At 39.8% G+C, this 57,671-nt stretch carries 53 protein-coding genes, 2 tRNA genes and 1 riboswitch (1 of these 56 running past the window's edge); of the genes, 23 read left to right on the top strand and 32 right to left on the bottom strand.

The window, feature by feature from the left end:
* From FZC41_RS11085 to FZC41_RS11045, 9 genes are all read right to left on the bottom strand, one after another.
* On the bottom strand, positions 1 to 878 hold the 5' portion of the coding sequence (locus FZC41_RS11085) for a molybdopterin molybdotransferase MoeA (protein ID WP_170253962.1). Its footprint begins 346 nt before the window's first position; 878 of the gene's 1,224 nt are visible here — the first part of the coding sequence; it begins with the start codon at positions 876 to 878; its stop codon lies beyond the left edge, outside the window.
* A gap of 19 nt (positions 879 to 897) precedes the next feature.
* Positions 898 to 1,980 carry an ABC transporter substrate-binding protein gene (locus FZC41_RS11080; RefSeq protein ID WP_148567476.1) on the bottom strand — a complete coding sequence of 361 codons (1,083 nt, stop codon included), beginning with the start codon at positions 1,978 to 1,980 and terminating at the stop codon, positions 898 to 900.
* A gap of 36 nt (positions 1,981 to 2,016) precedes the next feature.
* Positions 2,017 to 2,826 carry an ABC transporter ATP-binding protein gene (locus FZC41_RS11075; RefSeq protein ID WP_148567475.1) on the bottom strand — a complete coding sequence of 270 codons (810 nt, stop codon included), beginning with the start codon at positions 2,824 to 2,826 and terminating at the stop codon, positions 2,017 to 2,019.
* Positions 2,826 to 3,839, bottom strand: a complete 1,014-nt coding sequence (locus tag FZC41_RS11070) for a FecCD family ABC transporter permease (protein WP_148567474.1) — start codon at positions 3,837 to 3,839, stop codon at positions 2,826 to 2,828. Before FZC41_RS11070 ends, FZC41_RS11075 begins: the two co-directional genes overlap by 1 nt.
* Positions 3,840 to 4,499: an Ig-like domain-containing domain gene (locus tag FZC41_RS11065; RefSeq protein ID WP_170253961.1), complete on the bottom strand. Its 660-nt coding sequence runs from the start codon at positions 4,497 to 4,499 to the stop codon at positions 3,840 to 3,842. It lies immediately after the preceding gene.
* Between the two features lie 51 nt (positions 4,500 to 4,550).
* Complete coding sequence (locus FZC41_RS11060; protein ID WP_148567472.1) at positions 4,551 to 4,742, bottom strand: hypothetical protein; 192 nt, start codon at positions 4,740 to 4,742, stop codon at positions 4,551 to 4,553.
* Positions 4,735 to 5,487 (bottom strand): hypothetical protein, encoded by a 753-nt coding sequence (locus FZC41_RS11055; RefSeq protein ID WP_148567471.1) that lies wholly within the window; start codon positions 5,485 to 5,487, stop codon positions 4,735 to 4,737. Before FZC41_RS11055 ends, FZC41_RS11060 begins: the two co-directional genes overlap by 8 nt.
* A 102-nt stretch (positions 5,488 to 5,589) precedes the next feature.
* Positions 5,590 to 6,024 (bottom strand): MOSC domain-containing protein, encoded by a 435-nt coding sequence (locus FZC41_RS11050; RefSeq protein ID WP_148567470.1) that lies wholly within the window; start codon positions 6,022 to 6,024, stop codon positions 5,590 to 5,592.
* A gap of 120 nt (positions 6,025 to 6,144) precedes the next feature.
* Positions 6,145 to 7,161 carry a radical SAM protein gene (locus tag FZC41_RS11045; protein ID WP_148567469.1) on the bottom strand — a complete coding sequence of 339 codons (1,017 nt, stop codon included), beginning with the start codon at positions 7,159 to 7,161 and terminating at the stop codon, positions 6,145 to 6,147.
* A gap of 172 nt (positions 7,162 to 7,333) precedes the next feature.
* On the opposite strand from FZC41_RS11045, the gene FZC41_RS11040 reads away from it, so the two are divergent.
* A complete protein-coding gene (locus FZC41_RS11040; RefSeq protein WP_148567468.1) occupies positions 7,334 to 8,008 on the top strand; it encodes a HesA/MoeB/ThiF family protein in 675 nt (224 codons plus the stop codon).
* A gap of 204 nt (positions 8,009 to 8,212) precedes the next feature.
* Here FZC41_RS11040 and FZC41_RS11035 read toward each other — a convergent pair whose 3' ends face one another.
* Both FZC41_RS11035 and FZC41_RS11030 read right to left on the bottom strand, forming a co-directional pair.
* Complete coding sequence (locus tag FZC41_RS11035; protein WP_148567467.1) at positions 8,213 to 9,421, bottom strand: molybdopterin molybdotransferase MoeA; 1,209 nt, start codon at positions 9,419 to 9,421, stop codon at positions 8,213 to 8,215.
* Positions 9,422 to 9,534: 113 nt separating this feature from the next.
* Positions 9,535 to 9,662, bottom strand: a riboswitch (molybdenum cofactor riboswitch).
* Between the two features lie 65 nt (positions 9,663 to 9,727).
* Positions 9,728 to 10,555: a deoxyribonuclease IV gene (locus FZC41_RS11030; RefSeq protein ID WP_148567466.1), complete on the bottom strand. Its 828-nt coding sequence runs from the start codon at positions 10,553 to 10,555 to the stop codon at positions 9,728 to 9,730.
* A gap of 144 nt (positions 10,556 to 10,699) precedes the next feature.
* On the opposite strand from FZC41_RS11030, the gene FZC41_RS11025 reads away from it, so the two are divergent.
* Together FZC41_RS11025 and FZC41_RS11020 are read left to right on the top strand one after the other, a co-directional pair.
* Positions 10,700 to 11,233 carry an HdeD family acid-resistance protein gene (locus FZC41_RS11025; RefSeq protein ID WP_148567465.1) on the top strand — a complete coding sequence of 178 codons (534 nt, stop codon included), beginning with the start codon at positions 10,700 to 10,702 and terminating at the stop codon, positions 11,231 to 11,233.
* Positions 11,234 to 11,443: 210 nt separating this feature from the next.
* Positions 11,444 to 12,595: a class I SAM-dependent methyltransferase gene (locus tag FZC41_RS11020; RefSeq protein WP_148567464.1), complete on the top strand. Its 1,152-nt coding sequence runs from the start codon at positions 11,444 to 11,446 to the stop codon at positions 12,593 to 12,595.
* 125 nt (positions 12,596 to 12,720) lie between these two features.
* Here the strand turns inward: FZC41_RS11020 and FZC41_RS11015 are convergent.
* The 13 genes from FZC41_RS11015 to FZC41_RS10955 form a co-directional block, all read right to left on the bottom strand.
* Positions 12,721 to 12,796 (bottom strand) — tRNA-Val (locus tag FZC41_RS11015).
* 339 nt (positions 12,797 to 13,135) lie between these two features.
* Complete coding sequence (locus FZC41_RS11010; protein WP_148567463.1) at positions 13,136 to 14,137, bottom strand: uroporphyrinogen decarboxylase family protein; 1,002 nt, start codon at positions 14,135 to 14,137, stop codon at positions 13,136 to 13,138.
* Positions 14,138 to 14,969: 832 nt separating this feature from the next.
* Positions 14,970 to 17,153, bottom strand: a complete 2,184-nt coding sequence (locus tag FZC41_RS17320) for a methyl-accepting chemotaxis protein (RefSeq protein WP_170253960.1) — start codon at positions 17,151 to 17,153, stop codon at positions 14,970 to 14,972.
* A 235-nt stretch (positions 17,154 to 17,388) separates the two neighbouring features.
* Positions 17,389 to 18,270, bottom strand: coding sequence for a methylenetetrahydrofolate reductase (locus tag FZC41_RS11000; RefSeq protein WP_243136706.1), 882 nt, complete (start codon positions 18,268 to 18,270; stop codon positions 17,389 to 17,391).
* Positions 18,271 to 18,382: 112 nt separating this feature from the next.
* Positions 18,383 to 19,768, bottom strand: coding sequence for an NADPH-dependent glutamate synthase (gene gltA / locus FZC41_RS10995; RefSeq protein ID WP_148567462.1), 1,386 nt, complete (start codon positions 19,766 to 19,768; stop codon positions 18,383 to 18,385).
* On the bottom strand, positions 19,759 to 20,658 hold the full coding sequence (locus FZC41_RS10990) for a sulfide/dihydroorotate dehydrogenase-like FAD/NAD-binding protein (RefSeq protein ID WP_148567461.1): 900 nt from the start codon (positions 20,656 to 20,658) through the stop codon (positions 19,759 to 19,761). The genes gltA and FZC41_RS10990 overlap by 10 nt, the downstream gene beginning before the upstream one ends.
* A gap of 304 nt (positions 20,659 to 20,962) precedes the next feature.
* Positions 20,963 to 22,111: a helix-turn-helix domain-containing protein gene (locus FZC41_RS10985; RefSeq protein ID WP_148567460.1), complete on the bottom strand. Its 1,149-nt coding sequence runs from the start codon at positions 22,109 to 22,111 to the stop codon at positions 20,963 to 20,965.
* 212 nt (positions 22,112 to 22,323) lie between these two features.
* Entirely contained in the window at positions 22,324 to 22,878 is a 555-nt protein-coding gene (locus FZC41_RS10980) for a hypothetical protein (protein ID WP_148567459.1), read from the bottom strand.
* A 213-nt stretch (positions 22,879 to 23,091) separates the two neighbouring features.
* Positions 23,092 to 24,066: an SDR family NAD(P)-dependent oxidoreductase gene (locus FZC41_RS10975; protein ID WP_148567458.1), complete on the bottom strand. Its 975-nt coding sequence runs from the start codon at positions 24,064 to 24,066 to the stop codon at positions 23,092 to 23,094.
* Positions 24,067 to 24,202: 136 nt separating this feature from the next.
* Positions 24,203 to 26,503: an aminomethyl transferase family protein gene (locus FZC41_RS17655; RefSeq protein ID WP_243136705.1), complete on the bottom strand. Its 2,301-nt coding sequence runs from the start codon at positions 26,501 to 26,503 to the stop codon at positions 24,203 to 24,205.
* A gap of 161 nt (positions 26,504 to 26,664) precedes the next feature.
* Positions 26,665 to 27,102 (bottom strand): VOC family protein, encoded by a 438-nt coding sequence (locus tag FZC41_RS10965; RefSeq protein ID WP_148567457.1) that lies wholly within the window; start codon positions 27,100 to 27,102, stop codon positions 26,665 to 26,667.
* A gap of 171 nt (positions 27,103 to 27,273) precedes the next feature.
* A complete protein-coding gene (locus tag FZC41_RS10960; protein WP_148567456.1) occupies positions 27,274 to 28,455 on the bottom strand; it encodes a hypothetical protein in 1,182 nt (393 codons plus the stop codon).
* A gap of 218 nt (positions 28,456 to 28,673) precedes the next feature.
* Positions 28,674 to 29,459, bottom strand: a complete 786-nt coding sequence (locus tag FZC41_RS10955; protein ID WP_148567455.1) for an SDR family NAD(P)-dependent oxidoreductase — start codon at positions 29,457 to 29,459, stop codon at positions 28,674 to 28,676.
* 1,422 nt (positions 29,460 to 30,881) lie between these two features.
* On the opposite strand from FZC41_RS10955, the gene FZC41_RS10950 reads away from it, so the two are divergent.
* Both FZC41_RS10950 and FZC41_RS10945 read left to right on the top strand, forming a co-directional pair.
* Complete coding sequence (locus FZC41_RS10950) at positions 30,882 to 31,493, top strand: DUF47 domain-containing protein (RefSeq protein WP_148567454.1); 612 nt, start codon at positions 30,882 to 30,884, stop codon at positions 31,491 to 31,493.
* Positions 31,494 to 31,503: 10 nt separating this feature from the next.
* Positions 31,504 to 32,499, top strand: a complete 996-nt coding sequence (locus FZC41_RS10945; RefSeq protein ID WP_148567453.1) for an inorganic phosphate transporter — start codon at positions 31,504 to 31,506, stop codon at positions 32,497 to 32,499.
* Positions 32,500 to 32,699: 200 nt separating this feature from the next.
* Here the strand turns inward: FZC41_RS10945 and FZC41_RS10940 are convergent.
* The 3 genes from FZC41_RS10940 to FZC41_RS10930 all read right to left on the bottom strand — a co-directional run bounded on the left by FZC41_RS10940 (position 32,700) and on the right by FZC41_RS10930 (position 34,177).
* Positions 32,700 to 32,775, bottom strand: a tRNA-Val gene (locus FZC41_RS10940).
* 53 nt (positions 32,776 to 32,828) lie between these two features.
* Positions 32,829 to 33,533 carry a GntR family transcriptional regulator gene (locus FZC41_RS10935; RefSeq protein ID WP_148567452.1) on the bottom strand — a complete coding sequence of 235 codons (705 nt, stop codon included), beginning with the start codon at positions 33,531 to 33,533 and terminating at the stop codon, positions 32,829 to 32,831.
* Complete coding sequence (locus FZC41_RS10930) at positions 33,533 to 34,177, bottom strand: cobalamin B12-binding domain-containing protein (protein WP_148567451.1); 645 nt, start codon at positions 34,175 to 34,177, stop codon at positions 33,533 to 33,535. The genes FZC41_RS10935 and FZC41_RS10930 overlap by 1 nt, the downstream gene beginning before the upstream one ends.
* A 218-nt stretch (positions 34,178 to 34,395) precedes the next feature.
* On the opposite strand from FZC41_RS10930, the gene FZC41_RS10925 reads away from it, so the two are divergent.
* On the top strand, positions 34,396 to 36,384 hold the full coding sequence (locus FZC41_RS10925; protein ID WP_148567450.1) for a fructose-1,6-bisphosphatase: 1,989 nt from the start codon (positions 34,396 to 34,398) through the stop codon (positions 36,382 to 36,384).
* Between the two features lie 54 nt (positions 36,385 to 36,438).
* On the opposite strand, the gene FZC41_RS10920 is transcribed toward FZC41_RS10925, so the two are convergent.
* Genes FZC41_RS10920 through FZC41_RS10910 form a run of 3 tightly spaced genes read right to left on the bottom strand, consistent with a single transcriptional unit; the run spans position 36,439 to position 39,353 of the window.
* Positions 36,439 to 37,167, bottom strand: coding sequence for an acyl-[acyl-carrier-protein] thioesterase (locus FZC41_RS10920; protein WP_148567449.1), 729 nt, complete (start codon positions 37,165 to 37,167; stop codon positions 36,439 to 36,441).
* A gap of 11 nt (positions 37,168 to 37,178) precedes the next feature.
* The gene (locus FZC41_RS10915; RefSeq protein WP_148567448.1) at positions 37,179 to 38,126 is read right to left on the bottom strand and encodes a 3'-5' exoribonuclease YhaM family protein; all 948 of its coding nucleotides are present in this window, start codon (positions 38,124 to 38,126) and stop codon (positions 37,179 to 37,181) included.
* 18 nt (positions 38,127 to 38,144) lie between these two features.
* Entirely contained in the window at positions 38,145 to 39,353 is a 1,209-nt protein-coding gene (locus tag FZC41_RS10910) for a pyridoxal phosphate-dependent aminotransferase (RefSeq protein ID WP_148567447.1), read from the bottom strand.
* A 390-nt stretch (positions 39,354 to 39,743) separates the two neighbouring features.
* Between FZC41_RS10910 and FZC41_RS10905 the strand changes: the two genes are divergently transcribed.
* From FZC41_RS10905 to FZC41_RS10825, 17 genes are all read left to right on the top strand, one after another.
* Entirely contained in the window at positions 39,744 to 40,244 is a 501-nt protein-coding gene (locus tag FZC41_RS10905; protein ID WP_148567446.1) for a GNAT family N-acetyltransferase, read from the top strand.
* A 46-nt stretch (positions 40,245 to 40,290) separates the two neighbouring features.
* Complete coding sequence (locus FZC41_RS10900; protein WP_148567445.1) at positions 40,291 to 40,935, top strand: pentapeptide repeat-containing protein; 645 nt, start codon at positions 40,291 to 40,293, stop codon at positions 40,933 to 40,935.
* A gap of 26 nt (positions 40,936 to 40,961) precedes the next feature.
* Entirely contained in the window at positions 40,962 to 41,861 is a 900-nt protein-coding gene (locus FZC41_RS10895; RefSeq protein ID WP_148567444.1) for an SPL family radical SAM protein, read from the top strand.
* Between the two features lie 119 nt (positions 41,862 to 41,980).
* Positions 41,981 to 42,193, top strand: a complete 213-nt coding sequence (locus FZC41_RS10890) for a helix-turn-helix transcriptional regulator (RefSeq protein WP_148567443.1) — start codon at positions 41,981 to 41,983, stop codon at positions 42,191 to 42,193.
* Positions 42,180 to 42,662 (top strand): DUF6773 family protein, encoded by a 483-nt coding sequence (locus FZC41_RS10885; protein ID WP_148567442.1) that lies wholly within the window; start codon positions 42,180 to 42,182, stop codon positions 42,660 to 42,662. Before FZC41_RS10890 ends, FZC41_RS10885 begins: the two co-directional genes overlap by 14 nt.
* Positions 42,663 to 42,917: 255 nt before the next feature.
* Positions 42,918 to 43,559 carry a Fe-only nitrogenase accessory AnfO family protein gene (locus FZC41_RS10880; RefSeq protein WP_148567441.1) on the top strand — a complete coding sequence of 214 codons (642 nt, stop codon included), beginning with the start codon at positions 42,918 to 42,920 and terminating at the stop codon, positions 43,557 to 43,559.
* A 9-nt stretch (positions 43,560 to 43,568) separates the two neighbouring features.
* Positions 43,569 to 44,519 carry a hypothetical protein gene (locus FZC41_RS10875; protein WP_148567440.1) on the top strand — a complete coding sequence of 317 codons (951 nt, stop codon included), beginning with the start codon at positions 43,569 to 43,571 and terminating at the stop codon, positions 44,517 to 44,519.
* Positions 44,520 to 45,069: 550 nt separating this feature from the next.
* Complete coding sequence (gene nifH / locus FZC41_RS10870) at positions 45,070 to 45,891, top strand: nitrogenase iron protein (protein WP_148567439.1); 822 nt, start codon at positions 45,070 to 45,072, stop codon at positions 45,889 to 45,891.
* Positions 45,892 to 45,922: 31 nt separating this feature from the next.
* Positions 45,923 to 46,249 (top strand): P-II family nitrogen regulator, encoded by a 327-nt coding sequence (locus FZC41_RS10865; protein WP_148567438.1) that lies wholly within the window; start codon positions 45,923 to 45,925, stop codon positions 46,247 to 46,249.
* A gap of 15 nt (positions 46,250 to 46,264) precedes the next feature.
* Positions 46,265 to 46,648, top strand: a complete 384-nt coding sequence (locus FZC41_RS10860) for a P-II family nitrogen regulator (protein ID WP_148567437.1) — start codon at positions 46,265 to 46,267, stop codon at positions 46,646 to 46,648.
* A 15-nt stretch (positions 46,649 to 46,663) separates the two neighbouring features.
* Complete coding sequence (gene nifD, locus FZC41_RS10855; RefSeq protein ID WP_148567436.1) at positions 46,664 to 48,253, top strand: nitrogenase molybdenum-iron protein alpha chain; 1,590 nt, start codon at positions 46,664 to 46,666, stop codon at positions 48,251 to 48,253.
* Complete coding sequence (gene nifK, locus FZC41_RS10850; RefSeq protein WP_148567435.1) at positions 48,253 to 49,617, top strand: nitrogenase molybdenum-iron protein subunit beta; 1,365 nt, start codon at positions 48,253 to 48,255, stop codon at positions 49,615 to 49,617. The genes nifD and nifK overlap by 1 nt, the downstream gene beginning before the upstream one ends.
* Before the next feature lie 140 nt (positions 49,618 to 49,757).
* On the top strand, positions 49,758 to 51,119 hold the full coding sequence (gene nifE, locus FZC41_RS10845; protein WP_148567434.1) for a nitrogenase iron-molybdenum cofactor biosynthesis protein NifE: 1,362 nt from the start codon (positions 49,758 to 49,760) through the stop codon (positions 51,117 to 51,119).
* Positions 51,112 to 53,832: a nitrogenase cofactor biosynthesis protein NifB gene (nifB, locus tag FZC41_RS10840; protein ID WP_148567433.1), complete on the top strand. Its 2,721-nt coding sequence runs from the start codon at positions 51,112 to 51,114 to the stop codon at positions 53,830 to 53,832. Before nifE ends, nifB begins: the two co-directional genes overlap by 8 nt.
* Position 53,833: 1 nt before the next feature.
* Positions 53,834 to 54,142, top strand: a complete 309-nt coding sequence (locus tag FZC41_RS10835; RefSeq protein ID WP_148567432.1) for a 2Fe-2S ferredoxin — start codon at positions 53,834 to 53,836, stop codon at positions 54,140 to 54,142.
* A gap of 185 nt (positions 54,143 to 54,327) precedes the next feature.
* A complete protein-coding gene (locus tag FZC41_RS10830; RefSeq protein ID WP_148567431.1) occupies positions 54,328 to 55,281 on the top strand; it encodes a homocitrate synthase/isopropylmalate synthase family protein in 954 nt (317 codons plus the stop codon).
* Positions 55,259 to 56,083, top strand: a complete 825-nt coding sequence (locus FZC41_RS10825) for a beta/alpha barrel domain-containing protein (protein ID WP_148567430.1) — start codon at positions 55,259 to 55,261, stop codon at positions 56,081 to 56,083. Before FZC41_RS10830 ends, FZC41_RS10825 begins: the two co-directional genes overlap by 23 nt.
* 106 nt (positions 56,084 to 56,189) lie before the next feature.
* Here FZC41_RS10825 and FZC41_RS10820 read toward each other — a convergent pair whose 3' ends face one another.
* A complete protein-coding gene (locus FZC41_RS10820; protein WP_148567429.1) occupies positions 56,190 to 56,858 on the bottom strand; it encodes an L-fuculose-phosphate aldolase in 669 nt (222 codons plus the stop codon).
* 93 nt (positions 56,859 to 56,951) lie between these two features.
* Positions 56,952 to 57,227 (bottom strand): HPr family phosphocarrier protein, encoded by a 276-nt coding sequence (locus FZC41_RS10815; RefSeq protein ID WP_148567428.1) that lies wholly within the window; start codon positions 57,225 to 57,227, stop codon positions 56,952 to 56,954.
* Positions 57,228 to 57,671 lie beyond the last annotated feature (444 nt).

Genomic DNA, 57,671 nt, shown 5'->3' with positions numbered 1-57,671 from the left:
CCTAAAATCGTTGGTTTTCCCGGTTTGACGGCTAATCCATGAAGAAGAACTACGCCAAGTTTATCAATAACCTTCACGGTATAATCCTTTTCCCCCATGGAGCTTCCTCCCGACAATATCACCATATCGCTGGTTTTCAGACTTTCCTGAACTTCTTTCAAAATAATATCGAAATCATCTTTAGCATAGGATATCGAAATGACATTTGCTCCTAAACGTTTCGCTACCGCCGCTAATGCCGGGGTATTAATATCAATCACTTCACCGGGTTTAGGCATTTCCCCAGGACGAATAATTTCATCGCCAGTGGATATGATACTCAAACAGGGTCGTTTATACACCTCAACCTGAAGAAACCCCAGCGCGGATAAAACCCCAATGTCCTGAGGCCTTAAGAAATGACCTTTATTAAAGGCCGTTTCGCCATCTCTAATGTCGTCACCAATGAGCATCATGTTTTCATTGATGCCGACATTCTGATAGACTGCAAGATCCTGATCCCCGAATTTTTCTGTATATTCGACCATAACCATGGCGTCTGTTCCTTTAGGAACCATACCCCCGGTTGGAACATACACTGTTTCTCCCTGATTAAGCACTATTCGGGTCTCTGTTCCCATTTGAACTTCACCGATTATTCTTAAAAAACCGGGAATTGCCGTTGACGCCCCCTGCACATCGGTTAGCTTTACTGCGTAGCCATCAACCACAGATCGATTGAAATGGGGAACATTCATGGTCGCGATGATGTCATTGGCCAATACCCTTCCCAAGCCATCGTTTATCGCAATTTTTTCTATTTTCAAGGTCAGGTGACTGAATTTTTCATTAATGATCTTTTTCATTTCATCGATGGTTTTTACTTTAAGTAATTCCATTTTTTCTCCTGTTATCTGTTTATTTTGACAAACGCATGCCTGCTCCGGATAGAACCGCTGAAACATCTTCATCGGAGAGATCCAGATCGAACCATTTTTTATAATATTCCTTCGTGGTTTGAACAAGATCTATATCCATAAATTGTTCCGGATAAAAAAGCTTGGCAATAAAAAGAGCCGCCATTTGGGGTTCCATGGATCCTGGATGACACCACCTCGTTACGCCAACGGGAAGTGTCGTTACCCGTTGATTAACGACTGCCCCAAGACCGGACCATTTTGAGTCACTTAGCATATATTTTGTTGCATTGATATCGTTGGCGATAATCGCATCCGGATTCCATGCGTAAATCTGTTCAAGGGTTGTCATCGTTTTTTCAGCATCAGTAATCAAGCTGCCACCCTGAGTTGAAACATTGATAACTCCAGCCACATCTGTTATTTGAGTGCACAGATCTCCGTTAAGATCGGTTCTGGCCGCTTCATTAACGGCGTGGTAAATGCGAATCCGGGATGTTTCCGGAATCTGACTCAGCCGTTCAGTTACCAAATCCAATATTTCCTGAACATACGCGTTATAACCGGCTGCTTTTTCCTTTTGGTCAAAGATATCGCCGGTAACCGTAATGGCTTTTTTTAATCCTGCCAAACTGGAGTAATCCACCACTACCCAGGGAATACCCGCCTTATCAAGTTTTTCAATTTCTCCTTCATTTTCAGCGGTACTTTGTCTGATCAGAACCAGGTCGGTTTTTGATGTCAGCAGTTCTTCTATATTAATGGTGCCGTCTTGAAAAGGCACCGACAATGAAGCAATATCCGGAAGTTTGTAGGACATTAATACATCGCGTTTAACGCCATTAGGTATTCCGATAATTTTGTCCGCTTCTCCCAGCATTGCCACCATATGGGCCGTGGAAGCATAAAGACATGCCACGCGTTGAGGATCTTCAGGAATAACCACTTCCCGATCCATGCAATCTACAATGGTTTTTGTGGGGACTGTTGAGATGGGAGCTTGTGCTTGACAACCAGATAAAAAGATCGTCATCATAAAAAAAATCATCACCAGACCAAATCTTGTTTTTTTATTTTTTTTCATATAAAACCACCTATCGTAACCGTCCCTAAAAATAAACTATCGAATATTTTTTAATGGAACAATAAATTTCTGGTTGATCCCTTCTTCATCAGTCATTCCAATGGAAGAAAAAATTTTAAAAACATCTTTTAAGTTATTCTTTGTTAATACTTCTGTCGGTGTTCCTATCGCTTTAAATGTTCCTTGGTTCATCAGGGCAACGCGAATTTCAACTCCTGCGTTTTCCAGATAAAAGGCCTGATTTAAAAAATGGGTGGCCATGATGATGGTAAGTCCTTTTTCTTTCACCAGCCACGTGATGATTTCCATCACCATGAGCTCATGTCGGAAATCCAAATGGGCCGTGGGTTCATCCATAATCATAATGTGCGATTCCTGAGCTAACGCTCTGGCGATGAGCACCAATTGAAGCTCGCCTCCGCTCAACTCTGTGTATAAACGATTTTCAAAACCTTTTAGCCCGACTTGTTCAAGGCTCTCGATGGCCCGATGTCGCTCAGCGGTATTGGGCGCTGAGAACATTTTTGTGGCATAAGTTCGACCCATGACCACAATATCAAGGACCGTGTAGGGAAACGTCTTTGTATGACTTTGGGGTACATAGGCGATATTTTTTGCAAACTCTTTAGGTTTCATCTTATGCAAATCGTTATCTGCAACCATAATGCGTCCGCTTTGTGGTTGATTGATTCCCAGAATACTGTCAATGAGTGTGGTTTTACCGCAACCATTGGGACCGATAATACAGAATACTTCCCCGGGTTTTACATCAAAGCTGATATTTTCAAAAATCGGTTGATTATCCTGATAACCAAAGGATACGTTTTGTAGGCTTAATAATGACATTACCAGTTCCTTCCTTTTGTTTTTTTAAGAAGATAAATAAAAAACGGCCCACCAATCAGAGCGGTTATAATACCCAGTGGGATTTCCCCGCCAGTCAATGTGCGGCAAATGGTATCGCAAAGAATGACAAAACAAGCCCCCACAGACATACTGGCAGGCACCACCCATTTATTGTCATTGCCAACTAACATCCGTGCCACATGGGGAATGATCAGTCCAATCCAGCCAACCACGCCGCTGACACATACAGCCCCTGCTGTGGCAAGGGTTGCGGAAATGATGATAAACGCTTTGTTTGCATTGACATGAATACCTAATGTTTTTGCTTCTCTATCACCCATGGACAAAACATTGAGACGATAACGCATCAGCAATAATCCCATCATTCCAATTACCATGGGAACAAAAGCTAGCAATACATCTGAAGTTTTGGTTGAGGCTAAACTTCCCATCAGCCAAAAAGTAATTGCCGGAAGTTCAGTGGCGGAATCAGCCACATATTTCAAAAGCGATATTAAAGCCGCAAAAATGGATTGAATAATGGTGCCGCCCAATACAAGGGTTATCGTTGGTGATGTATTGTCAATGCGACCGGCAAAATAGCTGAGAATGACCGCAATTACTCCAAATACAAAGGCAAAAACGGGAGTTAAAAAAATATTGTTAAATAGCACAATCGCTAGCGCCGCCCCAAAACCGGCGCCGGATGAAACACCCAAAATACCGCTTGAAACCAGTGGATTACGGAAAAGTCCCTGAAATGCTGCGCCGCTTGCAGCAAGGGCCGCTCCTACCATCGCACCTAAAAATGCCCTTGGTAATCGTATCTGCAGAACCACAGCAATGGTTTCCGTACTGAGACCGCTGCTGTATCCTGTAACTCCCTGCCATAAACAAAGACAAACATCTTTTAAGGAAACATAATAACGCCCGATACAAATGGTTCCAAAGAAAAATATAATGGGCAGAATAATCAGAATAATTGTGACAATCGTCTTTTTTTTCGGTGACATTTATACTTTTTTTCGTTTCATCAAAACAGCGGCGATAATCATAATAACAACAACCAGCGCTCCCAAACTAATCCAGAGCGTCAAATTGCTGTTTGGTGTTGCTGGAGCAGTTGTTGTGAAATTTAGTTTTAAAGGTTCAGCTAGCACATTTCCACTTTTTGCGGCTAAAGTATCATCAACTTTAACGGTGTACAGTGTACCTTCTTTTAATGCTTCAGTTGGGGTGATAGTGATAAAATTTCGCAGATCCGGCTCCAATTGGTCATCAGCCATGGTAATATCAGCAGGAACCTGTGTATCCCCCTTCCATAAAGTAACCGCTTTAAGATTGCCATCTCGCACCGTGGCATAAGCGACATTTTTGCTGAATTCAAGAGTTATTGCTGAATCCACCGCTACATTCGTTGAATCCACGGCGGGTGTCGCACTCACAAGGGTTAAAGGTTCATCGCTTCCACCGCCAGTACCGCCACCACTTCCGGGAGTGGTGGTTTCTGTTGTAATATCTGAAGTAGCTGCCTGACCTGTGCCATTGCCATTTCCACTGCCTCCACCCGATCCGTCACCGCCTGCCGCCAAAGCACTGCCGCCGAAGCCAAGCAGGAACAAAAGTATCCACAGAAACGATAGAATTAAACTAGAACCGAGCTTTCTTTTCATTTTCTTCTTCTCCTTATAAATTAAATTCATTTTTTTTGTAAAAAACGATGGTCATTCAGGGAATAAATATTTCATGCACTGGATACCTGAATCTGCAAAACGGCGATAGCGACAATTATAACAAGAAATTACTTCTTCTGCGACCCATTCTTCTTCAACATCCTGCTTAAATGCCTTGCATGCCAGAGCAATTTCATGGCCCTGTTCCCAAGCATCAACCGATAGACGGTTTTTATTATTCATAGAAGGATTCACCCATTTTTCTTATTTCAGACTTGGGTATTGTTTGATATCTGCCATTTTCTGCTTTGACGACAAACAGAACATATTGATTCTTATATAATACTGTTTTAGTACGGTTGCAGATATTAATTTCAGTGGAATCATCGAGCGGTTCTCTCGTGACCAGATCAATCACCTGGGTAAGCTCAGGAAACTTTTTAAGCTGAGAAACGCTGAAGTGTTGATTCGTTTCAATATTTTTTAAAGCCGCCTTTACTTCTCCGTCACTGCCAAAGATACGCAAGCCCACACCTGCTAAAGCGCCGATAATTCCTTGTCCGGTGCCGCCATGCTCAGAAAGATGAAGATGATTGATTTTTGCACATTGCATCGCATCATTTTTGGTTAAAACGCTGATCTTGGCAGCTTTGCCAAAATCTATAACCTCTTTATAATCTTTTGTGTCATCAAATTGCAAAACACAAAGACCAGGATCAGAACCTTCTGCCGCGACTGCATCCAAATGGTGGGAAGCAATCTTGATGATGTTCAAAAGGTATTGCGCCGGCGCCTCTCCACAAAAACACATGGAACTATTATGAGAGGTATAGGGAATATCCTCATGGATAAAAAGCTGATGCCGGGTAACCAAAGAACAGGGTCCATAACCATATTCAATAAGCTTTTCCCGGATCTGTTCGGCAATGGTTCCGGTACCAATAGAATCCAGGTTATCTGTATCATCAATACAAAGATAAAATTTCATGGATAATCGCTCCTTGTTGTATTTTTTTTAAGTGATTTTATTATATGTGACTGATTAATGTTTGTAAACAAAAGTTAGCTGATGTTCTTTATTTGATTTTTTTCATGACTCCAACACTTCAACCAGATCTCCGACCTTTATCATTCCGCCTTTAATAACTGAAGTAAATACAACCTCATTAACAAGCGTGCATTCTCCTTTTTCAGCGGCGATCTCACAGCCATGACATTTTTTTCCAATCTGACTGATTTCCTGAATCGTTTCCCCGATTTTCAAGCGCGTTCCGACTGGCAATTCAAATAAACGTATATCCTCAGTCATGATGTTTTCATTGAATCTAGCTGTACACAAGCCTTTCGCACCCATTTTTTCCATCTGTCTAATACTGGCTTGTCCAAATAAACTTACCTGTCTATTATTTCTTCCTCCATGACTATCCCCTTCTAGTCCAAACCCTTCGATGAACTTTCCTGGTTCATTCAGTCTTACTGTATGCCCTTTGCTCACGCTTTTATTAATTGCCGCTACAAAGCCCATTTTTTCAATCTCCTTTTTATATATTAATACCCTTTTCAATAAAAAAAAACAAAAAGAGCGCTCACGTTCTAACTTAATAGCATTTTGCAAACGCACTTTTTAATTAATAGAGTCAAATCACTATGGACAGCGAATGAAATTTCTGACCCATAAACAATCTGCACATGAAGGGGTATTGAAATAACAATCGTATTTTGTATCCTCAACCAGACTGCACCCTCCTCTTAGATCACAATCGACACAAGATGGATACTGGTTATTATAAACGACATTCCAAAAATTTTGATATTCTTTTCCTTCAATAATTTCTTTAAGGGATTTTTCCTTCACATTCCCAAAGGAGTGTTTTAATACACGCTTTTTAGATCCGAAAACGTATTCGTCGTAACTGTTAGCCAAACGATAACAGGACATGACTTCACCACCGGCATTAATATAGATGTAGCCTTTATCAATAAAAGCACAACGACGTTCAGTCTTCAATTCCATGTCGGGAATGTTGATTTTTATATCACGATACGTAAAAATCTTTTCTAAAAATGCTTTCCCTTCAGGATTTTCATAACGCGTGTAAAATATGTCATCCTTATCTTTTTCAGCCAAAGGCATAAGATGCGAAAGAGACAAACGATGAAAGCCATAATGCCGCATCATGTTTAGGATATCAAACAAAGCTGCTGAATTACTTCTTGTAAGAACATAAGCCACACCTACTTTAGGGGTGGAGGATCGGGTTCTTTTATGATAATCAGAAAAACGCTCAAACGTTTGAAGCAATTGATTTTTGACTCCCTGGGTATCTTCATGATATTTGTCCGCTGAGAAATAAACTTCACTAAATTTTTCACATAATATCTTTGCGTTGTCTTCGCTCATAATACCATTGCTGGTGATTAAAAGCTCATATTCCGCAAACAATTCCACCACTTCTTTAAACTGAGGATGTACCGTTGGCTCGCCAATTCCGCCAAAGAATACTTGTTCTAGTGCTGGCAACTCTTTTAACTGTTCACGAATAGATTTGAGTAAATTCAGATTTATATCGCCTTCAACCGTATCCCAGGTATGCCTAAAACACATCTCACAATCAAGATTGCAGCGATTGGTCAGTTCTATATAGATACGTTTGATCTCCATGTCTTTCCTCACTTTCACATTACTATATATTCATAATATAGACTGCTAATTATCGGTTGTCAATATTTTATTAGTCTCAGCCTTCTTTTCGAAAGTTACAATATCAATCTCAATTCACACCTTTAATTATTCATTAAAAATTGTTATACTGAAATTCAAGGAGGTGATTAATATGTCACGATATGAACGTAATTTTCCAACTTTTTCTCATGGCGATTTTGAACTCATCCAGAAGGCAACCGTTGGTGTTGTTGGCTGCGGAGGTTTAGGCGGATACATTATTGAAATGCTTGCTCGCATTGGCATTGGTTCTCTTATTCTTATAGATGGGGATTCTTTCGAGAATTCTAATCAAAATCGTCAGATATTATCTACCGAGCAAAACTTGGGAACACCAAAAGCCTGGGCAGCAGATGCTCGAGTAAATCTAATCAATAAAAACGTCAAAACTATCTATCATCATGATTTTTTAACTGCTGAAAATGGGGATCGCCTTATTGATGATTCCACTCTTGTCATGGATGCTTTAGATAATATTCCGTCTCGTTTGCTACTGCAGATGTTATGCAAAGAAAAGAATATTCCTTTGATTCATGGAGCCATCGGCGGGTGGTCAGCCCAAGTGACCACCATATTTCCAGAAGATGATACGCTTTCCAGACTATATTCAGAAGAAAAAGAATACGACTCAAGAATATTGGGAAACCCTTCTTTTACACCAGCTTTAGCAGCTTCCATTCAGGTATCAGAGGCGTTAAAAGTAATCACTGGTAAAAAAGAGCTATTACGCAACAAACTCTTGTTTATTGATTTATTTTCCAACGAATTCTTTATGTTAGATGTTTAAAGTGAAAAATGCACCCCAGGTATAATGACCTTAACCTAGTAAAAACTTTCCAGATCAACCAAAATGATTTCACATTCAGATTCGTCCCCAAATAATTTGTATTAATCTTAAAAAAGCTGCCGTAATCCGATTAAACCATGAATCAGTTTAACCAGATTTCAGCAGCTCTTTTGTCTTGTCAAAGAATCTAAGTTATGAACTACATTACAATAGCACAACTTTTACACTATCCCCTTTTTTTAAGCCATTGTTTCCCGCTTCAATTTCGACCAGACAATTACATTTCTTCATTGACGCTATCATTCCTGAAGCATGTCCACCTTCGGGAAACTTCACTCTACCTGCTTCATAAATAGCCCGAACAAAACGTTTTTGTTTGCTTTTTTTAGAATAATCAATCGCCATAACACCAATGGTTTCTTTTGTGAGCATCGCAGGATCGCGCGACATTTTTCCCAGTAAGGGTCTTGCCAGCAATTCAAAGTTAACCAGTGCCGCAAATGGATTCCCAGATAAACTCAGTATTGGTTTATTCTCATAAATTGAAAACATTACTGGCGTTCCCGGCTTGATATTAACTCTCCAGAATTTTTGATCAGCCCCAAGATTCGGCAACACTTCATGAAAAATATCCTTTTCACCGACGGAAACCCCTCCCGTTGTTATGACTATATCAGAAGCAGCCAATGCCTGCTTTAATTTCTGTGCAACGGTACTGACATCGTCGCCAGTTTGTTGTAAATAAACGGGTGTGATCGAAAGCTCTTTAAGTCGGGCTGCCAGTAAAAACAAGTTGCTGTCATAAATTTTTCCTTGTTCCAACGCTGTCCCGAGAGTCATCAGTTCATCTCCCGTAGCAAGCACCGCCACCTTGGTTTGGCGATATACCTCAATTGTTGGAAAACCCATGCTTGCCAACAAACCCAAGTGAATAAAATTAAGTTTTTCCCCTGCTGAAATTAATTTTACGCCTTTTTTAAAATCCTCACCGGCGTAACAATAATTTTGATAGGCTTTTAATGGCTCGTAAATTTCAACCGTCTCCGAACCATAATTTGTCGCTTCCTGCCGGATGACACAATTTGCTCCTTTGGGAATCATGGCTCCGGTCATAATCCGAACGGTCTGGTTTGCTTTTAATTCAAAAAGACTAGCATCCCCAGCGTAAAGCTTCCCGACAACCCTTAACTCTACAGGATTTTCCCGACTTGCCCCTTTGGTGTCTTCTGCAATCAAAGCGTACCCATCTAAGGGCGAGCGGTCAAATGGCGGGTTATCAATGGGTGCAAATACATCCTGCGCTGACACTCTAAATAAGGAATCTAAAATCCCAACGGTTTCTTTTTCTTTTATTTGTGTAACGTTTTCAACGATTATTTCCACAGCTTCTGATAATTCAATTCTTTGTAACATAAACATATCCCTCATTCCTTGATCTTTCGTTATCAAAAAAAACATCCACCTGTATTTCATAAAAAGAAAGCAAGGCGCAACAAAGAAACATGCTGTTATAACACAAGTCACACGCTCGTGAAATTTATGCTCCTTTTCAAACAGAAGGCTATACCGTTTCCAGTCTAACCCGAAAGCATTACGCTTTGGCGCAGTATCATAAAATTTTCTTAGACACTTTTGCTCGGAGTTTATTTTTAATTGTTATAATTATAACAATATGTTCATTAGGTGTCAACGGAATTGTCCGCTGCTGATATTATCCTTTTAAAAAGACCGCAGAAGATCAATTTCTTTTTTATAATCGAGGGTGTTTTCTTGGGGCGTTTCCAGAAAAAAGGGCAGGTCTTTCAACAAAGGCTGGGTGACAATTCGTTTGAAGGCATCCAGCCCTAAAGTTCCGAAGCCGATTTTTTCATGCCGATCTTTATGGCTTCCAAAGAGCATCTTGCTGTCGTTAAGGTGGACACACTTAAGATAGTTCAGACCAATAATTCGGTCAAATTCTTCTAAAATCGACTCAAGATTTCCAACAATATCATAACCGCCGGAATATACATGGCAGGTATCTAGACAAACGCCGATTTTTTCTTTTAATTCAACCCCCTCAATAATGGCTTTCAATTCCTCAAAATTTCGTCCAATCTCGGTTCCCTTTCCCGACATGGTTTCCAATACAGCCGTTGTTTTCTGATCCGGCCACATTTCATCATTCAACAGATCAACAATCCCTTTGATTCCTGTATTAACGCCCTGACCGGTGTGGCTCCCCGGGTGAAAATTATACAGCTGACAGGGGAGCTCCTCCAGCCTCAGCAAATCTTCTTTAAATGCCATTCTGGCAAACTCCCGGGTTTCGGGTTTGGCCGAACACATATTAAGTGTGTAAGGTGCATGTGCAAGAAGTTCGCCAAAATCATTCGCTTTCATTATCTCTACAAGGCTTTCTACATCTTTTGGATCAAGGGCTTTGGCTTTTCCCCCTCTTGGGTTGCGGGTAAAAAATTGAAAGGTGTTAGCACCAATACTGATGGCTTCCTTTCCCGCTTTTTTATATCCACCTGCGATGGAAAGGTGGGGTCCGATTATTAACATTTGTTTTCTCCTGACACTTCTATTTTTTATCAATTTTCTTTGACTGTCATTGTAACTATGATTCTTTTCACTGCATTATTTCTTGCCTATTTCAACACTTTGTTATAAAATGAACGTATTCTAATTTATGAAAAGGAGAAAAAAATGAATACTGATTTTGGTAGTGTTGGAAAAGCCAACAAAACACTCGGCCTTATTGTTGCCGCTTTGATGCTTATCCTTGGTGTACTGGTCTTTTTATCCCCGGTAATTTTTGCGAAAATAATTGTCTGGTTATTTATTGCCGGTCTTATTATTTACGGCGTATTTCAAATTATCGTTTATACAAAAAGTGAGGTTAAAAATGGTTGGAGCCTTACCTCTGGCATCATGTCTATTCTTTTAGCTGTTCTGCTCATTTTTTCCGACCCTTTATCTCGAGCAAGTACATTCGCCTTTATGCTGGCTTTTCTATCCATCACCACTGGTATGAATCAAATTACTGCCGCTTCTTTTATGAAAAAGCAGGGTTCAACCGGTACCGGCTGGCTGACTGCATCCGGAATCATAAATATTATTTTATCCGTATTCCTTATCTTCAACCCATTTATCATGCTGTTGGGTTTTGGTATGATCGCCGGTATCTATCTGATTGTTGGCGGAATCGCTCTTTTTGCTGAAACTATGTCCAACCAATAAAGTTAAGTTTATCGTAGAAATGTCCTGGAGACAACCGTAAATCGTTGTTTTCAGGACTTTCTTTTTTGGAAAGTGATGTTATAATAATTCTATTCAAAGCGGTTGCCAAGGATCGTTTTTAAATTGCTTCGGATGAATCTCTTAACAAAGAAAAAGCCGAAAAATTTATACACTACACTTATTTACTTTAAATTTTGGAGGATAACAGTAATGCCAGAGAATTTACCAACTTATTTTGAAATGATTTTTAAAGATGAAATTGAAAAGATTATTTTTAGCAATCCTCGAAAATCCGAGGATCAATACAAGAAAATCACCCTAATCAAGAAAGAAAATCTTTACCATATTGAGAAAAGAACGGAGAAACAAGCATTCCACGAAAACGTTGAATTTGACTGCATTCCAGAATATTGTGTGCAAATCTTAGCCGGATTCAAACAAATGAATGCATGGAGTACTACTTATGAGTACAGTATTCGATTTTCAAAAAAAGAGAAAATATTGTTTAATAAAAAAGCCCTGACACAACCGCTGAAAATATCAACTGAACATAATCGAAAAAAAAGATATTTGTTAGAAGAGGGTATCATTATTCAACCACTTGTTGACATGGGGATATTCTCAAAAGAAGGAAAAGTGATTCATTCCATGTATGACAAATACAAACAAATCAATAAATTTATCGAAATTATTGATACCGTCATCGAAAAGTCAGAATTAGAAAGCATTAACATTATTGATTTTGGATGTGGCAAATCTTATTTAACCTTTGTTGTTTATTATTATCTTACCGTACTTAAAAACATAAAAGCTAATATTATCGGATTAGATTTAAAAGAAGATGTCATCGTGAAATGTAATAATGCGGCAAAGAAGTATGGCTATGATGATTTGAAATTTGTTATTGGGAATATTAATGGCTATAAGCCAACAATTCCAGTTGATATGGTCATTTCTTTACATGCCTGTGATGTGGCTACTGATTATGCCCTTTATAATGCAATTTGCTGGAATGCAAAGATGATTATTTCGGTACCTTGCTGCCAGCATGAACTTAATCAACAGCTTACCAGTGAAGAATTAGCTATCTTTCAAAGATATGGCATCGTCAAAGAAAGAGTTTCGGCTTTGATGACTGATGCAATAAGAGCTAATTTATTGGAGTATTTTGGTTATAAAACCCAGTTGCTTGAATTTGTAGACTTTGAACACACCCCTAAGAACATTTTAATCAGAGCCATTAAGACCAATATTTCCGCCAAGCAAAAATCTGTAGTTATGAATGAAATCAAGAGTCTAACCAATTGTTTTAATTTAAACCCCAAACTTTTTAGATTACTTGAAGAAAGTAACATGATCTAATCTTTCTCATATTAAATTTTTACACTGCGAAATGTTAAAATCGAAACTTTATCCAACCATATAACACCTCTTTTTTGAAATAAAAAAAGACCGGCAGTTAAACCCGGACTACTTCTTATTAAAAGTGGTGATCCCGACTGGACTTGAACCAGCGACCCCTACCGTGTGAAGGTAATGCTCTCCCAGCTGAGCTACGAGATCACTTTTACTCTATTTAATAATTTTATATGATTAAATTCAAAAAGTAAAGTTTTTTGAAGATTATTTGAGTTTTATCGTAATAAAAAGACCGGTAATTAAGCTGAACTGCTACTTATGAAAAAAGCTGATCCCGATTGGACTTGAACCACCCTTATGCCGGTCTAAATTTTGAACTAAATTTCAGCTTATCTACTTTTATATTTACATGTCATTTTTTTGTTTCGTTGGAGGCTGTAAATAATTTTGTATCGACTATTAAAATCCTCCCAGATTAATGTTAAAATAAATTTAATCTGGGAGGATTTTTAATTATGGTAAGGCAACGAAAATTCACCGGCATTAGATACTGTTCTTCGCGATCGGTTTTTTTTCAGCATATTCCTTACCGTATTTCAGCAACTCATCCATGAAGATGCCGTTGTTCCATTCTCGGTAGCAGACGCCATTGGGGATGGACGGATAGAAACGTCCGCCGGGACAGTAGGTATCGACAGCCCGACGCACTTCTTCCCGAATTTTTTCTTCCGTAATATTTTCCACATCGATCTTCGGTCCATCTATGCCACCCACCATGGCCAGTTTTCCTTTTGTGGTCTCCTGGATTTTTACGATATCGTTCTGGGGGATGACGCCCTGCCAGATATCGATGCCGATCTCAACCAGATCCGTTGCAATGGGTTCCAGGATGCAGTCCGCATGATGCATGTAAATCATGCCGCACTCATGGATGGTGACGGCGATTTCCTTCTGCAGGGGCTTGATGATCTCCCGCCATACCCTGGGGGGCAAAAACAGGTTTTGTTTGGTACCCCAGTCGTCGTGATAGAAGATGATATCCGGATGGGTTTCTTCCGCCACTTTCCTGATGTAAGCCATCTTATGGTCGGCAATCACCCGAAGCAGGGCTTTCATTTCATCCGGATACTCCATATAATGCATCAGGGCATCTTCCATGCCCAGAAGAAAATGACTGCGCTCAAAGAGGCCGCCGGGGTAAAAGAAACAGGCCAGTTTTTCATTCCGGTCAATTTGGGACGCCACTTCCCGAGCCGGTGTCCAGTCCAGATTCTCAATGGATGGAACTACCAATTGCTGCTCCCATTTTTCAATGTCCTTGATGACCACGTTGTCCCGGGTGATGTGAGGATGGGGACCAGGTGCACCCGGCAGGAAGATCCGTACCGTTCCCCAAGAATCCATGTATTCCTTGCCGTCCTGAGGCAGCAAAGCATCCTGAATAAATAAGGGATCCGGTATAAATTCTACAGCTGCCATCAAATCTCCATAGTAATCCGGCTGTTCGCCACGATACACTGCCATAACGTTTTCTCTCAGATTCATTGAAAAATCTCCTCTTGATCATTAGTATTTGGTAATCGATTGCATGGCTATGACAGCCTTACAATTGCCGGTTGGATTATAATATTATTTGCAACTAAAATATAGTGATATCTATAATTAAAATATAACATGAATTATTTGTAAAATCCAGCGTTTTCTGAAAATTAATCTGAAAATATTTTTATTCGCAACGTTAAAAGCTTATAATATCGGATTATTTCGTCTATTTTTCACAAGATTATTTGCACAATGTAAGACTGAAAAATCACAGCCGGCACAGGATAAATATTAAATATTAATAATTTATAAATTAAAATGCAATTAATTTTCAAGTATTCATCTAATCGTATTCTGGATCGTTGAAGGATTAGGCCTTGCCGTGCTAACTTCGCTCTAAAGTTACTCATAAGATGTTTTTATCGGATTCTGAGTTTGTTTTTCAATATAAGAAACACAATCTCTTTTTCAACAACCCAAAAATATTCTTTCCTCTTTTTCAATTAAAAGTTGGGCAGTAATGCTAAATACGAACAAAGCCCCGGGCGTTAGCCGGAGGCGTGAGAAGAGGATTAATCATTGAATTCTATGCTACTGTTTAATTCTTTGATCGTGTATTCAAAATTTTTCATTTCCCGGAAATTGGATTAACAACTATTCCTGATTCAACTTTTAACCCAAATTTTTATTAGCCGTTATCTCTGCATCTTTTTCGAGAATTTCAATGCTTTTGTAGCAATAAAAATTAGTTTCTCATTTTCCAGATGTCCCATATTTTGAACGATTTCCTTTAAATTCAACATTTAGTTTCTGTCCTTTATATAAGTAAACAAACTTACTTCTTTAATTCAAAAGTTCCAACCATCTCTTTTAACATTTCTGCCTGACTGAATAACTCTTCACTTGAAGCCGCACTTTCTTCTGCATTAACCGAGTAGTTTTGAACAACCTTGGATATTTGTTCAATTACATTAACGATCTTGTCTATATCCAAGGCCTGGTCATTGGATGATTTGGCCATTTTTTCCACTGATTCTGTAACTTTTTCGATTTGTTCTGAAATTTCTGTTAAACTCGCGGCTGTTTTGTCTGCAATCATGGTTCCAACAGATACCTTTTCGATTGATCCTTCAATTAGACCAGTTGTTTCTCTGGCCGCTTCGGCACTTCTAGCCGCCAAAGTGCGCACTTCTTCTGCAACCACTGCAAAGCCTTTCCCATGTTGACCAGCTCGAGCGGCTTCGACTGCTGCATTTAAGGCTAGAATATTTGTCTGGAAGGCAATTTCGTCAATTACTTTTATTATTTTCGAGATATTATTTGATGCGCCATTAATGTCCGCCATGGCATTGATCATCGCAGACATTTGATGATTACTTTCTTCAGCGTTATTCTGTACATCAATAGCCCAGTTACTGGCTTCACTGGCATTTACAGCGTTTCGTTTTGTTTTAGAGGCAATTTCTGCCATATATGATGAGAGATCCTGTATCGAGTCACTCTGCTCTGTCGTACCCATTGATAAAGCTTGGCCACCTTCTGATATAAGCCTCGCTCCAATTTCTACTTGACCTGCTGCTACATCAATTTCAGCCAACATGTCATTAAAGGATTTTGCAATAAGATTGATTGAACTCTTAATTGTCTGAAAGTCACCGATATAATTTGCAGTAATTTCAACATCTAAATTTCCATTACTCATTTCTACCAAAACTTCGGTAATTTCATTCACGTAACATTTTAAAAATTTTACCAGAGTGTTTATATCATTTTTCATTCTACCGTTCTCACCCGCATAAAGACCTTTCATGAGAACATTTAAATTTCCATTTGACAATTGATTTAACACAACAGATGCCTCTTTTATGGGTGCAGTAATCGCATCAAGGGTACTGTTGAACCCTTCAATTACCTTTGCATACTCTCCCTGGAAGCGATAAGAATCGCCACGATTGTCAAGATCACCCTGAACTGCTGAAATTGTCAATTTTTCTGTTTCGGCAACTAAATTTGATATATTTTCAATCAGTTTAACCATACTTGGTCCCAGGTGATCATTTTCACTCTGTTTACCTGCTTTTTGAAGATAAACTAAATTCTGCATATCACCCATTGCAATCTGATTGATTGTGTCGACAACAAAATTCAAAGCTAAATAAAGGGCATTAATTGATTTAGCTGTATTATTAAAAATTCCAAAGGACTGACATTCTACTTTTTGTGTAAAATCATTGTGAGTCATTAATGTGAGTACTTTATTTCCCTCCGCTAAGGCATTCAAACCATCGACACAAGCATTGAGATCACTTTGCATCGTTACGTAGTATCCGGAAGTTTGATAAAAACTTTTTTCCGGAATTTCTCCCTTTGCTATCATTCCAAAGTAATTTGCATTGATTTTAAATGGTATCACAACTGCTTCTATAATTGCATTTAAAGCGATTATCGCTTCAGAAAAAGCACCATCCAGATTTTCACTTTCACCTCTAACATCAAGATTCCCGATAAAAAAGGCTGTTCGAATTTTAGTCATTTCTTCATAAATACAATTAACTTGACTTTTTAATTTAATTATGGAATCAGAAAGCATGTCATGATCTGAGAAAGGTTCGATCTCCACCTTGAAGTCACCTACTGCTAATCGTTGAACTACCTGAGCCTGTTTTTTTCTGCTTTCATCCAGATTTTTAAATGCCATCAGCACTTTACTAAACTCTCTATTTTTTCCTTGAGCCGGTATATCTAACTCCACTTCTCCATAAGCCATACGATCAATAAGAATTTTTATTGCTTTATACTCTTGATCTTTTATTGATTTAAAATAAGATCTGCAAATAATCACTGCAAAGCTGCTTAGAAATATTATGCTAACCACTATTATTCCAATATATTTTTGAAAATCAAAACCACTACTTTTACATTGATAATTAATGAATACTATCATACCTAAGATCAATAATATTCCGGCAAAATAAATTAATATCTTCGTGCCTGATCTAGAACTTTTATCAGATTTCATAAATAATACTACCTCCTCTTACTTTAACCTATTCTACTTGGCACAAAGCAGGGCCACATAACTTACATATCACGTATTCAAAGCAACAGAAAAATTCATCTATTGTTTTACTATTACAATTATTCATTATGAAACTTCGCAGCCTTAACCCATTCATTTTAAAATACTTTTGTTTTCATTTAATCACATTGTATTATCCGTTCAATTATTATATTAGCTTTTTTATCATTTATGTTCATTTGTCTAATGTTCTAATTCCTGCTTTTAATAATATATTCTTGATATCTTGCCATTTATTAAGTGAATAAATGTGAAGTCCATCAACACCAGCATTAACAAATTTATGAATTTGTTTGACGGTGTACTCTTGACCAGCCCGTTTGAAGTCTTCTGTATCATCTCCATATCGACCAATTATTTCTGCAAGATCTCTTGGGATTGAGCAACCATTCCCAACAGTCATCCGTATTATCGGATCTTTGCTAATAACCGGGATAACACCTACATCAATTGGTAAATAGATCCCCGCCTTTCGAATTTTTTCCACCCATCTTTCAAAATATTCTACATCATGACAGAGCTGGGTCATAATGTAGTCCGCACCTTCATCCTGTTTTAGCCGAAGATATGCGATATCGGACTCAATAGATTCAGCCTGAAAATGCTTCTCTGGGTTTCCTGCAACAGCAACAGTAAAATTCGGAAAATTGACTTTGATAAATTTCACTAATTCGTTGGCATGGTTAAAATCCCCTCTTGTTTCTTCCCATCCTTTCGGCCAATCCCCTCTCAAGGCTAATATATGGTCAATTCCCATCGCTTGGTAACCCTTAAGTTTATCTGATAAGGCTCCTTTTGTACTGCCTATACACGTAAGATGAGGGACTGGGACTGATTTACCACTATCAAAGATCGTTTTGCAGACTTCGATGTTTCTTCCCGCATTTGACCCACCTGCCCCATAGGTACAGCTGATAAAATCCGGTTTGAATTGATAAAGATGTTCCAATGTATCAAGCAAAGGAATCAACGGTTGCTTCACTTTTGGCGGAAATATTTCGAAAGAAAAGCACATTCTTTTTTTCATAATTTCTGGTACATTCAATTTTACATTCATCTTAATTTCTCCATGATAAAAATTTAAATTCAAGTGTCCAAATACAAAACCACAAGAACCACGCTTTGCGAGTTACTTGTGGTTTTGTGGATAAATTAACAACAAACCGTGTTTATCTGTTTTTCAGGTAGGCATCAATTGCCACCGCGGCTTTCTTTCCAGCTCCCATGGCCAGGATGACGGTCGCCGCACCAGTTACTGCATCGCCTCCGGCAAACACACCTTCGAGGGTCGTCTTTCCAGTTTCCTCTGCTGCAATCAGACAGCCTTTTCTGTTTGCTTCGAGGCCTCTGGTTGTTGAAGAAATCAGTGGATTCGGGGTGGTTCCCAATGACATGATGACGGTATCCACTTCAATTTCGAATTCACTGCCCGGTATTTCGACGGGTCGCCGTCTCCCGGAAGCATCCGGTTCGCCCAGCTCCATTCGAATACAGCGGATCCCCTTAACCCAGCCTTTTTCATCGGCAAGAATTTCAACCGGATTACATAACAGATCAAAAATAATGCCTTCTTCAATCGCATGATGAACTTCTTCAGCTCGGGCCGGCAGCTCCGCCTGGGATCGTCGGTAAACAATGTGAACTTCTGCACCGAGTCTCAATGCTGTTCGGGCGGCATCCATGGCAACATTTCCGCCACCGACAACGGCAACTTTTTTCCCAGCTCTGATGGGGGTATCATAACCTTCCTTAAAGGCCTTCATCAAATTATTTCGGGTCAGGAATTCATTGGCCGAGAAAACACCATTGCTGTTTTCTCCCGGGATGTTCATAAACATTGGCAGTCCAGCTCCCGAGCCGATAAATACGGCTTCAAAACCTTCCTGATGTATCAGTTCATCCAGGGTAACCGTTCGTCCGATAATGACATTCGTTTCGATTTTAACCCCCAGTGCCTTGACATTATCCACTTCATGCTGCACAACGGTATCCTTGGGGAGTCTGAACTCCGGTATTCCGTAGACAAGCACTCCTCCCGCTTTATGAAGGGCTTCAAAAATGGTGACCTCATAACCAAGTTTGGCCAGGTCACCGGCGCAGGATAATCCCGAAGGTCCGGCTCCGATGACCGCCACTTTTCGGCCATTCTTTGGTAGCGTCTGACTTAAGTCAATATTATTCTCTCTCGACCAGTCGGCAACAAACCGTTCCAGCTTCCCGATCGCCACCGCATCGCCTTTTTTACCGAGAACGCAGCGTTCCTCACACTGACTTTCCTGGGGACAAACCCTTCCGCACACGGCGGGGAGTGAGCTTGATTCGGCAATCACTCGGGCCGCTTTTTCAAACTTACGCTTCTTAATATGGTTAATAAATACAGGAATGTTGATTGATACTGGGCACTGAGTCACACACAGCGGTTTCTTGCAGTGCAGACAGCGCTTTGCTTCTGCAACTGCATCTTCTTCTGAATAGCCCAGACAGACTTCATCGAAATTTGTCCGTCTTATTTCCGGATCCTGTTCCCTGTCCGAGACTCTTTTCTTTAGTTCCATTCGTTATTCTCCCCCAGTCCCAGATTACATACATGCCCTGTTACTTTTTCCTGTCTTTCTATTTCTGCTCTTCCTTCTTGACTTTTGTATTGTGTTGACCGTCGCATCGCTTCATCGAAGTCAACCAGATGTCCGTCAAATTCCGGCCCGTCGACACAGGCAAAGCGGGTCTCTTCCCCGACGGTCAGTCGGCAACCGCCGCACATACCGGTCCCATCAACCATGACCGGGTTCATGCTGACAATGGTTTTGATTCCGTATTGTTTAGTCAACTGAGTGATAAACTTCATCATAATCATGGGTCCGATAGCCACAACGACGTCGTATTTTTTGCCTTCCTTTTCAATCAGATCTTTTAATAAATCCGTTACAAGGCCCTTATATCCATAGGAACCATCATCGGTAGCAATATAAAGATTTCCCGTAACCAGTTTCATTTCTTTTTCTAACAACAGATAGTCTTCTGACTTGCAGCCGACAATGGCATCTGCCGCAATCCCATGCTCATACAGCCATTTAACCTGTGGATAGACTGGTGCCGCGCCAACGCCCCCGGCTACAAACATGATTTTTTTCTGTTTTAATGCTTCAATGTCTTCCTCGATAAATTCGGAAGGCTGGCCCAGCGGCCCGACAAAGTCACTGAAATAATCCCCCTCTTTCAGCAATGACATTTTATTGGTTGAACAGCCCACCGTCTGAAACACGATTGTTACCGTCCCAGCTGTTTTGTCATAATCGCAGATGGTCAGCGGGATTCTTTCACCCTTTTCATCCATTTTAACAATCACAAATTGTCCCGGATTTGCGGACTTTGCAACTCTCGGCGCTTCCACATCCATCAGATAGATGCTGGGAGCCAGCAACCTTTTTGCTTTAATTTTATACACGATTTAACCTCCTTACTTTCTGTAAACACTGTAAATCTACATTAGGCGTTTGCGAACGCCATCCCCGCATAAAATCAGGTTCTTTCTTGTATAAAAATATAACTTCTTACCTGATTGTGATATAGTTATAATTTCAGTTTAGCATGCTTAATGATGTTGAAACTACCAAATGGTGGTTAATATTGTTAAATAGCTGCTATATTCTGCTAAAATTATTGTAATTTTCTTTATAAAAATAATACAGCCTCGTCTCAAAAATTGAGACGAGGCTGTTGGTCGTTATTGATTAATGATTAATGATTTATTAATGTGCCACTGCTTCGGCAAACTCTAAAAACAACCTCTTGTTAAGCCACAGAATTTCTCCGAATGTCGAGGACTGATCTGATTTTCTTTTGAAGCTATTGTAAATAACCATAGCTTGTTTTTTCCTTAAGCCCCCCTCAATCGCAGCCAGCGCAACTTGTGGCCAGATATACTGAAAAATCTCTCTAGTAAGCTCAATGTTGTCGTGAAGTATCTGCTCCATTTCGTGGGCCAATGTCAAGTCGGCAAACTCTTTCTCAATCTCGCTCGATTTACCTCGCCTTACGCAGCTTAGTAAGTAATCAATCCGCTCGCTTTCTTTTCCTTCGGCATAACGGCTGCTCCAATCCAAGAAGTTTTCCATATCGGTTATTTTCATTGTTGCTTCAGGCCCAACAATAGTTTCGGTGCATAGTATGGCTTTATCCGCAGTTTGATATGAAGCAAATAGTTTTCTACCACATTTAGTGCGATATTCCCTCGGTGACATACCGGTTTCATTTTTAAAAAAATGGCCAAAATGACTCTGGGAATAATATCCGAGTTTGCTCTGGATGTCGCTTAATGAAAGCAAAGGATATTGGAGAAGAAGTTTTGCTACAGCAATTTTCTCGATCTTTACGCGTTGATAGATTGTTTCTCCCGTTTCCTTCTTATATATATGCGAGAGATAACTTTGGCTGTATTTTAACGCATCAGCGATGTGCCCTATTTCAATCTGATCATTGATATGCTCACGGATATATGCACGGCAATTACAAACGAGCGTCGAATAATGCGCTTCCTCTTTCGCTTTTGCGACTGCATCCGCATATTCAAGACATAAGCATAAGTTTATATCCATTATTTTTTGGATCGATTTGACATACCTCATTTTCATGGTATATTTGAGATATATTTCAGAAGCAGCACTCTCGGACACACCTGCATATACGGCAATACGTGAAACTTGCGGCCAAACGAACATGTAGCTATTTATTATTAAAAAAAGGTCATCTTTGAATAGTTCTTTCGTCTGTGCTATGAACTCTGAATTGCTCAGCAGATCCTCGATCCCTTTTCGGTACCCTCTGGAGACACATGCCAGAACATACTGTTCCTGCGCCCAACCCTTTTCGTTGGCATATTTATCAATCAAATCACCCATTATACAGATCTCCCTATAAACAGTTTGTTATCCAGCAAATCCATACCTGCCGAATGTAAACTATAAACAGAACTTAACCAGTACTGCAAACCAGTTCTGGTTAAGTTCTGTTTTGTTTTTTTGTGACACCTTGTGTTTTAGTATATCCTTTTTGGTAGAATTCTTAATATAAATTCCACCTAAATAATAATTCCATCTGAAAGCATTTCAAGCTATTCAGCAATTTTCTCTACAGTAGGCTGTGCATTCATCGCCTTCTTAGCCATAATATTGGTGATAATTACAAACAATACAACTCCTAATGCATAACTAGAAAGTACTCGTATATATGCTTCTATGTAATTCATTTCAACACCAGGAAAACCAGCTAAGTTGCCTGGTGTAAAAGTGATTGCAGTCATTAAAGCTACAAGTATCATTGTGAAAATGTTCACATAAGGAACATTACCCATAATAAACATAGTAACAACTGCAATAGCCAAAATTGCAAACACCGCTACTCCAGCCCCAGGATTTAAAGTCAATTCAGTAACTATGCCTTGGGACATTGCCACTGTGATTCCAATTAAGCCCCCAATGGCTGTTTGCCATAGTTTACTCTTATCAAAGGCATCGATTGTAGAAAAATATAACAGAAATAATACAAACGGCCATATTGGAATACCAATTTTAGCAAAACCCATTCCAATACCAATAAATACTAAAATTGAAATAAGTGTAATGATAAAACTGGTGATGATTTTCTTACCTAAAGGTAATTCGTTCATAATAAATCTCCCCTTTATTATATACTATTTGAGATTAAGGTGTCAAAATTTTAATAATATCATTAAGCACACAAAATATTGATTAAAATAGAATTTCCCATCAATATTTCGTACGCAAATACAGATAATTTTACTTTTGACACCCTAAACATCTTTACTGAAATTTATAGTCAAGTTCTGAACTCATTGAAAGTGGAAAATTCCGCCAACAGATCATTTCAAATCAATTGTTGACATCCGAGGTTCTTCATCAGAAATCATATTTGGAACCTTAGCAATCAATTCTTCCATTGTCCAAGGCTTGCCGATTTCATCGGTCCATATGTCATCAATAACCTCAGGTTCTGACCATACACCCAGCTGCCCATCAGCTGCTGTCTTAAACATATACCCATTAATATTTGTGGCCAAATCTGAAGCAAGGTAAGCAAAGAAAGCTGCAAATACATCGGCTGTATACTTCATTGACTCAGGTGCGGCTTTTACTAAGGCCTCCTCTGGAATACCTTGAGATCTACATTTAGCTACTGTGCTGACCCAACTACGAGTTTTTGCGTTTGGTGTATAGGCATTGGCGGTAACGCCTGTTCCTGCAAGATCCTGAGCGATGGCTCTCGTGAAGGACCAGATCCCGGCACAAGCTGCGCCGTAGGCACTCAATCCTGTTAATCCAAGCCATCCATCTGATGAGGCATTAATGATACGACCGTATTTTTGTTCAAGCATATACGGAAGTGCATGCTGTACCATATTAAATGAGCCATTCAATTTTGAATCAATCAGGATATGCCATTCTTTTTCTGTCATTATTTCAATACTACCATTCCAAGTTGACGCGGCGTTGTTTATTAGGATATCAATCCTGCCAAAGTTATCGATGGCTGATTTAACACATGCTTTAGCGACGTCATTATCTTTAACGTCGCCAAAGAACGGAACAGCTGTCCCACCATTGTTATTGATATAATCAGCGGCTGTTTTCGCATCACCAGTACAACTTTGGAGTTTTTGACGCTCATCCTCCGTTATTTCAAGAGTAGAACCTTCCATACTTAGCAGATTTGACCCTGGTTTTCGGTTGTTGGTTATTATCTTTGCACCTTCTTTTGCCAGGGCCTTAGCAATTTCAAATCCTACTCCTTGACCCGAACCTGTGACAATTGCGACTTTTCCATCTAATATTCCCATATTTCCTCCTTGATATATGTACTTGCCATCATTGCTTGATGGCAAGTACAATTATAAGCTTAATATATTACTTAACAATTTGCCTATCTTTCAGAACCACTTCATAGCCATTAATTGAAAAATTTTCAAAGTTTTGTTATGATAGTTTCTTATCTTTCAAAACTGCTTCATAGCCGTTGATTGTAACTGTATCTCCGATTTTTGCTTTTGCTGTTTCTACTAAAGCATAACCAATGTTCTTTCCAATTGTAAAACCGTGGGCAAATTTTGTCACTTTTCCGGCTACTTCACCGTTAGCCATAACAGTCGCACCATGTGGTCCACCGTAGATTCTAGCATCAATATCATCTACAATAAATCCTAGTAATTGACGTTTTGGTTTTTCATTTTTTATCATTTCCAAAGCTTTTTTACCAATAAAGTCTTTTTCCCAGTTTATAGTTCCTTCAAAACCTACTTCAAAAGGATTAGTATCGGCAATATCGAGCATGAGGATGAATCCTTTTTCTGCTGCAAGTGTTAGAACCATAACATCTACTTCGGTAATCTGCATAGCATCGAATGCTTTGCCATTCTCAGTGATTTTTGCTTCTAATACCCCTGTATTTTCAGGTGCAACATAGATTTCATATCCCACTTTTTCACCAGTATATCCGCTTCTGGCGACCTTTACCGGGATATTATCAATTTTGTTGTCTCTAATAGTAAAGAATTTCTGATCATCAATTTTTTCTGTCACCAGAGCGTTCACTAAATCTTTAGATTTCGGGCCCTGTACAGAATACATTTTCCAATCGGGAGTGATGTTTTTATAAGCTATTTTGCTTTCACCTCTATGGGCATCAAACCAACTGATAAGTTCATTTATATAAAGTGTGGAAACCCAGTATTTGTCCTCTTCCATGTGGAATACAATGACATCATCAATAATAATGCCATCTTCATTTAACATTAATGTATATTTTGCACCACCTACCTTGGCTTTGGCAATATTATTAACAAAGATCTTATCTAAAAATTCAGTTGCATCTGCTCCAGTAACCTCAAGGAGTTTATGTGTAAAATCGTACCAACCCACCGAGTTTCTTACGGCTAAATGCTGTTTTTTAACGCTATCATCTCTACTTAACATTTTTGATTTAGACACTTCATCATCAAAATCGTAATCTGGCTTTTGTCTTCTAGAACCATATAAAGCCTTTTTGATGACGAAACGTACGATGTCTTCGGGAGCCGTCTCGTCTACTTTAACTACCCACTGGGTATCAACCAAGGTTTTGACCATGCCATTGAAGTACTCCTCATAGGCCTTAATGAACTCAGGGAACTGCCCCATCATTAACAGCTTTGTTCTTTCACATTCGATGATTGTACGTTCTTCTGAAAACTCGGCGAATTTCCATTCGAGATTTCTAGCCTGGAAAATCATGCTGATATATCCACCCATAACACGGCCGTCACTAACAGACTCAGGTACGCCCAACCAATCGCGTGTGGCTTTTCTTGTATTCCATTCGCCGAATTGGACCTTGCCTGCCGTCTCAAACACGGTATTAATAATATGCTGGGCTTTTGGCATATCCTCTTCGCTCACCAGTACGCGCAAGGCTGTAACAGAATGACTTGAATATCCCATAGGCCACATGGTACAGTCCTTGTACAAATCACCAGCTGTAAATCTAGCGCCAAATGGCGAGGTATAATCATTTGTGGTCAAGAACTCGCATTCTGTCTTCTTAGGCATACCTTCAGTAGATGGTCTCTTTCCAGATGCTGGAGGTCCCCACTGCTCCCATCCGTAACCGTCAGCATTGACATGCTCGCCATACTTTTCTATGGTTTCATGGACAACCTGGCAATATGGGTCACCGCAACCTTTACGTTCGGTAAGATAATTGTTCATGGGGACTCGGGAAAGACCCTGACAAAAATATTGACCGCCTCCGACTGAAATATCACAAGCGTCAGGACCCATAATATCTAAATCGCAACGATGAATTTCTTTTTCTAATCGGCTATTTGTTGCATCGGAGATGTAGCCTGCCAGTGTCATCATCTCGTCTCCCTTGTCACAATACACGGAAGGAAGATACATCCCTTTCTCTACAAAAGGTGGAATATCAAAGACATCTCTGAATTGCGCCTTTACGCCCATGGGATCATCATCACTCCACATAAATTTTAACTCTTTGGCCCATTCATCACACATGGTTGTCACACGTTTTTCGCGATCGGGCTCAATGATCTTCATGGAGTTAAGCCAGCCAATGCCAAACAGTGAGACATGACGAATTAAAAATTCGTAGGTCTCCTTAAAGGACTTGATCTGATCCCATGGAGTCATCATACCTCTAAATAAGCGAAGACCACTGTCTTCATCAATATTGCCGGTATCGGAAATGTTTTGGGGAATAAGTTTTTCTTTTTCAATTGTCATAAGTAATTTCTCCTCTAATCTATTTTTTTCTTTCTGTCAGAACTTGCTTCTACACTGTTGATTGTGATGTATCTCAATCAAACGCAAAGGTTTACATATAATATTGTTTGAATTACATAAACCTATATTGTAAAAACTCCTTTGCGCAATTAATCAGGTTCTTATAGATCTTCTATATTGTTTGACACATCCGTGATACTATCTCCTGGATATTCGATCAACTCAATCATTAAACCGAAATCATCTTTTGTATCGTATAATGCTTCTTGTATCTCACCGTAATCGAAATATTCAATAAGTTTGTAACCTAGCGATTCCATTTCGCCCTGTGCCTCTTTAATGTTTGGCACCTTATACGAAATGGCAATAACTCCCGGTTGTGATTCGGCTGCGATTCGTCCAGAATTTTTGCTAATATCTGTCGGATTGAACAATTCCAAACCAATAGGATAAGGTTGATAAGCAACTTCTGCTCCATCCTTTTCGGTAAAATCCATTCTCATATAAAAGTCTTGTCCTATCAGCTTTTCCATTGCCTGAGCAGTTTTGTCAAAATTATTACCCTTCATGTGTAAATGATCTATTCTTAAAATTTTCATTACAAACGAAGCCCACAGTCATCATCTTTTAATCCAACATCAGAGATATTGTTAGGGATCATTCGTTTCGCTTCCGAATTAGTGTATTTCATATTTCATATACCTCCATATAATATTAATCAATTCAATGAAATTAATTTACAATTCACGGATCCATGAATCAGCGAATATTTATTCTTTCATTGCATTTACTTCAACGAAATCGTTTGCTCCTATGAAATTAGGGAAATATGATGGAAATGTCCTCCATAAGACAAGATTATTGATAAAGTGACCGTTGTGAAGTTCAATAACTCTACCATCCTTGTAAGTAAATGTTCCTTCAACGATATCTGCATCAAGTGTCAAGTTGGGTACGTCTACTTCAACTCCTGCTTGCAATGCTACGCATTTGCTTCCACAAGCTTTCGCCATAAAATCAAGTTTTCCTGCAGGAGTTTCTAGCGTGCAATAGAATGTGGTTGGTACAAAGCAACCAATAGCCTTCAGGTACGCCCAATCTTCATGAACAATATTAAAGTTTACCATTTCATCTACAGCAACTCGCGCATCTTTTGTCGCAAAATACTCGTCACTCTCTCTGATATACAAAGATGCAGTTTTATCCTTACTCATCTTATATTCCTGTATAACGCCATGCATCTCATCAAAATGATACATAATCAAATCAAGCCATCCTCCAGCCTCAACGTTACTCTGATCTGGTAGAACTGCTCGCTCGCGGGCCCCAAAACCAGTCACATTGTGCTTTACACCTTTAATTGTAAGTACGCCTTCAACTCTACCCGGCCAGTTGTAACCAATTACCTTAAGGTGATCAACCAAAGTACGAACTTCATCCTTACTGTACCAGAAAGGATGTCCTTCACCGTAGTGGGTAAAGTCAACCCCAACATCAAGTTGTTCATCATAGACTGTAGCATGCCAAGTCTTCTTATTCACATCAATTTCGCAAGTAAATTTATCTAGTACAATTTTGAAAGTATTATTTTTTTCATCTTTCTCAAACTGCATGCTTCCACCAGGAAATGGACGCCAAACCGCATCAGTAACTCCTTCAAAGTTAGCAACTTTGAAAATCTGACCTTTTGGAGTGGACACGTCCCCCTTACTTGTACGACAACTCAAGTTCCAGCTATCCATATCCTCCGTTCCAAACGGCATTGCACCCCATGTAGCATTCATCTTCATTTTAGCAAGACCGAAATCCATGTAATAATCGGTTCCTTCTTCATCTTTAACGTGGCACATCCAACCCCAGTCCATAAAACCGTGGTCTGTTGTTCCCTCCTCCGGATAGAGCATCGATTCTTCAAACATAGTTACTTCTGGGTTTCCGCTTTTGGGATACATATTATTTTCTCCTTTCAAAATATATTTATGCCAATTATGATTTTTTTGGCTTGAGCTAATTATAGCAATCTGAAAGATGCTGAAACTACCAAATGATGGCTAATATTGTTAAATTACTGCTTTGTTCTTCTGAAATTATCGTAAATTTCCCAAAAATATAACTCTTCCGTCTCGTCTCAAAAATTATCTATTTTTTTTCAAATTCATATTTCTTCTCCTCAAGCAGTGATACACACACCTCCATCAGCGGAAAGAGTTTGACCAGTCATCCAGTGGCTATCATCAGAAGCCATGAAGACAACTATAGGTGCCACATCGTCGTGAGGGTCACCCTTGCGACCAAAAGGATTGTCGCTGAATGCATGCTCAGCCCAAGTCTGAATTTCCTCACTCTGATGCTTTAGTCCTTCCTTACAGTTATCAGTAAAGCCTCCAGGCATAACATTATTTACACGGATGTTATCAGCGCCTAATTCTCTAGCGGCAACACGAGATAAACCACGGATACCTTCCTTAACGGAAGCGTAAACAGAATGTCCAACGGTACCCTCAATACCAGCTTTTGAAGCAAAATTAATTATGGATGCTCCAAATCCACTATGACCTTTCATGTAAGGGTAGTAGAGTTTCATAAGACGGAACATAGCCAATGGTCCACATTCGAACTCTGTGTAAAAATCTTCGTCAGTTTTTACCAACATGGGAAGTAATTTGGTTGTATTGTGTGCGTTATTCACAAGAACATCAATATGAGGACCAAAGACCTCCACTGTCTTTTTAACAAAATTTTCTAAATCTTCTAGTTTGGAAAGATCACAGTTAACTGCAAGAACCTGAGCACCAATTTCTTCGCATATCTTTTTAGTTTCTTCAAGCTTTTCGAAATTTATATCGCAGATCGCCAGCTTGGCAGCACCCTCCTCTGCAAACAAGATCGCCTCCTGTTTTCCTAAACCACTTGCACAACCTGTAATAATACAGACTTTTCCATCAAGTTTACCCATTTAAAAACCTCCATTTTTAAATTTTGAACGATTTGCTCTTTTGTTAGCAAATATTCATTTTTTACGATATTTAGATTTTATCATTTTGAAGGGTGTATTACTTCCATAATACTGCTGTGACTATCTCAAAGCTGCTGTCTTTTAAGCTAAACTCATAAATTATCAGTTCTGATTTCGATAGTGAGATATTCACTTCTAGAACATATATTTAAGTGCCTTATGATTATTTCACACTAATGATTACCAATGATAATCAAATTGGATACTGGCAGTTCATACGTTTAAACTGACAATGATCTCCGAATTAAAAAAGACTATTCATAGAATGATACCGTTGGCAATAGCCATATTTTAGACAGGTTACGTTTTGTATTAAAAAAGCAGACTAACACTAAAATGGACCCTGTAAGATAGACAGTTAAAAAATGAGGTAACTCTTAGAATTTAACTGACTCTGTTTTACAGGGTCTCAGACTGAACACAAAGGTCGGGAAAACATCTTGGCCATTTTTAGTTTTTTGAAATCAAAAAAGCTTATTCCAAGTTTCATAGTTTATCATAAAACATAGAATGAAAATGGAGTCAAACATTATGGATTATTACAACAATGATCGTTATCAATGGAATTTAGCCAAGTTAGCTCCTAATCATTATGCAACTTATTTAAAAACAGGAATATATCCAATTGAAATTCAAGTAAATACCCTCATATCACTTTCATGACATGAGGGTACAATACTGCAAATGGCTTTTTTATCTAATAAATGGTGATCCCGATTGGATTTGAACCAACGACCCCTACCAAATTAAAAGCCGTGTTTTTACAGATTATTTTGGCCATTTAAAACCTCTTTAACGCAGTCAAGGTTTGCCTCAACAAGTAAGCCTTGGCTGCCTTTCTACTCATGAATCTGCGTCAATACCCCACCACTTTCCGGAGTCAATAAAATTTTGGGTTTCTTCTGAACGGTCATCGTTTCGCATCGTATTACAATAGAATGATACAACAAAACAGGGCGAACCTGTAAATCAGCCCGAATCCGTTTCACTATTCTGCTGTCCACGATATCGGTTTACTCTAAAAGCCCCATTCGGGAATTCATATTTCGATCTGTTTAGATTATCTTATTTTCTGGAATTTGTATCCAACTATTTGTGAACATTATATTGATTCTCTTTATTAAAGTCTATTCTCAAATATTTTTTAACTTCTAACGTAATTCTAGGTGGTAAACTTTTAAATGTAAATGTATAATGAATAGCTGGCAAAATTTTTATAACATCGGACAAGTTAGAGTTTCTTAATCATTAAGCGACTCATAGGAAACAGTAAATAAGCCTACTCAGAATATCCGAACGGAAAATCATGCCTGAATAGAGAAAAAAAAAATATAAAAGTAATGTACTAAGGAGAATCGGCAGTTGAAAAGAACAAATAAAACAATGGAATTATTAAGACAAATGACATTATTAATGGAAGAATGCGGTGAGGTTTTTAGTAAATCTGAAATTTCAACCAGAGATGAAGCAATTAAAATTGCGGAAAGAATCAAAGGATATGAATCAAAATGTGATGATGTTTTACATGAAATATTAGTGTCTTTGTACGCATCATTTATTACACCTATTGATCAGGAAGATATCATTGTTCTTTCTGAAAAATTGGATGACATCGTAGATCAGATGGAGGAAATGGCTTCTTACTTTGAAATGTCCAATTTTACTATGGAAGATAAATACATCACCGAATTCAAAAAATGTATTGGAATTGCAACTAAGGAATTATCCCTCGCAGTAAATGCATTGGTTGACAAAAAATTGAAAGTAATCAGAGACCATTTGGTAAAAGTCAAATCAAACGAAGAATATTCGGATAATAATGTTCGAAAAGCAATTCATGATCTTTTTTCTAATTATACTGACCCAATAAAAATAATCATATTAAAAGATACCTATGAAATGTTAGAAGGCATCATTGACGCTACTGAGAATGCTGCAAAAACTCTGGACATTATTGTCATGAAAAACTTGTAAGAGGCACATAATGATAATATTGATCCTGATAATTGTTTTAGCCTTTGGATTTGACTTTATTAATGGCTTTCATGATACGGCAAATTGCATCGCTACAGCAGTTTCGACAAGAGCTTTAACCTTAAAAAAGGCAATTTTTATTTCTGCCATTATGAACTTTCTGGGAGCCGTAGTATCAAGCTCTGTTGCTCAAACAATCGCGAAAGATATCATCGATATCAATACGCTCGAAAATGGCATGCTCGTTATTGTTGCCGCATTGATCTCTGCAATTACATGGAATTTAATCACCTGGTATTTTGGCATTCCAAGTAGTTCTTCTCATGCTTTAATTGGCTCAATGGCGGGTGCTGGGCTCGCAGATGCAGGAATTCATGCAATTCAGTGGCGCGGCTTTGGAAAAATCATAGAATCATTAATTAGTTCTCCAGTGATTGCTTTAATTGTTGGATTTTTAATGTTTTCTATATTCAAATTACTTTTTCATAGTTTACCGGCAGGAAAAGCCAATAAAGGATTTCGTAAAATTCAAATATTCACGGCTGCACTTCAAGCTTTTTCACATGGAATGAATGATGCCCAGAAATCAATGGGTATTATTACAATGGCATTAGTCGCTTTCGGATTGAAAAGTGACATGAGCATTCCACACTGGGTTCAGTTTTGCTGTGCTCTTTCCATGGCTTTAGGTACTTCTGTTGGCGGATGGAGAATTATTAAAACCGTCGGCACCCAAATAATGAAATTAAAACCTGTAAGTGGTGTAGCTGCAGATTTATCATCGGTACTGATTATTCAGGCCGCGACTCATCTTGGTCTACCTGTCAGTACTACTCATGTTGTTTCATCTTCCATCATGGGTGTTGGTGCAGCCACCCGTTTTAAAGGAGTAAAATGGTGTACCGGACAGAGAATGTTATTTGCCTGGGTAACAACAATTCCTATCACAATCATTATTTCAGCTGGTATTTTTGAAGTATGCCATTTGTTTTCGGAAATTTTTTAATCTGTTTTATGCAAGTGTTTTTTGCAGAAAGGGGGGGGGATGCGGTATCGTTCCCATTCTCCAGCGCTTGCAGGATGCTACTGCCAATCCCACTGACACCTTCTATGCCAGTCTCCAATCCCAAAGCAATAATGCATTTACTTCAAAATTATTTACGTGTATAAAAAAAACGCCTCGTATCGGCGTTAATATACTAAAAATGGTGATCCCGATTGGACTTGAACCAACGACCCCTACCATGTCAAGGTAGTGCTCTGCCAGCTGAGCTACGAGATCACTTTTACTGCTTGCTAATTTTACATGATTCTTTTCAAAAAGTAAAGTCTTTTTTAGAAGGTTGTTTCCGCTGAGAGGCTGAAGTAATTTCTTTTTATATAAAACTCATTGTAACTGATTGGCATGCCATCTTCCATTGAAATGATATTTTGCGACACCAGGAAGCAACTTTCATCATGATCGATTTTCAAACTTTCTCGAACTTCCAGTGGCGGATGAACAATATCAATGTTCAAGATTTTTTTAAGCTGAAATTGAAGTTTTCCCTTTTCCATGATGCCGTGAAAATTTGCAAAATTAATAACATCTTCGACAATGGGGTTCCCCTTTTGGTAAGGCAGATAAATCGTTGAATATTGAATGATCTCATCTTTTATCTGCACCGCCTTTTGAATCTTTATAACCTTTTCAAAAGAGCCTATTTTCAGCTCACGCATGAGTTTTCTTCCCGGGGTAATAACGCCAACGCTGACTAATTTTACTTCTTCAATTTCTCCTTTTAAACTGTCAATTTCATCAAAATAAAACTGATATTGATTTGATGACGGTTCGCACACATAATTTCCTTTTCCGGGAATCGTATAAATATATTTCTCGTTGACTAATAATGCCAGGCTTTTTCGCAGCGTTGTCCGACTGACATCATATTGGTCAGACATTTCATTTTCTGAAGGTAGCAGATCCCCAGGCCGTAGCATTCCTTTTTCAATTTTTCCTTTAATATCATTAACGATATCAAGATATAAAATTTTTTTCATCACTGATCACCTATGCATTGTTCCAGCCATTTTTTGCATATATTGACACCTTCAATGGCGTCACTGGAATAACCATCAGCTCCAACATATTTTGCATAATCCGTTCCTGCTAAAGCGCCGCCCAAAATAATTTTTAAATCCTTACGCAGCCCCTGAGCATTGATCTCATCAATGACTTCTTTTATATTTTCGACCACTGAAGTCAAGATACCGCTGATTCCAAGAATTGCCGGTTGTTCTTTTTTGATGACTTCAATAAATTTTGCGGTCGGTACATCTGTCCCCAGATCCACCACTTCAATGCTCTCTGCTCTTAGCATACTGACAAAAATATTTTTACCCACATCGTGAATATCGTCAAAAACAGTCCCGACCACAATTTTACCCAAACTATGGCCATTGATCAATTGGGGATTATCCATTCCCATCATTTTAAGGAGATTTGATACCAGTTCACCGGCCATAATAAGATCGGCAATATAGTACTCCCCCTCTTCGTATCGAACTGCCACGCGTTGCAACGCATAATTCAATTGATTAGAAATTTCTTTTTTGTCTTTTCCTAATTCAAGCTCTTTTGCAACCAGTTTCATTGCACGTTTTTCGTCAATGGCTTCTACTGCAGAAATAATTTTTGTTTCCATCGTTTTTCACCTGTTTCAACTGTTTAAATGTAAAATTATAATTTGTCTCAATCACTAAACTGCAAGCTTATTATTATAATTTATTTTACCATGGAATAATATATTTGTCTTTATTAACGCGACTTATTTTTTAATGGCTTTTTAATCTTTTCAAGTGTATAATTGGGTCGTAAACATTTACAGTTTTTAATATTAAATTTAAGTTTAGAGGTCATTTTATGAATGCTTATACCAAAATACAGCTTCAAGAAAATCAAAAATATTTAGAACTTTTATCCCAAAGCTTTCCCAATATTACCACGGCTGTCGGAGAAGTGGTTAATCTTAAGGCAATCCTAAATTTGCCCAAAGGTACCGAACATTTTTTAACCGATATTCATGGAGAACATGAAGCCTTTAACCATGTTATGCAAAATGCTTCCGGTACCATCAAACGCAAGGTTCATCAGGAACTCGGAAATACCATTGCTTTTGAAGAACTCGAAGAATTATCAACCCTTATTTATTATCCCGAAGAAAAAATTGATTTAATTAAGCGTGAACGCAATCAGGAATCCATGGATAACTGGTATAAGCTTACCATTTATCGGTTAGTCACCGTCTGTCGTGCGGCGGCTTCAAAATACACGCGTTCCAAGGTTAGAAAAGCTCTTCCTAAAGATTTTGCCTATATTATGGAAGAACTTCTTCAGGAAGATGAACACCGTTTTAACAAAAAGGAATATTACAATGAAATCATTGCAAGCCTTGTGAAATTGGACCGGGCGCAACATTTTATTGTAGAAATTTCTGGCGTTATCAAGCGATTAACCATTGATCATCTTCATATCATCGGGGATGTCTATGATCGTGGTCCTGGTCCGGATGTGGTCATGGATACATTGATGCAGCACCATTCTCTTGATATTCAATGGGGTAATCATGATATCCTCTGGATGGGTGCTGCCGCCGGCAATCCCTCCTGTATCGCTAACACCGTCCGGATTGCGCTGCGCTATGCAAATATGGACGTCATCGAGGATGGCTATGGCATTAATCTCGTTCCGCTTGCCTCTTTTTCAAACCGGGTTTACCGAGATGATCCCTGTCTTGATTTCATTCCAAAAATTACTGAAGAGCAGCATACTTCTGATCAGGAAATCGCGCTTATGGCAAAAATGCATAAAGCCATTGCCATCATTCAATTTAAATTGGAAGAAACACTCATTGATAAACATCCCGAATACCATATGGAAAAACGCCAACTGCTTAGGTGCATCGACTTTGAAAACAGCACCGTTACCGTTGAAGGTGTCGTTTATCCCTTAAATGACAGCAATTTTCCCACCCTGGATCCCAACAATCCCTATACCTTAACCGAAGAGGAAGCCCAAGTGGTGGATCGCCTGGTTTACGCCTTTCTCCATAGTGAAAGGCTTCAAAAGCACATTCACTTTATGTATGCCAAAGGCAGTATGTATAAGGTTTTTAATGACAATTTGCTGTTTCATGCCTGTGTTTTGCTTAATAATGACGGCAGTTTTAAAACCATCCGACTCTGCGGAAATGATTATTCAGGAAAACTTCTGATGGATAAATTTGATCAAATGGCAAGAGAAGCTTATTTTGGCAATACAAACTCTGATCATACTGAATCAGACATTCTCTGGTTTCTATGGTGTCACGAAGACTCGCCGCTTTTTGGAAAAGACAAAATGGCAACTTTCGAGCGATATTTTATTGATGATAAAACGCCCCATAAAGAACACCATGCGCCCTTTTATATTTTAATTGATGACGATGATATCCTGGCTAAAAAGATACTCGTCGAGTTTGGCGTTGACCCCGAGGAAGGCCATCTGATTAACGGACATATTCCCGTTAAAACAATTTCAGGGGAAAGCCCCATTCGGGCAAAAGGCAAACAGCTTGTCATTGACGGTGGTTTTGCCCGGGCTTACCAGAAAACAACCGGAATAGCCGGCTACACCCTTGTTTACAACTCATACGGTCTGATCCTGATCAGTCATGATCCCTTTGAATCGGTGGAAAAAGCGATCGCCGATGGTGTTGATATCAATTCGACTTTATCGGTTGTTGAAAAATCAACCGAGCGAAAAAGAGTTCGAGACACCGATAATGGCAAAGCGCTGATGTCTCAGGTTGAAGATCTTGAAATGCTGATTTCTGCCTACCGCAAAGGGATTATCAAAGAAAAACTGTTTTAAAGTTAGCTAAAAAGGACGATTGCAAAAGAAATTTTGCAATCGTCCTTTTTTATTCTAATTCAGTTTCAATTCCAGCTGACAAAGCAATGTATTCTCCTGGTTAACAATATCGATACGATACAGTTTTTCGTTTAGTTTTTCGCATAAAGCTTCAACCGTATCGCCATAAAAGCATTGGGCTTTATAAGCAATCTTTGCTTCCGTTAAATCCATTGTTGCCGCCACTTCCATCGGTAAAACTTCGATGGCCCAAGCAAGATATTTAACATGGTTAACATGTTTATTGAAATCAATGTCCAAGAAACGCACGTTGAAGGTTTTTGCATAGTCGACCTTTTTTATTTTGGCAATCTTCTTAAATACCGGCTCACCTTTTTCATGACAATCATAAACATCAAATTGCGGATACTCATCCATGCGTTCCATTTTATCCGTTTCACGGTTGACCAACAGCCATTGGGTATCGGCGATCACCATCGCCTCGCCCTTTTCATCTTCAAGGGTAAAACGTCGAATAGCACAGTATTTATCCATACCGATGGCCCGCGTCGTGGCGATGATTTCGTCTTTATAACGAGGATACTTATTAAACCGAATGACATATTTTACTAAAAACCACGCCAGATGATTTTCTTTTAAAAATTCACTTCCGATTTTCAAATCATCGCCCTGGTTTGTTGATACCTCCTGGAAATAATTCATTGCCGTAGTTGGCAACATCTTTCCGGCATAATCCGATTCATAACAAGTAATTTTTCTTTGTTCTGATGCAATGGTGCTCATTATTCTGTCTCCTATTCAAAGCTTCTATGGTATAAACTGATTCCATCAAGACTCCAATTTGGCTCTGTAAAAGTTCCCGGTTCTACTCGTCCAAGGGCCTGTTCCATCGTGTACATGCGGGCATCAATCATATCGATGTGATGCAGCAGTTCCGCCTCTGGAAACATTGGCTTTTTAGGACTTCCATATTCTGGCTGGTAATGATGAGAGAGGATCATATGCTTTAAGAGCATTAGACATTCTGGATCGGTTCCCAATTCCTTGCCGACAATTTCAAGATCTACAATTTCCTGAGTAATATGTCCCAGCAGTTTTCCCTCTGGAGTATAGTCTGAAACAGATCCGTTTTCATCGGATACCATCTCATTTATTTTTCCAATATCATGGAGGATGATTCCGGCATAAAGTAAATCCTTATTAATAAATGTATAGATTCCTGCTAAACTCTTGCCGATTCTCAGCATCGAATAAGTATGATACAGCAATCCGCCCTTGATGGCATGATGGTGTTTTTTTGCCGCCGGAAAATAAGACAAGCAGGCTATGTGATCGTTGAAAATTCTTTGCGTGATGTCTTTGATATCCTTATTGGTAAAATCATCGATGGCGTCATTGACATAACCAATCATTTCATCCGTATCAACCGGAACCGTTTCGATGTAATCATCAATGGACACCTCATCATTTTCATTCACCAAACGCATTTTATTCACAATCAGCTGAAGCCGATTATTGAATTCCTGAACTTTTCCCTTGATTTTCACCAGCTTTCCATTGATGAAAATCGCTTCATCTTCTGGCTTTACGTCCCATTTTTTAGCATCAATTTCGTCAAAATTTGCATCATTTAAAACCATATTGAAATATCGGCTCCCATTTGTAGCCGTTTTTGTCATCTGTGACTTTATAAACAAAAAGCCAACATAATCCTGACCTTTTTCTACTGATTTAATTTCCAAATTATTCTCCTTATTTATTTATTTGCATACTTCTGGAAAAGCCAAACGATAGGCTTCCAACCCGTATTTCAGAATCGACATTCCCTTGCGCATATCTTCACCATTAAGAACATAAGCGATTCGCACTTCGTCGGCGCCGTCCTCGGGATTTAAATAAAAATCGTTGGCTGGTGATAGCAGTACCGTTTCTCCCTGATAATCAAAATCATTGATCATCCACTCAATAAAATGGCTGGCATCTTTTATTGGCAGCTTTGCCATGAAATAAAAGGCGCCCCGGGGTTCTTTGCAGATGACCCCGGGAATGTTTTGTAACGCATCATAAACAATCTTTCGACGTTGGGTATACTCTTTCAAAATGCCATCAAAAAAATGTTCATCCAAATTTAGAAGGGAAATGGCTCCGATCTGATCGACGGTGGATACGGCTAACCGCATCTGACACAATTTTTTTAGCTGCCCCATGAGCTCCTTATTCTTTGAGATGATAAAACCGATTCTTGCTCCACAGGCGCTGTAGCGTTTGGAAATACTGTCAATCAAAATAAAATTTTGAGATAGTTCCTGATATTGGGCCGGGCTTAAATAGCCTTGCTTGTCATACACGAATTCCCGATAAACCTCGTCGGAAATCAAATACAAATTATGTTTTAAAGCCAATTTCACCATGACTTCAATTTCTTTTTTGGTAAAAACTTTTCCAGTGGGATTTCCGGGATTCGTCATTAAAATCGCTTTAGTTCTCGGGGTAATGGCAGCTTCTATCAAGCTTTCATCCGGTAAGGCAAAGCCATCCTCGGCATAAGTTTTAAATCCCACCAGATTCACATCTGTAGCTGCGGCCATTTCTTTATAAATGCTGTAAAGGGGCTCAGCGGTTAAAATTTCATCCCCGGCATTGCAAATCCCGATAAAAGTGAAAAGCAGTGCCTCGCTTCCGCCGTTAGTGACAAACAAGTCATTTATGTCATAATTCAGACCCAATCGTTCATAGTAACCGCAAGCCGCTTCCCGAAGCTCAGTGATTCCTTCCGGCGCCTGATAAGACAGTACTTTTTGGTCGATGCCATTCACACTATTTAAAAAGCCTTCCGGTGTTTTAATATCCGGCTGGCCTATATTTAAAAAGTAAACTTTCCTCCCTTTCTTTTGGGCTTCGTTGACAATGGGATAATATTTGAGAAGGGCTGGTTCCCTCATTTTTTTTATACGCTGCGACGTTTCCATTTTTTCTCCTATTTTCTAATCTTCACTCTTACTTTAACATAGAAAATTATAAACTTTATTATGTTAAAATGCAAATTCAGATTAAAAAGGAGCGAAATAGATTAAGAACAGCAGTGTTGCTAAAAATGAGTTCAAAGATGACAAAAAGCGGATACAAATGCATTAGAAAGCTGGAATCAATAAATGTGTTTTAGTTATCTTATATTTTGTTTGCTGACAATATGATTTTTACTTGACTCCGGCAGCTATTCTCTTGTTTATGAACCGCTACTGGATATTGAGATGATTTAAAACTTATGTTATACTCAATTTAATCTTTAAAAGCACTCTTAACAAAACCTATTGTCTCAGTTATAAGACAATAACTAAAATCCCATTCAAGGAGAAACGATGCTGCGACTAAGACCTTACAAGACCAATGATGCCGAATATATCATCAGCTGGTTAGATACAGAAGAAAATTTTATGAAATGGTGTGCCAATTTACTAACATATCCACTTACAAAAGAAGCACTCTTTGAGCGTCAAAACAAATTTGATTGTAGTGCAAAAGGTCTATTATGGACAGCTGTTGATGAATTGGGAAAACCGGTGGGTTCATTAACCATGCTTAACGCCGATTATGAAAACAACAGTATCCATTTTGGCTTTATTATTATTGATTCCAGTACACGAAATATGGGTTATGGGAAAAAAATGATTTCTCTTGCTGTAGATTATGCCTTCAATCTTCTGAAGATGACCCGGATTACCCTGCGAGTTTTTGACAATAATCCCGGTGCCTACAACTGTTATCACTCCGTTGGTTTCAAAGATGAAGTTTACGAACCTGATTCTTTCCCCTATTATAACGAAAACTGGGGGAGTTTTCTTATGTCCATCACAAAATAACACGCTCCCCATTATATAAATTTCTCAAGAAAGGTACCAAAGCATTATGAAAATATCAAAACCAAATATATCCACTGAGCTAGACTTTACTGACGATTTAATGCTTCTGATTGAGTGGGCTCAAGAAGAAGAACTGGAAATAGAGGCAAAATATTTTAAAGATTTAGCCCTGGTAGACATCGATTTTTCCAAGCTGTCCTTCCGGGAATCACTTTTCGAAAACTGCGAGTTTACACACTGTGATTTTGAAAAAATCGACTGTCGTGACGTGCGCTTTCAGTCCTGCAACCTCTCCAACAGTAACTTTGGCGAGGGATACTTCAACCGCTGCGAATTCAAATCCTGCAAACTGATTGGCGTTGATTTTTACCAGGCCCAGCTACAGAACATTCGATTGACCGACTGCAATTTGCAGTATGGAAATTTCGGCAAAGCCAAACTGAAGGGAATCGAAATTTCTGAATGCGACCTCAGTGATACCACCATCAGCGAGTGCAAACTGACCCAGATTGACCTTGATCGCGTCAATTTTTGTGGCGCCAGCTTTTTCAAAACCCCGCTAAAAGGGTTGGACTTTACGGCCAGCCAGATCGATGGGCTGATTGTCTCCATTGAAGCTTTAAGTGGTGCCGTTGTCTCCACTTATCAGGCTGCCGAGCTGGCCAAATTATTAGGTCTGATTGTGCAATAATATGATAAAAAAAGAAGGGTAACGCGATGGAAACCATTCCCGCTAAAAACATGCTGACCCGGACCAAAAATAATTTCTGGTTCGGCACCGACTACAATATGAATATCTATCGGGGCTGCAGTCACGGCTGTATCTATTGCGACAGCCGGAGCGATTGCTACGGAATTGACCATTTTGATCAGGTTCGGGCAAAGGAAAATGCTCTGGCTATACTTGAAGACAATCTGCGGCGAAAAACCCTAAAAGGGGTTGTGGGCACCGGCGCCATGAGCGATCCTTACAACCCCTTTGAAAAAAAAGAGACCCTCACCCGTCAGGCTCTGGAGCTCTTCAAAGTGCATGGCTTCGGGGTGGCCATTGCCACAAAAAGTCCCCTTGTTACCCGGGATAAGGATCTGCTCTCAGCCATTCAAAAACGTTCTCCGGTAATTGTAAAAATCACCATTACCGCTGCTGACGACGCCCTGGCAAAAATAATTGAACCCCGAGCAGCACCCAGCAGCGAGCGTTTTGCTGCCATTAAAGAGTTGTCCCAAAGCGGTATCTTTGCCGGCGTTCTGCTGATGCCCATCCTGCCCTTTATCAACGACACTACTGACAACATTAGAAAAATTGTGGAACTTGCTGCCAAGAGCGGCGCCGATTTTATTTATCCGGCTTTTGGGGTCACCCTTCGGGATCAGCAGCGCCTTTATTTTTATGACCAACTGGACGAACATTTTCCCGGCATTAAAAAAGAATACCTGAAACACTTTGGCAATGCCTACAGCTGCGCCAGCCCCAATGCCAAAAGCCTCTGGGCTGTCTTCGCCCGGGAATGCCAGCGTCATGGTCTTCTCTACAAAATGCCGGACATCGTCTCCCGTTATAAGCTGGAACACGGCAGCCAGCAATTATCATTTTTATTTGGCGATATTATTCCCTAATAATAGCAGCAGTCATCGGGCCATACCGGCGAGCTTCTGCTTATTATATATTTCTTTATGCAATATATACTTGACATTTTATCTTGTATATTATACTATATGCACAAAGGAGTGATCAGATGAAAAACTTGAAATTAAAAGTCGCCCGGGCCGAGCATGATATCTCCCAGGACGAGCTGGCCAAACGGGTCGGCGTGACCCGACAGACCATCGGTATGATTGAAGCTGGGAAGTTCAACCCTTCTTTACAATTGTGTATTGCCATCTGTAAAGCTCTGGGAAAAACGTTAAATGATTTATTTTGGGAGGAAAATAGTAATGAAAAAATTTAAAAAAGTAATTGATGAGCGCCAGGAAATGGAAATGTACAAAGTTGAGCATATCTGTTTCTGGATCGTTTTCTGGCTCCTTTTGGGAAGCATCATCATTCAGTCGATATTCTTAAGTGCCCCATTTAGCCAATGGGCTTTTGAATGGTTTATTTTTATGATTTGTTGTGTCGGCAGTTTTATCGGTTATTACCGTAAAGGTCAATGGGATTATTACAGCAAACCCACCACAAAAAACTATTTGATTTTCAGTCTCGTTGGTTCCGGTCTCTTTGCAATTATTTACGCGATCTCCTTGTATATGAAAAATGATTTTCTCAAAAATGATCTGGGCATTCTTTTGCTTCTGACCCTCATCATATTCGCCTTTCTTTTTGCCCTCATCTTTGTTGCCCTTTTAATCTGCGGTACCCTGGTGAAAAAGCGACAAAAAAAACTGGAAGATGAATTCAATGATGATTCTACCAAATAATGTCTCAAGACTCTGTCCTGACATAATCCCAACAACCAGCCCCCTGTTTTCACAGGAGGTTTTCTTTTTGGTAGTCACTTTTTCTTCGACTTCCCTATCCAAAGTCAAACTAATTTCTTTAAGCCAATCATTTCTGCAATCGTTTTTCTGCGCGTTTTAATTTTAAATCAGTGCACTTTTTTATTTATATGCTATACTACAACTAATTTTTACGCGATTCTATTTTAAATTGATTCAATCAAATGAGGTGAAGAAATGAAAGAAAACACCAATGTAATGGCAGTTTTTTGTAATGATACCAACCAGATTTCACGTTTTGATGAAATGACTAATTTTGTCTTCTACACCAAAGACAATTCCGTTTGGCACCAATCTGAACCAGTTCCTTTTCATCCTGACCTCTCTGGTGGATTAACATCAGTCCGGGAGACTATCAACCAAATGATTGTCTGCTTCAACACCTGTAAGATCATCATTACCAAATCGATAACCGGTATTCCCTACCAGGTATTTGATCAGTCCGGCTTTATTATCTGTGAATCTGAAGATTTTGATCTGGATTTACTGGATGCCATCCAGGCTGATCTAATCCGTATTGAAGATGAAGCGAATAATGATGATTCACCGATATCCAAAATACCGGTGAAAATGGATGAATCCGGCCACTATTTTCTCAATTTAAACACCGTCCAGAAACGATATCCCGAATTGAGCTCGAAAAAGGTGCTTCTGCCTTTCCTGGAAAACACCACCTTTTACTCCCTGGAAGTGGCATGCAGCCATATTCCACCATGGTTTGACAATAAACTGGCGGAAATGAAACTCGCCTACACCGTCCAAACAGAAAATGCTTCCGGCAAACAGGTGATCATCACCCATGTCTTGTGCCAAGAATAGGAGATTAAAATGAATAAAATACAGACCGAAAAATACGGTCCTTTAACCGATGTGATCTTTTCCGAAACTTTTGACAACGGTGTTTTAAAGGGTTGCGCTTTTGAAGGAAAAAATAATATTACCACCCCTATCGGAATTTTAGTGCCAAGTTATGGCCCCTCCAATATCAGAAATCGCGAAGGCCTGTCGCTGGAATTCTTTAAGAGCGGCGAAATAAAAAGCATCGATTTGGAAACGGCGACGGAGGTCGTTACCCCACTTGGCCTCATATCGGCAGAGCGAATCAGTTTTTATGAAAACGGCAGTATCCATCGGCTGTTTCCGCTTAACGGACGCATCAACGGATACTGGACGGAAGAAAATGAATACAGTCTAGCCAAACCTATGGCCTTTGATTTACCCATCGGTTCTTTTTCTGCCAAAGCAGTCAGTTTATGTTTTTATGAAAGCGGCGCTTTAAAAAGCTTAACCTTATGGCCTCAGGAGATCATCGAAATCACCAGTCTCGATGGTTTAGTAAAAGTACGCTACGGTTTTTCACTTTATGAAAATGGTACTTTAAAAAGCTTTGAACCGGCTCTGCCGGAACCCATAACCACACCGGTTGGGGTCATTATCGCCTATAACTGTAAGGCCCATGGCATCAATAGCGATGAGAACTCGGTGACCTATGATCCTCATGGTCAATTAAGATCACTGCTCACCTCAAATAGCGGCCTCCTGATTTCAAACGCAGCGGAAAAAAATTTGATTCAGCCCCAGATGAAACCAGGCGAAATTGATCCGGAGATTATGATACCCGAACCCATGTCCATCATTTTTCATGACAACAAACTTGAAATCATTCATGATGACATCGTCGTTGTTGATCTTAATCGGAGTGAAGTGCGCTCAATTTTAGTCCATGATCCGACAGAAAAAGCCTGCGGCAATTGTTCTGAGTGTTCACATTGCGGTTAATCTTGCTATCTATTAAGAATTATTTAAGTAATCAGATGTTCTGTTTTAATCCAACTCACATATTGATTTTGTGAAATTGATTTCATCCCGTCTAACAGTTGAAAACTTACATTTGGAAATGAAATACAATCACTGTTAAATTACAAAATCCGTCATGAAAAAGTCCGAGTATTTTGATAACCATCCAAAGATGAAAAGGGTTTACATTCAATACCGCTTGACTTTTCTATGCTATCCATGGATAATTAGCCTATAGAAACAATGACAAACGGATTTATTACTTAGACGATGAGGTCTCAATCAGATACTATAATGTATCTGATCGAGACCTTCTTTCGTTTATGGTTACAACAATCCTATATAGACAGAGAGGTCTTAATTAACTGCATTTGTGTGGCTGATTAAGACTTTTTTTGTTTCTTCCAAACTTATACCCCCCGGGACGAAGAGGTCTTAGCTAACTACAAATTGATGTAGTTGACTGAGACCTCTTCTGATTTTATTTTGTTTGGAAAACATTGAATTCTAAAATTTATTTGGAGGAAAGATTATGAGACAAATCGCAATTTATGGTAAAGGTGGTATCGGAAAGTCTACCACAACTCAGAATTTAACTGCAGGACTTGGTCTAATGGGAAAGAAAATCATGGTGGTTGGCTGTGATCCTAAAGCAGATTCAACGCGATTATTACTTGGTGGTCTGGCACAAAAAACAGTGCTTGACACACTTCGTGAAGAAGGTGAAGAAATTGAACTGGATGCCATTTTAAAACCAGGATTTCGTGACATCATGTGTGTTGAATCCGGTGGACCAGAACCAGGGGTTGGATGTGCTGGACGTGGTATTATCACCGCTATTGGAATGCTGGAACAATTAGGTGCTTATACTCCTGATCTTGATTATGTTTTTTATGATGTCCTTGGTGATGTTGTCTGTGGTGGTTTTGCTATGCCGATGCGTGAAGGCAAAGCTCAGGAAATCTATATTGTCGCTTCTGGTGAAATGATGGCTTTATACGCTGCCAACAATATTGCCAAAGGTGTTCAAAAATACGCAACCACCGGCGGAATTCGTTTAGGCGGAATTATTTGCAACAGTCGTAATGTTGATGGTGAAAAAGAACTGGTTCAGGCTTTTGCCGAAGAACTCGGCAGTCAGATGATTTATTTTGTCCCTCGCGACAACATGGTACAACGGGCCGAAATTAATAAAAAGACCGTTTTAGAATTTGATGATACCGCCGGTCAAGCTCAGGAATACCGTAATTTAGCTGCCGCCATCGATGGCAACAAAATGTTTGTTATTCCAAAACCAATGAAACAAGATCGATTGGAAGAAATCCTGATGGAACATGGATTAATGGATATTTAATTAAATTTTAAACGTGAAAGGAAGTATGAATATGTTAATGGTACGCGCAATTGTAAGACCTGAAAAAACAGGCATTGTTTTATCCGAATTACTGTCCGGTGGATTTTCAGCGGTTACTAAATTAGATGTCTATGGCCGAGGAAAACAAAAGGGAATCAAAGTTGGCGATGTTTATTATGATGAACTTCCAAAAGTGATGCTGCTTTTAATCGTTAACGACGAAGATAAAGATGATGTTATCAGAATTGTCATGAAAAATGCAAAAACAGGTGCCGATGGTGCTTTTGGAGACGGTCGTATTTTTGTTTCTCCGGTAGAGGAAGCTTACACAATCAGTACTGGAAAATCTGGCCTGTAAAAGGAGGAATTAGATATGAAAGAAGTTATGGCTATTATTCGACAGAATAAAGTTAATCCAACCAAAGAAGCCCTGGTAAAAGAAGGCTTTCCTGCTTTTACCTGTTTGAAGGTTCTCGGCAGAGGAAAGAAAAGCGTTGATTTTTCGATCATTCAAGATATTGTCGATTCTGGAGAAATGCCAATTTCAAACATTGGCGAAGCATTAACCGAACCATCCCGTTTAATTTCAAAGCGATTTTTTACATTAATTGTTGAAGATGAAGATGTGGACAAGGTCGTTTCCATTTTAATTGACAGCAATTCCACCGGTAATCCAGGCGATGGTAAAATTTTCATCCTCCCGATAGAGGACTCCATTCGTGTACGTAGCGGCGAGAAAAATGCTGATGCATTTTAGAAAGAGGTGAGTATATTGGATTCAAAAGAAAAAGTACTCGATAAATATAGTTCAAAAGTTTATAAAAATAGAAAAGAACATGTTATCACAATTGAAGAAGGAGAACCCAATGTCATTCAGGCAGATACAAGAGCCATACCTGGAATTATGACAAATCGCGGTTGCTGTTATGCCGGATGTAAAGGGGTTGTTCTTTCTCCCCTTAAGGATGTTGCCATCATTACCCACGGTCCAATCGGTTGCGGTTTCTATACTTGGGGAACACGAAGACATAAAGCCAAGGGCGACGAAAACACCCAGTCATTTGGCGAATATTGTTTCTCAACCGATATGCAGGAAACCGATATCGTGTTTGGCGGAGAAAAAAAATTAAAAAAAGCCATTAAAGAAGTGTTTGAAATTTTCAAGCCTAATTGTATCATGATTTGCTCAACCTGCCCAGTCGGTCTTATCGGTGATGATATTCATGCTGTCGCGGCTGAAGCTGAAGAATTATACGGCATCAAGATATTAGCTTTTAGTTGCGAAGGTTATAAAGGAGTCAGTCAATCCGGCGGCCATCATATTGCCAACAATGGTTTAATGCGGTCTGTCATTGGCACCGGAGATGCCGAACCGATGAAGTATTCCGTTAACCTTTTAGGTGAATATAACATCGGCGGTGACGGTTGGGAAACCGAACGTATTTTAAAACGAATCGGATATAACGTGGTTTCAGTTATGACTGGTGATGGCAGTTATGCTGAATTGAAAAATGCCCATACTGCCGATCTTAATCTGGTTCAATGTCATCGATCCATTAATTACATCGCTGAAATGATGAAAACCAAGTATGGCATCGATTGGATAAAAGTTAATTTTATTGGACTTGATGGCATTAAAAAATCGCTTCGGGACATGGCACTGTTCTTCAATGATCCTGATTTAATAGCCCGAACTGAAGCAGTCATCGCCGACGAAGAAGAAGAAATTGCCGAAGGCATGGCTCATTATAAGACCAGACTGGAAGGAAAAACGGCTGCAATTTATGTCGGCGGATCACGAACACATCACTATATCAATCTCTTAAAGACACTTGGTGTGGAAGTCGTTTTGGCGGGCTATGAATTTGGCCATCGGGATGATTATGAAGGCCGCGATGTTCTCCCTTCCATAAAACGCGATGCTGATTCTAAAAACGTTGAAAGCATCACCGTCGAAAAAGATCCTGAAAACTTTAAATCAATTCTTACTCCCGAACGTCTTGAAGAACTTAAAAATGCCGGCGTTCACCTTGAAGAATACAATGGCTTGTGGTCAGATATCAATGATAATACGGTTGTTACCGATGACTACAATCATTTTGAAACAGAGGAGTTCTTAAAACTGTTAAAACCGGATATTTTCTTCTCGGGAATTAAGGACAAGTTCCTCATTCAAAAATCAGGTGTTCCCTCACGACAATTGCATTCTTATGATTATGCCGGTCCCTATGCCGGGTTCAGAGGTGCCTTGAATTTCGCCAAAGATATAACGATGGCTGTTTATACACCGGCCTGGAATTTAGTTGAAGCACCATGGAAAAATACGCCCACATTAGAAGGCAGCTTAGGAGGTACAGAATAATGTTAGATTTAACCCCAAAAGAACAATCGGAAAGATCCGCCCTACGAATCAATCCGATTAAAACATGTCAACCAGTTGGAGCAATGTATGCTGCCCTGGGTGTTCATGCCTGTATGCCGCATAGCCATGGTTCCCAAGGATGCTGTTCATTTCATCGAATGTTTTTATCAAGACATTTTAAAGATCCAGCAATTGCATCTTCCAGTTCGTTTACAGAAGGAGCTTCAGTTTTCGGCGGCGGCGCCAACTTAAAAACGGCTATTAAAAACATCTTTGATATTTACAATCCTGATATCATTGCTGTTCATACCACTTGTCTCAGTGAAACCATTGGTGATGATCTGGTCGGTTACATCAATGACGCCAAAATTCCTGAAGGCAAAATTGTTGTTCATACCAATACTCCAAGCTATGTTGGTTCACATATTACCGGTTATTATAACATGATCACCGGATTTATTAAATACCTGGCTGAAGCAACTGGCGAAAAAAATAACAAACTTGCGCTCTTACCTGGTTTTGTGAATCCTGGCGACATGCGGGAAATGAAACGCCTCATGACCATCATGGGCGTTGAGTATATCATGCTGCCTGACACCAGCGGCGTGATGGATGCTCCAATGACCGGAAGCTACAACATGTATCCCAAAGGCGGCACCACCATTTCCGACATCAAAGATCTGGGCAATTGCGAATTAACTTTGGCACTTGGTGAACTGACTTCTGAATTTCCTGCAGATTTTTTGGAAAAGAAATGCAAAGTTCCCTATCAAACACTTCCGCTGCCCATCGGCGTTGAAAATACTGATGCGTTCATTATGGCCCTGAATCATTTTTCTAAAAATGAAGTTCCTTATGAAATAGATGAAGAACGTGGTCAATTAATGGATATTTTACTTGATTCACATCAGTATACTTATAATAAATCAGTCGCCATTTACGGTGATCCGGATACGGTCCTCGGGTTGGCTCAAATTACTATGGAAATGGGAATGATCCCAAAATACCTGGTAACTGGCACCCCCGGCAAAATCTTTGAGGAAAAGGCTAAAATGCTTTTTGATAAATTCGGCCTTGAAGGCTGTGTTGCAAAAGCAGCCGCTGATTTATTCGAGCTTCATCAATGGATTAAAAACGATTCCGTCGATTTACTTATCGGTGGCACCCACGGTAAATATGTTGCCCGAGCTGAAGATATTCCGCTTGTTCGTGTCGGTTTCCCAATCATCGACCGCTATGTCCATTCATATATGCCCATCGTCGGCTATAAAGGCGCGATCCGTTTGGCTGAATTAATTTTAAATGCACTCATGGATCGACAGGATCGTGACTGCGAAGATGAAGATATGGAAATGGTTATGTAATGACTGTCAATAACTGACTGTCACCAAAATTTAAAAGTAAGTCCCGGGGATGATAGTAACATCAGTTATCTCCAGGATGAGTTTATCAACAACCTGAATGGGGAGGTTTTCCTCCCCGTTATTTAAAAGGAGGCTGTAACATGAAAAATGAACATGCTATTTTACCAGAAAGAAGCCAATCCATTCGTTTTTCGGAATGCAGCGGAGACGGCAGTGGTATTAAGTGCGAATCCGAAAGCGTATCAGGAGCAGTCAGCCAACGGGCATGTGTCTTTTGCGGTGCCAGAGTTGTCTTAAACCCTATAACAGACGCATTCCATATCGTTCACGGTCCCATCGGATGTGCCAGCTATACCTGGGATATCAGAGGGAGCCTCTCCAGCGGTGAGGATGGGTATCGGAATAGTTACTCTACTGATCTGAGAGAAAAAGATGTAATCTTTGGAGGCGAAAAAAAGCTGGCGGCCGCCATTGATGAGGTTATGGCCATCCATTCACCCAAAGTTATCTTTATCTATGCCACCTGCATTGTTGGCATCATCGGTGATGACATCGAAGCAATCTGCCGAAATGCTGAAGAAAAATATGGAATTCGAGTGATCCCCGTTAAATCACCGGGTTTCTCAGGAACCAAAAAAACCGGCTATAAAATGGCCTGTAATGCGATTATGAATTTAATCACCCCCGTGGAACTGCCTGAAAAGACAGTCGGCGTCAATATTCTGGGTGACTTCAACCTGGCCGGTGAAATGTGGATTATTAAAAACTATCTGCGAAAAATCGGTGTCACGGTAGTTGCAAATATTACCGGCGATGCCAAAGTCGACGATTTGAGAAAAGCGCCTACCGCTCAATTGAACCTGGTTCAATGCGCTGGCTCGATGACCTATCTGGCCAAACAAATGGAAGAGGTCTTTGACATTCCCTTTATCAAAGTTAGCTTTTTCGGTGTCCTCGATACCTCCGAATCGCTTTTGCGGATTGCCTATGCCGTGGGAGATACTGAGACCATCCAGAAAGCAAAAGCCTTTATTGAAGAAGAAAAAAACAGAGTGATCCCTCTTTTAAATAAATACAAAAAAAATCTTGAAGGAAAAAAAGCAGCCATCTATGTTGGTGGCGGTTTTAAAGCAATATCCCTAATCCGGCAGTTTAGCGAATTCGGCATGAAAACGGTGATGGTGGGCACTCAAACGGGAAGTAAAGAAGATTACGAAATGATCCAACATCTCGTTGATGAGGATGCCATCATTCTGGACGATGCCAACCCTGCGGAACTGGAATCATTTATGAAAAAAATGGGTGCTGATATTTTAGTCGGCGGTGTGAAAGAGCGACCCCTGGCCTACAAACTGGGCATTGCCTTCTGCGATCATAATCATGAACGGAAGCGCCCATTAGCCGGTTACGAAGGCACCCTTAATTTCGCATCTGAAATCAATCTTTCCATGAACAGTCCTGTCTGGGAAACCATATCCCAAGGAGGTATGAAATATGTCTAAAAATTTAGTCAACTTAAATGTTAATCCATGTAAAATGTGCATGCCCATGGGAACAGCGAATGCCTTCTACGGTATTCAGAAGTGTATGAGTATTCTCCATGGTTCCCAGGGATGCAGCACCTATATCCGCCGCCACATGGCCACTCATTATAACGAACCGGTGGATATTGCCTCCTCTTCTCTAACCGAAGAGGGCACTGTCTACGGCGGTGAAAAGAATCTCATCATCGGACTTGAAAATCTGATTAAACTGTATGAACCTGAAGTCATTGGCGTCTCCACAACCTGTCTCGCGGAAACCATTGGGGAGGACATTGAATACATTGTCAATAAATTTTATGAAACACACCCGAATACCAATGTTAAAATCATCCCAGTTAAATCGGCCGGATACAGCGGTACCCAGTTTGAAGGCTTTATCCGGGCCCTGAAAGCCATTGTTTCCCACGTGGACATGGACCCCGCCAAAAACGATAAGATCAATATTATCACCTCAATGATTTCACCAGCGGACACCCGGTATCTTAAAGACCTTCTGGAGCAGTTCGAGATTGACTATATCCTGTTGCCGGACCTTTCGGAAAATCTGGACGGCGTCCATCAAAGCAGTTATAATCGGCTGCCAATGAACGGCACCCCGATCTCAGCGATCCAGAAAATGGCTGGTGCCAAACTTACCATTGAACTGTCCGACACGATTAAGCCGGAAGAATCACCCGGGTTCTACCTCAAGGAAAACTTCGGGGTGCCTTATCGACGATTGAATTTACCCATGGGACTTCGCGACACCGATGCTTTAATAGATCTTTTATCAGAAATTTCTAAAAAGCCCATTCCGGAAAAAATCGCCAATGAAAGAGGGCGTTACCTTGATGGCATGGTCGATTCCCATAAATACAATGCGGAAGGCCGGGTTGCCATTTTCGGAGAACCAGACTTTGTGGTATCCGTTGTCCGACTCTGTTGTGAAAATGGTGTCATGCCAGTTATTGCCGCCACCGGTTCAAACTGTCCCGAATTAAAAGCGAAAATCGAAAAAGAAATCCAAAAATTGGCAGAAATCTTTTTCGTCGATGATTATGTCATTTTAAATGATGTGGATTTTGAAACCATTGAAGAAGAAGCGCTTCGATTAGGTGCCAATATCATGATTGGCAATTCTGATGGCCGACGTATTGAAGAAAAACACCACATTCCACTGATCCGATGTGCTTTTCCCATTCATGATCAAGTTGGCGGCCAACGAATTCGGACCCTGGGCTATGAAGGATCACAGATGCTCCTGGACCAAATCACCAATACGATTTTAAAAACTGTGGAAGGTGGGTTCAGAGAAGAGCTTTATAATACTTACTATAATGAAGGACCCAAATATAAATATGGGCTGGAAAAAAAGCCAACTGAAACCTTAAGTGTGCTGGAAAAGTCACATCCCCCAAAAACGCCAACAAAACCAACCCTGACGATTGCGGAAAAAACTGCCAGTCATCCCTGCTACAGCTGTGGTGCCGCTCATGAAAACGCCAGGATGCACCTCCCCATCGCTCCCAAATGCAATATCCAGTGTAATTATTGTGTTCGTAAATTTGACTGCCCCAATGAAAGCCGCCCGGGCGTAACGACTGAAATTCTTTCTCCGGAAGCCGCCTTCGAAAAATACAAGTTGGTTAAAGAAAAAGTGCCGAATCTTACTGTCGTGGGGATTGCCGGTCCCGGCGATGCTTTGGCAAACTTTGAAGAAACAAAAAAAGCACTGACCTTGATTCATGATTATGACCCCAATGTGACCTTTTGTGTATCCACTAATGGGTTAATGCTTCCCTACCATGCAAAAGATCTGATTAGGCTGAATGTTTCCCATGTCACGGTGACCGTCAATGCAGTCGATCCCGTCATCGGGGCCAAAATCTACAAGCATGTTGATTTCATGGGCCACCGCTACCATGGCGAGGCTGCGGCGTCCCTTCTGCTGGCCAATCAGCTGTCAGGAATTAAACTACTCATTGATGAAGGTATCATTGTGAAAATCAACACCGTGACTCTGATGGGTATCAACGATGCTCATATTGAAGAAGTAGTAAAAACCATGAAGGGACTGGGCTGTTTCATCTCCAACATCATGCCTTTGATTCCGGTTAAAAGCAGCGCCTTTGAAAATCTCACCATTGCTACAAATCAGGAAATAAACGCCATCCGTGATAAATGCGGACTGCATCTGAAGCAAATGTATCACTGCAAGCAATGCCGAGCTGATGCCATTGGCAAATTGGATAGCGACGTTTCCCTGGATTTTAGGTCCAAAACTGAGCCGATGAAAGAACCTGTCTTTACCACCCCGAAAAGGCTCCGTTTTGCAGTGGTTTCCAAGGGCGGCATGCTGGTGGATCAACATTTTGGTCTTGCTACTGATTTATATATTTATGACTATCTGGATAATGAGGTGCAGTTCAAAGAAAAACGCGTCATTAACCAATACTGTCTCGGCGTCGAAGAATGCGATGAAAAAGAAGATAAGTTCACCCGGATTTTGAATCAACTCCATGACTGCGACGCAGTCATCGCCATGCGTATCGGAGATGCTCCAACCAGACGATTGGAAAAGAAAGGGATCAAAATCTTTTCAACCTATGACCGTATTGAAGAAGCGGTGAAAAAGGCCGCTCAAGAATTAATTGAAGCTCAAAATTTATTGAATGTATCAGGAGGAATTTGACATGGTTAATCCCAAACACCATATTTTCATCTGCACCAGCTGCAGGATCAACGGCACTCAGAAAGGTTTTTGCTTTCAACAGGATTCAGTAAAGGTTCTGCAGACCTTTCTTGAAGAAATTGATGACCGGGAATTATCCGGAGACGTGATGATAAACAATACCGGCTGCTTTGGTATTTGCGAAAAAGGCCCCATTGTGGTCGTTTATCCAGAAGGAGTCTGGTATGGAAATGTGACCGTGAATGATGTTGAACGAATTATGGATGAGCACATTGAAGGTGGCCAGGTCGTAGAAGATCTTTTAATTTAACAAGTTATCTTCCAAACTACCGTACGATCAATTGCTAATTTGTTGCTTGTAGACAGAACGAACCGACTATCTCCGGTTCGTTCTGTTTCACACAACACAATATTACAATTTTCGCTATTGCTTCAATTTTTTATAACACTGAAAAATGATTTCATTGATACTATTACCGAAAGCGAGGTACAAAAATGGTTACCATTATTGATCGAACACTGACAACTCTCGATACGGATCGGATTGACGCTCAGGACCTCAACCATTTTTGCACCCTTCTTTTCACCTGTGGAGTCACAAAAGTCGAATTGCCTTATGTGTTAACCTTCCGTCTGAAGCCATTGTTTATTACTGAAGACGCTGGCAAACGGATTGATACCGATACCTGCTTTCTGAAACAAAATGATGATCACAGTCAAATGCCGAGCTGGAAACTCGAGCCTAATGAGCTGGTGGAAAAAGCCATCCTCCCGAGTCAAATGAAAAACCTCCGAAATAAAAAAATAAGAATCGTGGGTTGGGAGGATTTAATCACTCGGGACTACCTCACCATTTTTCAGGAACTTTTGAACAACAGTGCTCACACTCTGGATTTATGCCCAAGTAATAAAATGCATTGCGCCACAGCCATCGCCCTTGAATGGATCCTGGCCGGCGGCACCAGTGTCAGCTGTGCTTTTGCCAACTATCATGACTTTCCCCGATTAGAAGAAGTATTGATGGGTCTCAAATTACGGGATCCTTCTTCGTATAAAGGCGATTTATCTGTTCTTAGTCAGCTTAAAGTTCTTTATGAAAAGATAACCAGCTTTCCAATTTCAAAAACGAAAGCCATCATCGGTGAAGATATTTTCAAGGTGGAATCCGGCATTCATGTGGACGGTGTTATAAAAAACCCAACCACCTATGAGCCATTTAACCCGAAAACCGTCGGCAGCCAACGAGAAATTGTCCTGGGGAAACACTCCGGCCAACAAAGTGTTCTCTATAAATTACGAGAACAAAATTTATCTGAAACCGCGGCTAAGTCCATACTCAAGCAAATAAAAGAGGGCTGCACCCAATTAGGACGCAATATTTCCGATTTGGAATTACAGTCCCTTGTCAGAGAGGTGAAAAACGACTATGAACCAAAAATATATTGTTGATACTACCTTGAGAGACGGCGAACAGAGTCCTGGCGTTGCCTTTACTTTGAAAGAAAAAGTTACCATTGCCAAAGCTTTGGATGCAATGGGTATCCAGCGGATTGAGGCCGGCACACCGGCTATGGGGAAGGAAGAATGTCTCGCCTTCGAAAAAATTAAGGCGGTTTGTCAAAACGCCAAAATCATTGGCTGGAATCGCATGAATTTAGGTGATATCCAAAGCTCCATCAATTGCGGAGCGGATATCATCCATGTTTGCGTCCCTTCTTCTGATCTGCTAATTCGCGAAAAGCTCCGAAAAAGCCGAACTGATGTATTGGAAAAACTGGAAGAATGTGCCGATTCCATTCATTCCGCTCACAAAGAACTGACCATCGGTCTGGAAGACGCCTCCCGGGCCGACTGGGATTTCATTACCCTGCTTATTGATACGGCCATACGACTCGGCGCCACCACCCTTCGTTTCTCGGACACTGTCGGCATTATGACTCCCAGCATTTGCAAAAACTACATCAGCAATATTTCATCCAATATTGACATTGAAGTTCACATGCATAACGATTTGGGGATGGCGGTAGCAAACTCCATTCAAGGGCTTCGGTCTGGAGCAAAATACGTTGATTCCACCCTCTTTGGCATTGGCGAACGGGCCGGTAACTGCAATCTTGAGCATCTGCTTATTGCCACTATCGGGCAAATGGATTTTGGCATCTGCCTGGATGAGCTCCAATGGCGACAGGAAAGATTAAGGTCTATTATTTTTAAAATTCATCCCAATAATATCTATCACTTAAGCATCTGATATTACATCTTTATTAGTCAAATTTCATTTCTATCATGTTGGCATCTTTTTGTCGAGCAGGCCCAGCCTGTTCGATCTTATTGCGCATTCAACAATTATAAATTTTCTACTGCTGCAAATCTTCTTTTGCGGCCCGTTGTCCATAGGAATTGTTGAATACTTGAATATTTTTCTTCATTTCTTCTTCATCCAGAATAACCGGTTTTCCAATCGCTCTTGCCTTAACATACACTTCTGCACAATATTCAATCTGTTCTGCAATATTAAAAGCGTTCAGAACATCTTTCCCCCCGGTTAACAAACCATGGTTTGCCATCAGAACGGCGTAACGATCACTCATCGCCGCAAACGTAAAATTAGCCAATTCCAGCGTTCCAAAAGATGCATATTCAGCACACTGCACATCTAATCCCGCATAAGCAACCAGGTAGCTGGATGCTGGAAGTGGCTGTCTCAAGGTAGCCAGAACAGTGGCATAAACCGAATGGGTATGGACCACTGCATCAATATCATCCCGTTTTACATAGAAAATTCGATGCAACTCATATTCACTGGAAGGCTTTCTTTTTCCCTCAACGATCTTTCCATCAAGATCCATGACAACAATATCTTCCGGTTCTGTTTCAAAATAATCAATGCCACTGGGGCTGATGGCGATGAGTTTCTGTTCCCGATTATAAATACTGATATTTCCACCAGTTCCCTTGGTTAATCCTGATGTAATCATTTTTCGGCAATAGTCAACAATCTCTTCCCGCTCTCTTTGTAAAATCATTTATTTCTCCCTTTGATAATAATTTTCTCAATATTTAAAAAATACCCTACATAATGCAGGGTATCAAGTGTAGACGATAAATTCAAGGAGTTATCATACTTCTCCAAAGCCACTTTTGATAAGTGCTGTCAATGTTTCTACGGCATTCATCTCATCCTCACCTTCAGCTATAATTTCAATGTCTGTTCCCTGAGCCAAACACATCGCCATAATGTTAATCATCGATTTTCCATTGCCCTCCTGGGGATCATCGCCTAATTTTCTGACCGTGATTTCGGATCTGAATTGAGATGCTGTTTTGTTAAACTCAGCTGCCGGTCTTGCATGCAAGCCAGTTGGATTAATAATCGTTACTTTTTTAGAACGCATAATTCACACCATTATAATGAATTTCTCATTCCTTTCCTTTTTCTTCCGGCCGGGATGAAAGTTAAATTCATCTCCGACTTCCGCATACGTGTTCATTTACCTGATCATTCATTGATTCTGAATTCTATTTTGCAATCGCCCTTTACACTTTATTTGTTCCCATTTATTTTCAGAATAAACACCTTCGCAAATGATTTCAAGCGTAAACAGCATCCTAATGATAAAGTTCTTCAGAAAATTTGTTATTATTTTTATTCATTATATTGTATTTAATAATAATGTCAATTCTTTTATCGGAATAGTTTTTTTTATTCAGAAATCGGGTAGGAGGCTGACCATTAATTGATCAGCCGACCTCCCACACCACCGTACGTACCGTTCGGTATACGGCGGTTCCAAAGTTTACACAGCTACTTGCAGATAATAATCATAAAAATTGGGATA

The sequence above is a fragment of the Acetobacterium paludosum genome (assembly GCF_008086595.1).
Lineage (GTDB): Bacteria > Bacillota > Clostridia > Eubacteriales > Eubacteriaceae > Acetobacterium > Acetobacterium paludosum.
The sequence above is the reverse complement of the archived record's forward strand: the minus strand, read 5'-3'. Positions and strand labels throughout refer to the sequence as shown.

Coding starts and splice junctions, on each gene's coding strand:
- FZC41_RS11080 (WP_148567476.1), bottom strand. CDS start 1,980: ATGAAAAAAAATAAAAAAACAAGATTTGGTCTGGTGATGATTTTTTTT.
- FZC41_RS11075 (WP_148567475.1), bottom strand. CDS start 2,826: ATGTCATTATTAAGCCTACAAAACGTATCCTTTGGTTATCAGGATAAT.
- FZC41_RS11070 (WP_148567474.1), bottom strand. CDS start 3,839: ATGTCACCGAAAAAAAAGACGATTGTCACAATTATTCTGATTATTCTG.
- FZC41_RS11065 (WP_170253961.1), bottom strand. CDS start 4,499: ATGAAAAGAAAGCTCGGTTCTAGTTTAATTCTATCGTTTCTGTGGATA.
- FZC41_RS11060 (WP_148567472.1), bottom strand. CDS start 4,742: ATGAATAATAAAAACCGTCTATCGGTTGATGCTTGGGAACAGGGCCAT.
- FZC41_RS11055 (WP_148567471.1), bottom strand. CDS start 5,487: ATGAAATTTTATCTTTGTATTGATGATACAGATAACCTGGATTCTATT.
- FZC41_RS11050 (WP_148567470.1), bottom strand. CDS start 6,024: ATGGGCTTTGTAGCGGCAATTAATAAAAGCGTGAGCAAAGGGCATACA.
- FZC41_RS11045 (WP_148567469.1), bottom strand. CDS start 7,161: ATGGAGATCAAACGTATCTATATAGAACTGACCAATCGCTGCAATCTT.
- FZC41_RS11040 (WP_148567468.1), top strand. CDS start 7,334: ATGTCACGATATGAACGTAATTTTCCAACTTTTTCTCATGGCGATTTT.
- FZC41_RS11035 (WP_148567467.1), bottom strand. CDS start 9,421: ATGTTACAAAGAATTGAATTATCAGAAGCTGTGGAAATAATCGTTGAA.
- FZC41_RS11030 (WP_148567466.1), bottom strand. CDS start 10,555: ATGTTAATAATCGGACCCCACCTTTCCATCGCAGGTGGATATAAAAAA.
- FZC41_RS11025 (WP_148567465.1), top strand. CDS start 10,700: ATGAATACTGATTTTGGTAGTGTTGGAAAAGCCAACAAAACACTCGGC.
- FZC41_RS11020 (WP_148567464.1), top strand. CDS start 11,444: ATGCCAGAGAATTTACCAACTTATTTTGAAATGATTTTTAAAGATGAA.
- FZC41_RS11010 (WP_148567463.1), bottom strand. CDS start 14,137: ATGAATCTGAGAGAAAACGTTATGGCAGTGTATCGTGGCGAACAGCCG.
- FZC41_RS17320 (WP_170253960.1), bottom strand. CDS start 17,153: ATGAAATCTGATAAAAGTTCTAGATCAGGCACGAAGATATTAATTTAT.
- FZC41_RS11000 (WP_243136706.1), bottom strand. CDS start 18,270: ATGAATGTAAAATTGAATGTACCAGAAATTATGAAAAAAAGAATGTGC.
- gltA (WP_148567462.1), bottom strand. CDS start 19,768: ATGGAACTAAAGAAAAGAGTCTCGGACAGGGAACAGGATCCGGAAATA.
- FZC41_RS10985 (WP_148567460.1), bottom strand. CDS start 22,111: ATGGGTGATTTGATTGATAAATATGCCAACGAAAAGGGTTGGGCGCAG.
- FZC41_RS10980 (WP_148567459.1), bottom strand. CDS start 22,878: ATGAACGAATTACCTTTAGGTAAGAAAATCATCACCAGTTTTATCATT.
- FZC41_RS10975 (WP_148567458.1), bottom strand. CDS start 24,066: ATGGGAATATTAGATGGAAAAGTCGCAATTGTCACAGGTTCGGGTCAA.
- FZC41_RS17655 (WP_243136705.1), bottom strand. CDS start 26,503: ATGACAATTGAAAAAGAAAAACTTATTCCCCAAAACATTTCCGATACC.
- FZC41_RS10965 (WP_148567457.1), bottom strand. CDS start 27,102: ATGAAAATTTTAAGAATAGATCATTTACACATGAAGGGTAATAATTTT.
- FZC41_RS10960 (WP_148567456.1), bottom strand. CDS start 28,455: ATGTATCCCAAAAGCGGAAACCCAGAAGTAACTATGTTTGAAGAATCG.
- FZC41_RS10955 (WP_148567455.1), bottom strand. CDS start 29,459: ATGGGTAAACTTGATGGAAAAGTCTGTATTATTACAGGTTGTGCAAGT.
- FZC41_RS10945 (WP_148567453.1), top strand. CDS start 31,504: ATGATAATATTGATCCTGATAATTGTTTTAGCCTTTGGATTTGACTTT.
- FZC41_RS10935 (WP_148567452.1), bottom strand. CDS start 33,533: ATGAAAAAAATTTTATATCTTGATATCGTTAATGATATTAAAGGAAAA.
- FZC41_RS10930 (WP_148567451.1), bottom strand. CDS start 34,177: ATGGAAACAAAAATTATTTCTGCAGTAGAAGCCATTGACGAAAAACGT.
- FZC41_RS10925 (WP_148567450.1), top strand. CDS start 34,396: ATGAATGCTTATACCAAAATACAGCTTCAAGAAAATCAAAAATATTTA.
- FZC41_RS10920 (WP_148567449.1), bottom strand. CDS start 37,167: ATGAGCACCATTGCATCAGAACAAAGAAAAATTACTTGTTATGAATCG.
- FZC41_RS10910 (WP_148567447.1), bottom strand. CDS start 39,353: ATGGAAACGTCGCAGCGTATAAAAAAAATGAGGGAACCAGCCCTTCTC.
- FZC41_RS10905 (WP_148567446.1), top strand. CDS start 39,744: ATGCTGCGACTAAGACCTTACAAGACCAATGATGCCGAATATATCATC.
- FZC41_RS10900 (WP_148567445.1), top strand. CDS start 40,291: ATGAAAATATCAAAACCAAATATATCCACTGAGCTAGACTTTACTGAC.
- FZC41_RS10895 (WP_148567444.1), top strand. CDS start 40,962: ATGGAAACCATTCCCGCTAAAAACATGCTGACCCGGACCAAAAATAAT.
- FZC41_RS10890 (WP_148567443.1), top strand. CDS start 41,981: ATGAAAAACTTGAAATTAAAAGTCGCCCGGGCCGAGCATGATATCTCC.
- FZC41_RS10885 (WP_148567442.1), top strand. CDS start 42,180: ATGAAAAAATTTAAAAAAGTAATTGATGAGCGCCAGGAAATGGAAATG.
- FZC41_RS10880 (WP_148567441.1), top strand. CDS start 42,918: ATGAAAGAAAACACCAATGTAATGGCAGTTTTTTGTAATGATACCAAC.
- FZC41_RS10875 (WP_148567440.1), top strand. CDS start 43,569: ATGAATAAAATACAGACCGAAAAATACGGTCCTTTAACCGATGTGATC.
- nifH (WP_148567439.1), top strand. CDS start 45,070: ATGAGACAAATCGCAATTTATGGTAAAGGTGGTATCGGAAAGTCTACC.
- FZC41_RS10865 (WP_148567438.1), top strand. CDS start 45,923: ATGTTAATGGTACGCGCAATTGTAAGACCTGAAAAAACAGGCATTGTT.
- FZC41_RS10860 (WP_148567437.1), top strand. CDS start 46,265: ATGAAAGAAGTTATGGCTATTATTCGACAGAATAAAGTTAATCCAACC.
- nifK (WP_148567435.1), top strand. CDS start 48,253: ATGTTAGATTTAACCCCAAAAGAACAATCGGAAAGATCCGCCCTACGA.
- nifE (WP_148567434.1), top strand. CDS start 49,758: ATGAAAAATGAACATGCTATTTTACCAGAAAGAAGCCAATCCATTCGT.
- nifB (WP_148567433.1), top strand. CDS start 51,112: ATGTCTAAAAATTTAGTCAACTTAAATGTTAATCCATGTAAAATGTGC.
- FZC41_RS10835 (WP_148567432.1), top strand. CDS start 53,834: ATGGTTAATCCCAAACACCATATTTTCATCTGCACCAGCTGCAGGATC.
- FZC41_RS10830 (WP_148567431.1), top strand. CDS start 54,328: ATGGTTACCATTATTGATCGAACACTGACAACTCTCGATACGGATCGG.
- FZC41_RS10825 (WP_148567430.1), top strand. CDS start 55,259: ATGAACCAAAAATATATTGTTGATACTACCTTGAGAGACGGCGAACAG.
- FZC41_RS10820 (WP_148567429.1), bottom strand. CDS start 56,858: ATGATTTTACAAAGAGAGCGGGAAGAGATTGTTGACTATTGCCGAAAA.
- FZC41_RS10815 (WP_148567428.1), bottom strand. CDS start 57,227: ATGCGTTCTAAAAAAGTAACGATTATTAATCCAACTGGCTTGCATGCA.